This window comes from Streptomyces sp. ISL-96 (genome assembly GCF_018614035.1).
Classification (GTDB): domain Bacteria; phylum Actinomycetota; class Actinomycetes; order Streptomycetales; family Streptomycetaceae; genus Streptomyces.
On record NZ_JAGGPA010000011.1, the window covers coordinates 1 to 57,084 of the forward strand.

The window sequence follows — 57,084 nt, forward strand, 5'->3', positions numbered from 1 at the left end:
ACACGAGTTCGGCCGAGACCGCTTCGTCGACTTCGTCATCCGCCACCAGGCCGACGGCCTGGCCGCCCCCGAAACCCTGCGCCGCCTCGTCCGCGCCGTACTCGAACACCACGACGGACGGCTCACCGACGACGCCACCGTCCTGTTGTGCGAATGGCACGGTGGCAACGAAACAGCCTCACCCGTTCAGGACGAGAGCGTGTCCGGGCCAGGGTCGCCGGTGAGCACTGCTTGAGCCTGAGTGGCGTACTGACCTCAGCTCCGTCGGCGGTACCAGCCGTTCATCTCGGAAGCGACGCCAGACGTCGTCGATGGGGCGTGAGCTGCGTCAGTCCAGGCAGAACTCGTTGCCCTCGGGGTCGGTCATCACGATGAAGCCGGCGCTCATCGGGGGAGCGGGCTCGAAGCGACGTACCCGCGTAGCTCCCAGCGCGACGAGCCGGTCGCACTCGACCTCCAGCGCCGCCATCCGCTCCTCTCCCTCCAGTCCGGGAGCCGCGCGGACGTCGAGGTGGACGCGGTTCTTGGCGACCTTGTCCTCCGGCACCTGCTGGAAGAACAGCCGTGGGCCGTGCCCGTCCGGGTCCTCGATGGCCGATCTCGTGTTGTGCTGCTCCTCCGGTACGCCGATCCGCGCAAGGAAGTCGTCCCACGCGGCCAGCGGGTCGGCGCCCTCGGGCAGGTCGACTCCGGGCGGGCCGGGGTGGACGTAGCCCAGTACGTCGCGCCAGAAGGACGACAGCGCCCGCGGGTCGTGGGCGTCGAAGGTGACCTGGATGTGGCGGCTCATCGGTTGCTCCGTTCGTAGCGGCGTCGAGCCGGGCGCGCGGCTGATGGTTCCGGTGGAACTCCCACTGCTCGCGCAGCGTCCGGTTCAAGTCGGGTTCGGTTGCGGCCATGGGGCCACCCTGGCACCGATAGCGGACAGTATTGGTCCGCTATCGGTGGCAAGTGGGCGACGTGACTGACCACCTCTCCCCTTGTGGTCAGCGGCGGCTGACATCACCGCCTACTGGGACGCTGCCGCCCGGGAGGTGAGGGACTTGAAGGCTCCCGCGGTGGCCTTCACCCAAGGGTCACGCGCCACGTCCCCGCTCCGGCAGGTTCGTCCGGCGTCAGCGGCCCTTGCGCACCCGGGCCGCCGCGCGGGCTTCCGCCGTCTTGCGGGCCTCGGCGGTTTTGCGGGACTCCTTCGCAGGGCGGCCCGGACGGGTGCCGAGACCACGGAAGGAGGCGTTGCCGCTGCTGGTCTTCCCGCCGATCGGCGGGCGCTTCGCCCCGGTGATGGCGGTCAGCTGCTCCCCGCCGGAGCGCACCTGCGTGACAGTCGGCCGGATGCGGGCGTCGGTCATCATCCGGTTCACATCGCGCCGCTGGTTGGGGGTGACCAGCGTGACCACACTCCCGGACTCCCCGGCGCGCGCCGTGCGCCCGCCACGGTGCAGATAGTCCTTGGCATCGGCCGGCGGGTCGACGTTGACGACAAGATCGAGCGCGTCGATGTGAATACCCCGCGCCGCGACATTGGTAGCCACCAGCACGGTGATCTCACCGTCCTTGAACTGGGCGAGCGTGTGCGTGCGCTGCGGCTGCGACTTCCCGCTGTGCAGGGCGGCAGCCCGTACACCGCTGGCCCGCAAGTGACGGGTGAACTGGTCGACGCCGGCCTTCGTGTCCAGAAACATCAGTACCCGGCCGTCCCGCGCGGCGATTTCGGTCGCGGTCGCGTACTTGTCGGCGGCGTGGATGTTCAGCACATGGTGTTCCATCGTGGTCACCGAGCCCGCCACGCGGTCGACCGAGGCGAGCACCGGGTCATGCAGATAGCTCCGCACCAGCTGGTCGACGTTACGGTCGAGCGTGGCCGAAAACAGCAGCCGCTGCCCGTCGGCGCGGACCTGGTCCAGGATTTCCGAAACCTGCGGCAGGAACCCCAGGTCGCACATCTGGTCCGCCTCGTCCAGCACCGTGATCCGCACCTGATTCAGGTGACAGTCCCGACGCGACACCAGGTCGGCCAGCCGGCCCGGCGTCGCGACGACCACTTCGGCGCCGGTCCGCAGCAGCGCCGACTGCCGGTTGATCGACAGACCGCCGACCACCGTCGCCAGTCGCACATTCAGCGCCTGCGCGTACGGCGCCAGCGCGTCGCTCACCTGCTGCGCGAGTTCCCGAGTCGGCACCAGGACCAGTGCGAGCGGCCGCTTCGACTCCGCTCGCAGGCCTGCCGTCCGGACCAGCAGCGCAAGCCCGAAAGCAAGCGTCTTGCCGGAGCCGGTCCGCGCGCGGCCGAGGACATCGCGGCCGGCCAGCGCGTCGGGCAGGGTCGCCGCCTGGATCGGGAAGGGCTCCTTCACCCCCAGGCCGATCATCGTCTTGGCCAACTCCGGCGGCAGCCCGAGTACGTCGAAGGACTCGGCCGGCGGCAGGCCCGGGACCACCGTCGGCGGCGTCGAGAGTTCGCCCTGCGGCGCTGTCGCCCGCTGGGACTTGCCCGCACGGGAGAGCCCCGGGGCCGGCGGCTTCGCGTTCATGGGGAACCTTCCTCGATCTGGCGTCCGCAACGCGCCGGGGCCCGTACCCCTCGGTACGGGCCCCGGCGGTGTCGAAGCGTGCCCCCAGATTACCAGCGGGCGCCCGGAGGCCTGGTCGTCGACCAGGAAAGTGGAGTGTTTCGACCATTCCGGGGCCTGCAGCGGGCCCCCGCTGGTGGTACTGCTGCGGCACGCCCGGTTCAGTGACTCGCCGCCGACTGGGATGCCGACCCATCCCTACAAGCCGACGTACACCAGCCTCTGGAGCACTCTGAAGACATGCCTCAGGGAAAAAGAACGGCAATCTTCACCGGCCCCGGCAGTATCACCGCGCCGAGGGCAAGCGCCACGTGCGTGCCGTCCTCGCCCTCGCACGCCGACGCGTCACCGGCCTGTGGGCTCTCTCCGCGACCTGAGGACCTACGACCTGAGGCCGCCGGTGGCGGAGCCTGGCCTGGTTCACCTCACGCCTCGATGTAGGGCGATGCGGCAGTGATCAGTCCAATGGGTGCTTTGTCTCATGGCCGTGTCGGCTGGGGCCCGGGGATGGCCGCAGCGGTCACCTTGCCGTCGGGCAGACACTCGATCAAAACGTCGCCGTCGAGCGGATAGAGCCAGAAACCAGGTTCGGCATCCTGAATCTCCCACGCATACCGAACCAGGAGGTCGGCGGGCAGGACCACAGTCGGGATTATGAAGTTTCCCCAAAACAGGACGACGAGGGATTCCTCAGCCACGTAGGGGGCGAACAGCTGCGCCGCCAGAGCAGCCCAGGCCTCATCGTCAGCACACCAGTGCTGCTCCAGGTAAGGCACGGTACTCCAGTCGAGCTCGCAGCTGTTCCGTGCCGGGAACCTGTTCAGACTCTCTGCCGCCAGCTGACGGCTGTCTGCGTAGTCGAGCGCCAGGATGTTCTGCGCCGCCTCGCCCTGGCAGTCGGTCATGAAGCGGGGGAGGTAGTCCGGGCGACTTCCGTAGCTACTGGCATCCACTGGTGTTCCTTCTGAGTAAGGCCCTGGTGTGGCGAAGGAGATCCTGTGCTCGGGCCGAGAGCGAAGACGACCGCGATGACGGTTTCATCGGGCGCTGCGGGCCGGTGTGGTCGCACACGTGCGGTCTGGATGGTCTCATCGCGCCGTACGTGCTGCTGAAGGCCGGCGAGGGTCGAATGATCTGGACGTTGGCGCCGACGGCATCTACTGCTCGACCCACGGGGCCGACAGGCCAACGGCGGCCTGCCGGCCCTCGACGCACTGCCCGATGTACTGGACGCCGCAGACGGCCTGCCCGTGCTGTTCGGCTCAGGCATCCGCACTTGAGTAGAGGAGGTCACTGCCGGCTGACCGTACGGGTCACGCCCGCGACGATCGTTGTCGCCAGGATCCAGCCGGTGAGGATCAGGGCGTACGACAGCCACTGGAGCCAGCCGTCAGGGGCGAAGGCTGACTCCTGGCCGAAGTTGATGATCGGCAGCAGCAGGTCGAGGGTATAGAAGACGGGGTTGAAGTCGGGGGCCTCGTCCGCCTTGATGGGGCGTGGGTGGTCCAGGCCGTACGCGATCGATCCGATGGCCATCAGGGACAGCAGCCAGACAGCCGCGCGCAACGGGCGGAAGCCGTAGCCGACGGTGGCGTCCTGAACGTACCCCCACAGCCGTCCGTACCAGGTGAGCGTGGAGCGTCGGCGGCGCTGCTTGGCGAGTTGGACGAGCCGGGCCGCGTCGTCGTCACCGACGTGGCGGTAGGCCGCCATCAACTGCTCGTAGCCATGCGGCTCATACCGGTCGCCGTCCCGCTCCAGCATCGGAAGGCGGCGCTCGGCGGGCTCATGCGGGGCGAGTACGGTGTACGTGAGATTGCTGAGATACACCTGGTCCGGCAGCATCTCCGGTTCAAGGGTCAGGATCTCTATTTGAGAACGCCGTAGATTCAGGGCGCCCTCGATTCGATCGCCCCGGCGCAGCCAGAGTTCACCAATGACACAACTGCTCGCCCGCAGTGCCGTGTCGCCCGGATGCGACAGGTGGGCGTGGAGCAGGTCGAGACGGCCTGATATGCGAGAGCCTCGGAGCTCGACCCGGCCCCGCGCACGTACACACCTCGCCCGAACATGGGCTCCCACGTTGAGGTTCTGCGCGTCCAGCGCGGTGCCACCGGGCTTGGTGAACTCGGCGTCCTGAACATTGATCCGCCCGGCGACGGACGCGCCAGTGAGCCGTACCTGTCCGTGCGCGCGCATCTCTGGCGCCCACAAGTCGTCCCCGATCGCGGCCTGGTTGAGCTGCAGCACCGGCTCGGAGTCGTCCGGCGCCGTGAACTCCGCCCGCTCCATGAACAGCGCGCCGGAGATCTGCGCCCCGCCGAGCCGCACCGGCCCGTGCATACGGCAGTCCGTCATCCGCAGTACCCCCTCGACCCGCAAGGTCGCCGAAGTCAGGCCAGGCAGAACGGACTTGCTCAGATTGAGCTGGCGCAGCTGGGCGCCGTACAGGTCGGGAACGCCGTCGAACCTGCAGTGGCTCAGCCGGATGGCGGCGTCGATCGTGGCGTACTTCAGGTCCAGTACGCCGGCGATCCGCGCCCCCGTGATCTTGAGCGCGGCGATCTCCCCCTCCTCCTGCGGAGCCTTGAGCAGCAGCGCCCGCAGCACACTCGCCCGTATGGTCCGCTCCGCGCCCCAGGTGTCGCCGAGCGCCGGATCCTCGTTCTCGGCGACGCGGAAGTCCACGGACTCGCCTCGCGGAAAGGCCCGCCATATACGGATCTCGGCCGGCGTCAGATCGTTGGTCTCGCTCACGCCGGGACTCTGACGTGCTGCGTTCGGACTGTCAACTTCCGTACGGAGCACGCCGTGCTGTCCGACATTCTTCTCAGATGGCCAGCAGTATCGTGGGTGTAGGTGACACTGCAACCCCGACAGGCTCCTACTTACCTTCCACGCGGTGCTCGGACATCCATAGCGGGCAGGCAGGCAAGCAGGCTGGTAGGTGGCCGGGTCCGTCGGATGATGGGCCCGGCCCTCGCAGTCGGCAGGTCGGTCAGACGCGGTCGGCCGCAATCAGGAGGTACTGGAAAGAGCCGTCCTTGTAAGAGTTGATGAACGCCTCTTCGATGCCGGTGACCAGGGAAGAAGTGGCCCGCAGCTCCCAGTAGGGCAGAGTCGCCGCAGTGAGATCGATGACGGCCTGCGGTACGAGACGGTTGTCGGCCATGGCGCGCAGGTACTCCCGGCGGGAGTGGATGTTGCACTCGAAGTGCGCGTTGATCTGGGAGACCCACTTCGAGGGCTGGCCGTAACGCGGGTTCCAGCAGCCTGTGATGGTCACGTAGCGGCCGCCGACCGCGAGGATGCGGGAGTGCTCGGCGAAAAGGTCGTGCAGGTCGACGTACATGCTCGACTCGTTGTTCCATGAGGCCGCGGCCTGCCCCGTCTCGAGGGGCGTGTCGAGCATGTTGCATACGCGGGCGCGGACATGGTCCTCGATGCCGAGTTCGTGGGCGCGCTGGTTGGCGAAGTCGGCCTGCTTGGCCGACAGGGTGACGCCCTCGACCTTGCATCCGAATCGCTGGTGGGCCATGACCATTGAACCGCCCCGGCCGCAGCCGGCGTCCACGAGCGTGTCGTCACGCCCGATGGAGCCAAGGTGATCCAAGAGGACATCAGCCTGTGCCGACTCCAGGCGGTGCAGCTCGGCGATCAGCTTCTTCTGGTACTCGCTGTCGTCGGGGTCCCCGAGGGCTGCTTGGTCGACGTCACCGATGCCGTAGTGGTGGTGGTACAGCCCGTCGACGTCGCCGAGACGCAGGTTCACGGGCCTGGCCTCCTGATCCCAGTAGCGGGCGATGTCACCCTGATAGGGAGACGCCGGGGCGGGGACGAAGGCGGAGGTGCTGCTGAGGGTGTGGGTTTCGGTGCTGGTCACAGATAGCTCCTCTTACCAGAAATCGGGCAGGCTGTATCGATAGGTGTTGGTCCGGTGCCAGTAGTGGTTGCCGTCGACCCACACGGCCACTCCCCGCAGGAAGCGCAGCACGCTCGGGACGGGGCAGGCGGCGGCCAAGGCGGCGGCTTCGGTTTCGAAGTCGCGCATGAGGTCGTTGTGGACCTCGACAGCCTTCAGGTAGGCCTCTTGTTCGGAGCAGTCCTCGTGTTCGGCGATCACCACTGGCAGATTCAGGTGCCGACCGGGGCTGGCGAGTTCCTTGGTGTACGAGTACAGGTCGTTGACGATGGTGGTCGCGTTTCCGGCGAGCGCGATCACCCGCTGCATGGCGGGCTGGGCATGCAGGTCCGCCGGCAGTTCGTATCCGCCGACGGTGTCGGTGATGGTGGGGCAGGGGCGGAAGTTGTTGAACTGGCGCATCGCCAGGTACTCCCACACCTCGGGGACGTGATCCGTCTCGGCCCATGCGGCCTCGGCGAGGTACCCCATGTGCAGACGGGCCATGTCGTGCCGGAACCGGTCGGCCTGGGAGGAGGTGGCCTGTTGGGAGAAGTACTCCATGGCGGAGTGGTAGGCGCGCCGAGGGGCGTCCGACTGGAGCGACTGCGCCCACCCGGACTCGTACTCCTTCGTCGTGTGCAGCGGGTCGAGAGCCGTGTGCGCCAGCAGGAGGCGACTGCCGAGACCGATGGGGGATCCGCCGTGGTCTTCGCAGTAGCAGTCGTCGACCGCGTTCTCGGCGACCATCAGCCGCGTGGCGATCATCAGGTGGTCGACGGTGGGGGCGTCCGGATGACAGGCGACCATGTAGCGGCCGACGGAGAAGCCGTCGAATTGATCCTCCCACTCCGGGGGGTACGCCTGGACCTCGTCCACCGCCCATGCCTTGATCCTGCGGCTGACCTCGGCCACGCGCACCGGATCGGGCTCAGGCACCGGGTGGTGGTAGAGGCCGGGGATCGGCTTGCCCTCCTCCGGTGCCTCGGGCGCCGGAGGTGCCGGTGGCTCCTCGCGCCGGACCAGGTACAGGCCCGCCGTGCCCAGACCACTGGGGCCGCGCAGGATCCTTTCCAGGGCAGGGTTCGGCTGCCTCACCGTGGCAGCGCCTTCCGGCCCGGCGCCTGCGGCAGGGGCAAGCACGGCAGGGGCGAGCACGGAGGGCGGGCCGGGCAGGGCTGGCCGGGCTGGCCGGGCGTCGGCATCCGCATCGGCTTCGACGCCGGCGGTGTGGGCCTGGTCGAGGACGTGGTCCCCGAAGCGGTCCGCAGCGGCAGGCAGGCTCGACTGCAGAGGGGAAAGCCCAGGATCGGGCATCCGTAGCTCCTTGGTGAGGTGGGTTGGCTTCCCGGATCCCGGGCGTGCTCGGTCGCGGCCGGGAGGGTCCGGGCCGGCGTGGCCGTCGGACGGGTCCTCTAGTCGCGCCTGCGGGCGATCTCCACGTTCTCCAGCACACCGAGTGCGTCGGGCACCAGGATGGCGGCGGAGTAGTAGGTGGTGACCAGGTACGAGATGATCGCCTGCTCGCTGATGCTCATGAAGCGCACCGACAGGCCCGGCTCGTACTCCTCCGGCAGGCCGGTCTGGCGCAGACCGATGACGCCCTGGTTGTCCTCGCCCGTTCGCATGGCGAGGATCGAGCTGGTGTTCTCCTTGCTGATGGGGATCTTGTTGCAGGGCAGGATCGGGACTCCGCGCCAGGCCGGGACATGCTGCCCGCCGACGTCGACGTGATCCGGGTAGAGCCCACGGACGTTCCACTCACGCCCGATCGCCGCGATCGTCCTGGGGTGGGCGAGGAAGAGCCTGGTGCCGCGGCGGCGGCAGAGCAGATCGTCGAGGTCGTCCGGGGTGGGTGGGCCGGAGTGGGTCTGGATCCGCTGCTTGAAGGCGGCGTTGTGGAGCAGACCGAACTCCCGGTTGTTGATCAGCTCGTGCTCCTGGCGCTCACGCAGCGCCTCGATGGTGAGCCTGAGCTGCTCCTCGGTCTGGTTCATCGGCCCGTTGTAGAGGTCGGCGACCCTCGTGTGGACCCGCAGAACGGTTTGCGCGACGGAGAGTTCGTACTCGCGCGGGCTGAGTTCGTAGTCGACGAAGGCACCCGGCAGCTCGACTTCGCCGGTGTGGTCGGCCGACATCGCGATCTCGGCCTCGCCGTGACGGTTCTGACGCTGAAGGGCGAGCGAGCTGAACTGCTCAATGTGGGCCTGGAGCCCCGGTGCCGAGGACAGCACGGCGGCGAAGTCGGCGCGGGACAGGGTGAGGAGGGTGCCGGCGGTCTCGGCAGTGGCGGTGTAGTCCCACGTGGCGTCGTCGTCCAGAAGGGCGTTCTCACCGAACCGGTCGCCGTCGGCAAGCACGGCGACGGTGACCTTGTCGCCGTACTTGCCGACGGATGCCTGGTTGATCCGGCCGTGGGCGATCAGGTGGATCTGCTCGGCGGGGGCACCGCGCTCGACCAGCACCTCACCGGCTCGGAAGTCACGCTGGACGCACCGGCCGGCGATCGCGGTCAGCACATCCTCGTCTTCGAACCCCCGCAGCAGGGCCAGTTCGCCGAGTTCCCGGGGGATCACCCGGACGTCGGCACCGTCCTGGATGAACTCGATCTGCCCATCGCCGACGGTGTAATTCAGCCGGCGGTTCACCCGGTAGGTGCCGCCCTTGGTCTCCACCCAGGGGAGCATCCGCAGCAGCCAGCGAGAGGTGATCTCCTGCATCTGCGGGGCGGACTTGGTCGTCGTGGCAAGGTTGCGGGCAGCCGCGGTGCTCAGGCTGGACTGCCGCTTCGGCTCCGTCTGTGCTGCCGGGCTGGTCTCAACGGTCATCGGGCGAGCTCTCCTTCGCAAGGGGTAGAGGAGAAAGAGGAGCAACCTCTGGGAATCCGTCCAGATCCCCGGGAACCGTAGCGGCCGGTGCGCCCGGCTCGCCCTATAAGGCGGTGGTATTACTTCGATGCAGTGATCCTGCTTCGCACGGGGTTTGCCTGCACGGCTGATGACATTCGGAGCACCTGATCGAGAGCACGCCCGCCGTCCGCTCCCTGCACCATGAACCCTGCCGCCCGCCGTGCAGCAGTCGAGTGCTGCGTCACGGCAGGGCGAGGCTTGCCTGATGTGGCACTGGATCTGCGCGGCGAGCGCCCCAACGAGGCTCGTCGTACCAAAGTCCGAGTTCGCTGATCCATCCCCGGCGAGCCCATGGCTCCGGCCGGGTCGTTGGCGAGGTCGCCGATCACGATCAGTTGGTTCTGGGTCGCCATTTTCGTTGTCGATAAGAAACGAGACAGCGTAGATGTCATCGGTATCGGCGGGGCGGGATGGTCGCCGAGAATGCCGTCGGTGAAGCGCTGTGCAGAAGTTGGGGTCCCTCGGACGGACGGGGACGTAGTCAGGACCCTTCGGGGCGGCGTCGGGGAAGTGCCGGGCGGTCTTCCGGAAAACCTTCGCACCGCCTGTCACGAATAAGGGCTCGCCGTGGAGGTGGTGCTGAAACAGGTCCGGGCTCATGCCGGCGACTCTGACGGCCGGCACGGTTCACAACGGAGCCCGGTCGCCAGGAGACATCCGCGGCAGGCCCTCCCAGTTCTCGGGAATCAGGGGCGCGGGCATCAGCCACGCGAACAGCACCGCGACCAGCGACTCGACCAACGCCACCGGAGCGAGAAGGATCGTGATCCAGAGCGGCACAGTGAGCAACACCATCGCCGCCCCCAGCCGGTACCGGAATGCCTCAACACCCATGTGGACGTGCCCGAGTCCCGCACATACCGCCAACAACATCATCAGCACACCGACCGTACCCAGGGCCACCATCCCGAAGAGCATGAAATCCCAGCGGGACACCCCCATGGCTTGCGCCGCCATCAGACTGGCCACGGCCCAGACCGCCACATGCAGCCCCGTATACAGCAGGACGGAATACCCCATCCGCCTCAACACCCTCACCATGCCAGGCCCATCGCCGACCATACCCCCCACTTCCAAGTTGAACGTGTTCAGTTATGGAAGTCAGGGTACCCGGAGATCACACGTGCAGCCATCGGTTTACGTTGCCTCACAACTCGGTTGAGGGCACCGCCGCTTGCGCCTTCCGTAGTTCGGCTCTCAGACGTCCGGTACGGCGTGGTCCTCTGCCTTCGCCTGGTCGGCAAAGGTCCGCCCACACGCGTACCTTCGCTCCCGCCGGGGACGTACGGCACCCATCCCGGCTCGGGGTGTCAGCCCCGTTGGCCTGTATGCCGTCCTTCCACTTGGACAGCGCCGCCCTGCCGCATCTGCGCCATTCCGACGGTGAGATGCGCGCACGCTGCCCACCGCTGGTCATCAGCGCGTTCACCGGCGCCAAAGGATCACCGGCCATCGTCTTGGCCAGCAGTACGCCGACCGCCAGCGGCAGCAAGGCCACGGCGAGGGCCGTGCCGGTGGTGGTGACGTGGTGCATGCTCACGCGCCGCGGTGCGTCAGGAATCATGGTCCACATTCCAGCAGCGGCGGCGCGGGGGGACATCGGGCGACGTACTCAGTTGCTTCGTCCCTGCGTACTCATGCGCTGCGGCCAGAGGCGAGCATCCGTCCCAGGTGTGTGCCGGGCATGCCGCGGATAACGCGTACGACGCGGTGGAGACTGTCCCCGTAATACCGAGCGCTCCGGCGGTGCACCTCATCACGCGCCGTACAGGGCCCGGTAGGGCGCGCACGTTGTCGTACGGTCGCACACCGAGTGGCCGTACGGTGAAAGGGGGCATGGCGGGCAGATGGAGGGCGCCCGCACCTGCCCGTCGACCGGTACCTTCACCCCGCTCTGGCCGCGGGCAGGAACACGCCCACGGCCAGGCCTCGTGCGATGTGCGGCGGTTGCGATCCGCGACGGCTACTCGGTTACCTCGTGCCCGTGCCCGTCGTGCAGGCCGCCGCCGCTGCCCTCGTCGCCGTCGGTCGGGACCGACTCGACCGGGACGGACAGCGCGCTCAGGTCGTGGGCGTAGTGACCCACGGCGTCTGCGATGATGTCGATGTTGATGTCGAACGCCGCCATGTCGATGTTCTCGATGGTGTCACCGGCGGCGTGATAGTTCGGGTCGTACGCGACCCCCGCCGTGCCACCGAACTTGGCAGCCTGGGCCGCGGTCTTGATGCCCTCCGCGCCGGTGAAGGTGCCGCCGGAGGGGATACCCACCTCGATGAACGGTCCGTAGTCGGAGCGGCCGGTGAAGTCGGTGCCCTCGTGCGGGATCCGCTGGGAATCGAGGAAGTCGTTGATGCCCTTCTCGATCTGGGCGGAGCCCTCCGGGCCCGGGCCCGCTCCGACGCCGTCCGAGTTGTCGCCGTCGTACACGAAGTAGCCGGCGTTCGGGGAGGCGATCATGTCGAAGTTCAGGTAGAGCTTGATCTGCTTCTTCTGTTCCTCCGTCAGCGAGGCGACGTACGCCTCGGAACCCAGCAGGCCGAACTCCTCGGCAGACCACCAGGCGAACTTCACCTTGTTCTTGGGCTTGGCGTGGGTCTTGGCGAGCTCCAGGGCGACCTGGAGAATGCCGGCCGAGCCGGAACCGTTGTCGTTGATGCCGGGGCCCGCGGCGACCGAGTCGAGGTGGGCGCCGAGGAAGACGGTGTCGTCCGCGTCCCCGCCGCGGGTCTCCGCGACCACGTTGTACGTCGTGCGGTTCTCGCGCAGCTCACGGATGTCCAGCGTGACATTGACCGGCCCCTTGGCCGCCTCCGCGGCGAGCGCCTCACCGTCCGCCTGGGTGACACCGCCGGTGGGGATCTTGCCGAGCGTCGGGTCGCCGATGGTGCCGTTGAGGGCTCCCGCGGTGTTGTTGTAGATGATCGCGCCGACCGCGCCGGCGGCGGCGGCGTTGGCCTGCTTGGTCGCGAAGGTGCAGCCGCCGCGCTTGATCACCGCGATCTTCCCGGTGAAGGTGCCGGAGGCGAAGTCGCCGGCGTCGCAGCCGTTCGTACCGTCGGCGTCGACGGGGGCGACGGCGAGCGGCGCGGTGACACCGCCCGCGGGCGAACTCGCGGTGTACGTCATGAGCTTGATGGGCACATCGCGCGGCGTGGGCGAGACGACCTTGAGGCTCTCCTTGATCGTCTCCACGTACACGAAGTCGAACTCGTGTCTGGAGACCTGGTAGCCGGCCTGCCTCATCAGGGCTTCGACGTACTGGGCGGACTGTGCGTGCCCCTGCGAACCGGCAGCCCGGTTGTCGTCGTTGTGGTCGGCGATCTTCTGCAGCACCTGAAGGTGCCGGTAGGCGTCCTTGGCCGTGGACTCCTTCACCAGCTTACGAGCCAGCGCATCACCCCGATGGGGGGCAGATCCCGTCGCGCTGCCGGCGGTGGCCGGCCCGGCGAACAGGAGGGGAGAGACCAGTGCTGCGGCCACCAGGGTTGCGGTGGCCGCGGCTATACGGCGTGACGGCATGGAAGTCCTTTCACGTCACTCGGAAGTAAGCACTGCGGGGGGGTGAGTTGAGGCACATTAAGCGCCGTGGAACCCCGTTGGCCAGAGGTCGGTGAAAACTCCTCCACCTGGGCCATGGGCGCTCACACGGGGTAACCGGTCCGCCTCCTGCGTGGGCCGTCGCCGAGTGCCTGAAGCAGGACAGCTGTCACAAACGAGGCGGCCCTGTTGCCACCGACGCTCAACTCGCAACACGGTTGTCACGCACAAGGCCGCCGGCAGAGGTCGGCCTCTGCCGGCGAGCGGATCAGGATCGGAATCGGCGCGGTGTGCGGTCGCTCATGGGTGCATTCGCGCGCCCTTGAGTACCTTGTCCACCGCGTTGCGCGGCCCGCCCGTGCTGAACAGATCCGACGTGAACACGGCCGTCAGCAGCGACCGGGACAGCGCACGACTGTGTGCGGCGGTCAGCATCTCCTTCGTCCCCTCGAAGACCAGCACGGGCTGTCGGAACATTGGCAGATACGGGGTGTCGTCGGCGTCCGCGTACGGCTCGCCAATCACCTCGGCGGACGCCGTGCCGAGTCCGCTCACCACGAAGGCGGTCACATTCAGCCGTGCCCATGGCTCCAGGTCGTCGCGCAGCAGTACGGCAATCTTGGTGTCGAAGCGAACAGGCACCTGCGCATCCCCCGCGGCGGTCCCGGCCCCGGCCCCAGTACCAACCCCGGCCGCAGCCTTGGTCTCTTCCTTGGTTCTCATGCTTCGAGACTCCAGGGTTCACGCCTTCTCCGTCTTGTACATTCTTTGCGTGACGGCCTGGCAGGAAATCTCCGCATGGCGCCCGCCGGTCGCAGGTGTCGTGGAGGTCTTCCACGCCCACTTCACCGAGCACGCTTACCCCATGCACGTCCACGACGCCTGGACTCTGCTGATCGTCGACAACGGCGCTGTCCGCTACAACCTGGACCGCCACGAGCGCGGCACCCCGAACCACATTGTGAGCCTGCTCCCGCCGCAGGTTCCGCACAACGGCTCACCTGCCACGCCTGACGGCTTCCACAAGCGCGTTGTCTATCTCGACATGACGCAGCTGGACGAAAGCTTCATCGGTCCGGCGGTGGACGGCCCCGACCTCGCCGATCCCGTCCTGCGCAGACGCGTCGGACAACTGCACGCAGCCCTCGCGAACCGGGGCGACGAGTTCGAGGCCCAAAGCCGTCTGGCCCTTATCGGCGAGCGCTTGCGCGAGCACCTGCGCCCGAGGCTGGCCGTAGGCAGCGCCGGACCCGCCCGCGGCATCGCCCAGAACCTGCGTGACCTCCTCGACGAGCGACTGCTTGAGGGCATCACCCTGGAGGAGGCCGCACGCCTGGTCCACGCCCACCCCACGCACCTCGTACGTGCCTTCAGCGCCGCCTTCGGTATCGCGCCCCATCAGTACGTGATGTCCCGCCGCGTCGACCTCGCCCGCCGTCTGCTACTCGACGGACAGCGGCCGGGCGAGGTGGCGAACGCCGCCGGCTTCTACGACCAGTCCCACCTCACCCGGCACTTCAAGCGGGTCGTGGGCATCACCCCGGGCCGGTACGCCCGTACCGGGGCCATCAGGGGGACCGGGACTGCACGGGTCGACCAGAAGACGTGCCACCGCCTCTTTCTCCGCCAAACAAGCCTCAAGCTCCGGGCATCTGCGGGAAGCTGTAAGCCTGCTGGCTCAAGGGCGGCGAAGGCGCTGCCCACGTGCGTCGGGCCGAGAGGTGGACGTTTCATGGATGTGGCGACAGCAGCAGCGGCTGCGACCACGGCCCTGTTAGGGGCCATGGCGACGGATGCGTGGGGCCGGTCGGTCGCAGGGATCACGGCGCTCTGGCGGCGGGTACGACCCGACGAGGCAGAGACGGTGCACACCGCGCTGACTACGACGCAAACGCAAGTGCTGGCCGCTCGCCAATGCGGCGATGCGGCAGCGTTGCGTCGGCTGGAGATCGAGTGGTACAGCCGTTTCCGTGACCTGCTGGACATGGGCGGCCCGGAGGTGGCGGCCGAGCTGCACGAACTGGCTGCCCGTGGGTTCGCTGAACGCCCGAACATCAATCAGCGGGGGACCGCGTCTGGCAACGGCTCCATCAATCAGGTGGCCGGCAACCAGTACAACCTCGGGCGGCAGCCGCCGGCCCAATAGTGTGATGTCACAGCGGGCCAGCGCGTCTGACCGGGGCAAGGTCAACCAGGTACGCGGCAACCAGGTCAACATCTTCTTGTCGTTGAGCCGCTTGGCGGCGGTCATGCTGGGTGTGGCGGTGGCGCTGTCGTGGCCCTCATCGGGGCACAGCGAAGACCCGGGCATCTCGGGAGCGCCATACGTGATTGAGACCGCGGCCGGCGAGCTGACGACCGAGCTGGACGGAGCCAAGCGGTGCATCACCTACAACCAAGCGAACCAAGCGCTGCTCACTGACTGCGGGGAAGGCGAATCGATCTGGAGAATGTCGCGGTTCTCCAACGGGTACACCCGATTCGACATGCCGAGTCACAACAACATCTGCCTCGGCGTGAGCGTGTCCAGCGACAACATAAAGGTGGTCGGGTCCTGGACCTGTGGTGATTACAACTCGGCCTGGCGGCTGGAGACCCGTAGCGGTCGTTCCCACGTGATCAGCAACCAGCTGGCCGAGGAAAAAGACTGGCAGGAACGCTGCCTCGCCCATGAGGGCAGGTACTTGCGCTTGGCCGTCTGTGAGGACACCCCAGCGCTCCGATGGCAGTTCCCGTAGCAGGGCTGGTCGCCGTGGAGCAGATCACCCATTCGGCCGCTCAAGCCCACAGACCGGCAAGCGGAAGCCTTCTTAAAGCCAGCACCCTGCCCTCAGTCCAGGCAGAATTCGTTTCCCTCCGGGTGGGTCATCACGATGATCCCCTCGTCCCGGGTCCGCCCAGAGCAGCGTTCAGGTGCCTGTCATGGTGGTCGCGCGCACAGCTGCGTCGAGAACTATGGTGTCCGGCCACATGGGAGGCTGACCTGCGTGTTTCTACGGTGTGGCGACACGGAAACGTCCCCGCCAACTGTCCGGAAGTGGTACTCATGGCCGCCCCAGCAACCGCTCCCCCAACACCGAGTTCCCTCAAGCGCATTGTCGCCGCGAGTCTCATCGGGACAACTATTGAGTGGTACGACTTCTTTCTGTACGGAGCCGCCGCCGCTCTGGTGTTCAACAAGCTCTTCTTCCCCGACTCCGATCCCCTCGTCGGGACCCTGCTGGCCTTCCTCACCTACGCCGTCGGCTTCGCCGCCAGGCCGCTCGGTGCGCTCGTCTTCGGGCATTACGGCGACCGGCTCGGCCGTAAGAAGCTGTTGGTGCTGAGCCTGCTGATGATGGGCGGCGCCACCTTCGCCATCGGGCTGCTGCCGACGCATGCCTCGATCGGCTTCGCCGCACCCGCCCTGCTCACCGTGCTGCGCCTCGTCCAGGGCTTCGCGCTCGGTGGCGAGTGGGGCGGGGCGGTGCTGCTGGTGTCGGAGCACGGGGACGCGAAGCGGCGCGGGTTCTGGGCCTCGTGGCCACAGACCGGGGCGCCGGCCGGGCAGTTGCTCGCCACCGGGGTGCTGTCTGCGCTGACCGCCCTGCTTTCGGACTCCGCCTTCCTCGCATGGGGCTGGCGCATACCGTTCCTTCTGTCGGGTGTGCTCGTGATCGTCGGTCTGTGGATTCGTCTCTCTGTCGACGAATCTCCCGTCTTCAAGGCCGCGTTGGCGCAGGCTGAGGCCCGTAAGGGTGATTCGGCCGTCGCCGAGAAGATGCCGCTCGTCGCCGTTCTCCGTTACCACTGGCGCGATGTGCTGATCGCGATGGGTGCCCGTATGGCGGAGAACATCAGCTACTACGTGATCACCGCCTTCATCCTCGTCTACGCGACGACGGCGGCGGAGCTGAGCAAGCAGACGGCGCTCAACGCGGTGCTCATCGCCTCGGCCGTCCACTTCGCCGTGATCCCCGCGTGGGGCGCCCTGTCGGACCGGATCGGGCGCCGGCCCGTGTATCTGCTGGGTGCGGTCGGGGTGGGGCTCTGGATGTTCCCGTTCTTCATGCTCATCGACACGAAGTCCTTCGCGAACCTGCTCCTGGCCGTGACGGTCGGACTGGTCTTCCACGGGGCGATGTACGCGCCGCAGGCGGCCTTCTTCTCGGAGATGTTCGCGACCCGCATGCGTTACTCCGGCGCTTCCATCGGCGCGCAGTTCTCGTCGGTCGCGGCCGGCGCCCCGGCGCCGCTGATCGCTACCGCTCTCTTCGCCGAGCACGGCACTTCCACCCTGATCTCCCTGTACGTCATCGCCGCCGTGCTGATCACCGTCGTCGCGGTCGCCTGCGCCAAGGAGACCCGGCACCGGGACCTGGGAGACATCGACGCGGAGCCGGGCCGGGACGAAGGCTCCGCGATGCGGGCCGCTGGTGCTCGCACCGTCTGAGCGGACGCGCGGCACGCATCCGGCCGTGCTCGGGAACGTTCTCCGGACGTTCCCGAGTACGGTCTTTTTCAGCGCGTCACAGCCGACGACAGTCCGTGCAGCCGCAGCGCCAGCTGCACCTCCAGCGCCCGCTCCGGTGACTGCCAGTCGGCGCCCAGCAGCCTGCCGATCCGCTCCAGGCGCTGCGCCACCGTGTTCACGTGAACGTGCAGTGCGTCCTTCGTACGGGCAGGGCTCATCCCGCACGCGAAGTACGCGTCCAGGGTGCGCACCAAGTCCGTTCCCCGGCGCCGGTCGTATGCGACGACCTCACCGATGGTGCGGCGTACGAACCCTTCGATGGCGCCCCCGGAACGTCCGTCCCGGCTGTCCGCGAGGAGCAGTCCCAGGAAGCCGAAGTCCTCAGCCGCCGCCCCTTCCCCGGAACGGCCGAGCAGCCGCAGCGCGTCGACGCAGCGGCGTGCTTCCTCGTACGCGCCCGCGACCGCTCCCGGGTGCGTCGCGGGCGCTTCCACCGGCCCCGACGCTCCGACCGTCACAGGCTCGCGCAGGGCGCCGCCCAGGTGCTTCGCCGTCTGCCGGGCGAGGGCAGCGGCGCTGTCGCCGCTGTCCAGGGGCAGCAGCAGTACGGTGCCGCCGTCGCGGGCCGCCGCCAGGCCGTGCCCGGTGGCCGCCAGGTGCGAGGCCGCGGACCAGAGCCGCCTGCGGTCCGCGCTCTCGCGCTCCACGCTGGCCTCCCGCGGCGCTTCGATGCGGGCGGCCAGCACCACGTGAGGGGCGTCGAGGTCGGCGCGCAGCCGGGCGGCGCGTTCGCGCAGCAGGCGGGGGTCGCGGTCGGGGGCATCGAGGAGGTCGTCGAGCAGTTCACCCCGTACGCGCTGCTCCGCCTCGCCGGCCGAGCGCCTGGCCAGCAGCAGCAACGACATCACCATGGCGGCGCGTTCGAGCGTGCGCTGGTCGACGGGGTCCAGGGCGGGGTGGCCGCGCAGGACGAGCGCGCCGAGGAGTTCACCGCCGGCCGAGACGCTGACCACCCAGTCGTCGCCGCGCCGTACCGCGTGTCCGTCCGCCCCCGCGGGTTCCCCTTCGGGGGCTTCCCTGAACTCGACGGCCCCGTCCAGCACTTCGGACACCGCGCTCGCCACATCGTGGACGCCGCCCCCGCGCAGCACCAGTTCGGTGAGCCGGTCGTGCACGTCCGAGGCACGCTCGATGACACCACTGCGGTCCCGGATGATCTCGTTGGCCTTCTCCAGCTCGGCGAGCGCCGACCGGGTCTCCGCCAGCAGGTTCGCGGTGTCGATCGCGACAGCGGCATGTGCGGCGAACGAACCGAGCAGCGCGATCTGTTCACGCTCGAAGACGCGGGCACGGCGGTCGGCTGCGAAGAGCACTCCGATCACCTGGCTGCCCAGGGTGAGCGGTACGCCGAGGATCGCGACGAGCCCTTCGTCGCGTACGCCCGAATCGATGGTCCAGGTGTGCTGGAAACGGGGGTCGTCGAAGTAGCTCTCGGTCGCGTAAGGGCGGGCGGTCTGCGCGACGAGTCCGCCGAGCCCCTCCCCCATGCCGAGCCGCAGCTGCTGGAAGCGCGCCGACACCGACCCTTCGGTGACCCGCATGTACGTGTCGCCCGCGACCGGGTCGTTGAGGCTCAGGTACGCGACCTCCGTGCCCAGGAGCGACCGCGCCCGCTGGACGATCGCCGCCAGTACGGCGTCCAGGTCGCGCAGCCCGGCGAGGTCGTGGGCGGTCTCGTAGAGGGCGGACAGCTCGGCCTCGCGCCGTCGCCGTCCCTCCAGTTCGGCCCGTACCCTAAGGGCGTGCATTTTCGCGGTTTCTAGTGCGGCGAGTGTTTCGGGCGTCGCGCCGTCCGCGCGGGCGACCAGCACCGGCCGCTCGTAGGCATCGGCCGCGGCCCCGCGCGCGAGAAGTTCCAGGTACGGGACTTCACTGCCGCTCTGTGGCTGATCGTGGGACATGGACACACTCAACCAGCTAGTGAGCGGTCCAGCCGCCGTCGAGGGGCAGCGAAGTTCCCGTGATGAACGATGCGTGGGGGCCGCACAGGTACAGCACGGCCTCGGCGACCTCCCGCGGTTCGAGGAGGCGCTTGAGCGCGGAGTCCTTGAGCAGTACGTCGGTGAGTACGCGTTCCTCCGGCAGCCCGTGTGCGGCCGCCTGGTCGGCGATCTGCCGCTCCACGAGCGGGGTGCGGACGTACCCGGGATTGACGCAGTTCGATGTGACGCCGTGCTCGGCGCCTTCCAGGGCTGCGGTTTTGGAGAGCCCTTCGAGCCCGTGCTTGGCGGCCACGTACGCCGACTTGTAGGCGGATGCGCGCAACCCGTGCACGGACGAGATGTTGACGATACGTCCCCAGCCCTGCCCGTACATGTGCGGGAGCGCTCCCCGGATCAGCCGGAAGGGGGCTTCGAGCATCACGGTCAGGACAGTGTGGAAGACGTCCGGCGGGAATTCCTCGATGGGACGGACCAGTTGCAGCCCCGCGTTGTTCACTAGGATGTCCGTGCCCGCCGCCACCTGCTCCGCCGCGTCGAGGTCGGTGAGGTCGAGGGTCTGTGGCTCCACCGAGCCCGCCAGGCCCCGCGCCTGCCCCGTGAGGGCGTCGAGCCCCCGCGCGTCCCGGTCGACGGCTCTGACCTTGGCTCCGGCGGCCGCGAGCCGCAGCACGCAGGCGCGGCCGATGCCGCCCGCCGCGCCGGTGACGAGCGCGGTACGGCCGCTGAGGTCGGGTCCGGAAACGTGCGCGGTGTGTGTGGTGGGCGCGGTCATGCCCACGACCCTAGGCAGCGCCCACCTCGGCACCGATGTGGTCACCGCCCATACTTCAGAGCTGTGTGGTGGGCTCGAACCATGTGGGTTCGTCGGTGAGGGCCTGCTTGATCCTCAGGAGCGCGAATTCGTTGAGGTCCGGGAGTGCGTCCACCGAGAACCAGGCCACATCCAGCGACTCGTCGTCGTTGACGCGCGCCTCACCGCCGACGGCCCGGCACCGGAACGTGATGTCCATGTACTGGCACCGGTCGCCGTTCGGGTACTCGACCGGCTTGAGTCCCTGTACGAGAACGACGCGTTCCGCCACGCACTCCACGGCGGTCTCCTCGTACACCTCGCGCACGACCGTCGCCGCCGGCTGCTCCCCCGGCTCCGGGATGCCGCCGATGATCGACCACTTCCCGGTGTCGGCGCGGCGTCCGAGCAGCACTCTGCCCGCCTCGTCGAAGACGATGGCGCTGACGCCCGGCAGGAAGAGCAGCTGGTGACCCGCGGTCGCCCTGAGCCGGCGGATGAATTCGGGAGTTGCCATGGTCCGACCCTAACGGGCCGTCTCGGGGGGTGAAGCTCACGCGGACGCACTCCGACGGGCCCGTACGCCGCGGAACAGCGCCCACCCGAGACCGGTCACGGCGAGCACCACCAGTACGCCCTCGGGGATCGTTCCCAGGCGCGTCGCGGGAGTCAGCGAGGAACGCAGCGGCACCTCGGCGACCAGTGCGTCCGGCGTGAACATCTGTGTCTTCTGTACGACCTTGCCGTCCGGCTGGATGACGGCACTGACCCCGCTGGTCACGGGAACGACGACGGCCCGGCTGTGTTCGACGGCGCGCACCCTGGACATGGCGAGCTGCTGGTACGTCATCTCGCTGCGCCCGAAGGTGGCGTTGTTGCTGGGTACGGAGATGAGCTGGGCCCCGCCGTTGACCGTGTCCCGCACCGCCCAGTCGAAGGCCGCCTCGTAGCAGGTCGCGAGCCCCACCTTCGTGCCGGCGAGGTCGAAGACGCCCACCTCGTCGCCCGGCCCGAAGTCCCTGCGTACGCGGTCGACGTCGGAACTGAAGAGACGTACGAAGGAACGCATCGGGATGTACTCGCCGAACGGCTGGACATGCCGCTTGTCGTACGTCGCGACGGGGCCGCGTTCCGGGTCCCACTCGATGAGCGTGTTGCGCAGCTTTCCCGTGTCGGGTGTGAGTACCGCTCCGATGACCGTCGGGGCTCCGATCGCGCGAACGGCACGGTCGATCACCAGGCGGGCGTCGCCGTTGCGGTAGGGGTCGAGGTCGGAGGAGTTCTCCGGCCACAGGACGAAGTCCGGCTGGGGCACCTTGCCGGCCTTGACGTCCTCGGCGAGCTGTTCCGTACGCCGTGCGTGGTTGTCCAGTACCGCCCGGCGCTGGGCGTTGAAGTCGAGGCCGAGCCGCGGCACGTTGCCCTGGATCGCGGCGGCTGTCGCGGTGCCGTTCTGCGCGGAGTTGTCGACGAGCGGGAGGGCCGCCAGGGCCGCAGTGACCGGCACGACGATGGTCAGGGCGGCGATGGCCGCACCCCTGCGCGGCACTTTACGGGTCGAGCGGTAGGTGAGGAACTGCCGTACCGCTTCGTAGAGGCCGAAGCCGCACAGTACGACCGCGAACCCCAGGACGGGCGTGCCGCCGGCCGCGGCCAGCGGCAGGAAGACGCTGTCGGCCTGGCCGAAAGCGATCTTGCCCCACGGGAAGCCGCCGAACGGTACACGCGCGCGGACCGCCTCGCCGAGGATCCACACGGCGGCGCCCCACACCGGCCAGAGCGGCAGCCGCGTCACCACGGCGATTCCGACACAGGTCACCGCGACGAACAGCGCCTCGGCGGTGGCGAGTGCCACCCATGGCAACGGGCCCACCTCCTCGCCCGTCCAGCTGAGCAGGGGCAGCAGAAAGCCGAGCCCGGCGAGGAGACCGAGTCCGAACGCGGCCCGCGCCCGGCGCCCGTACAGGCACCAGGCGAGCAGGGCGAAGCCCGGCAGTACCAGCCACCACAGCGGGCGGGGCGGGAAGCTCGCGTACAGGAGCAGACCGGAGAGAGCGGCGGCCGCGGGGGCCACGAGCCGGGTCAGCATTCTTCTCCCGCGAGGGGTGGCATCGGGGTGCGGGGCCAGCTGTTCTGCGGGCTGTTCCATGGCAGTTTGAGTGGCGCTCACCCGGCGGAGTCTACGGTGGCCGGGAGGTGCCCGGACAGCGCGGTCGTGGCCGGCGGGGCTCTCGCCCGGTCCGGTCCCGGTGCGGCCCCCGGGAGCGCGGCCCGGCAGCCGAAGCAACGTTCCTGCGCAATCTGTACACAAATCATTGCCCCTGCCATTACCGTGTGCGCCAGTCCCTGGCACCCGGCCCTTCCGGCCGTGGTGGGCGGGGCCCGTCTCAGGTCGGGGGGTCGACGGGATGGCCATACCGACGATACGGTCCGGCGCCCGCGAACGGGACGCCGTCACCGATGCCGTCGGCGTCGTGATCCTCGGCGGGTGCGCCGTCTGGGCGCTGGTCGCCGCTGCCGGCCGGGAGGCCAGGCCCGAAGGCGTACTGCTGGCCGTGCTCGCCGTCGCCGGGGGCTATGCGTGCGGCCGTATCTGCGGCTCGCTGCTGCCGGTCTTCGCCGCCTCGGCCGCCGCCCTGACCGCGCTCGCCCTGGCCGTCGCCCTGCGGCCGGACGGGGGCTTACCGGGTGACTTGCCGGGCGCGGCCGCCGTCGGCCAGAGTCCCGGGAGCACGGGCGCGACCGCCGGCCTGCTCGCGCTGGCCTCCGGCGCGGCCTGCTGTGCGGCGTGGGCGGCGCGACCGTATCTGCTGCGGCTCGCGCTCCGGCTGCTGGCACTCGGTGTCGCCGTGACGGCGCTGGTGCTCGGTTCCGTCGCCGGGTTCGCCGCGGCGCTCGGTGTGCTGCTGTGTTCGCTGGCGGCGGCGCACGTGCGCCACAGGGCGGTGGGCCTGGCAGGCCTTGCCCTGGCAACGGGGCTCGTGGTGGGTGGTTCGTGGGCGGTGGCCGAGGACGCGCTGCCGCACGGTCTTACGGTGTCGCTGGAGGGGCAGCTGACGGTGAACCGCGTTCTGCTGTGGCGGGACGCGGCCGAGCTCGCCAAGGAGTATCCGACGCGGGGCGCCGGCCCCGACCGGTTCGGCAGGCTCAGCCCCACTGCCCAGCAGACGCTCAACGCCGACGGCAAGCCCCACTCGGCGCCGTTGCAGCAGGCAGCCGAACAGGGCGTCGTGGGGGTCGTTCTGCTGGGCGCCGCCTTCGGCTGGATGCTGTACGGACTGTGGCGCTCGCCCGTCGCCACCCCGGTCGTCCTGACCGCCGCGGCGGCCCTCACCGCCGTCGCCACGCTGGCGGCCATCGGCACCGCGCTCAGCTTTACGGCGGTGACAGCGGGCTCGGGGCTACTGGCGGGGCTGGCCACCGCGCGACGGCTGCCCGACGACGGGGGTGGCGGTGTGGTCGCTTCCGAGGCAGCGGTGCGGGCGCCCAGCCGTTAGCTCAGGCGGACCGGCAGGGGTGAAGTTTCCGGCGGCGGCGCGCAGCCGAACAGCCGCGTGGATCAGTTTTCGGCGGGCATGCCGGTCGCCGCCGTGTGCAGGCGGGCGCGGATGATCCGTACCGCCGTTTCCGCGTCGTCGACGGTCACCGTGAAGATCCGGCCGTCACCTAGGCGCAGGACGACTCCCTCGCCTCTGCGGACGATCACGGCCATCCCTTTCTCCGGACGCCAGCGGTAGCCCCAGCCGCCCCACTGCCGTGGTGTGACTCTCGGTGCGAACTCCGCGCGCACCACATGCGCGAGCGGGATGCGGCGGCGCGGCAGGCCCATGTGGCCGCAGCGCACCTCGAACGCGTCGCTGTCGACCTTGACCGCCACGTGTACGAAGGCCAGCGTCCCGAAGAGGATGAGCAGGCCGGCGGCCAGGCAGCCCACGACCGACATCACCAGCGGAGCGAGGCCGGAAGTCCAGGTCGAATCGACGGCCAGTTTGATACCGAGCGCGAGGCAGCCGCCGCCGACGGCCGCGAGCAGCCACTGTGCGCGGTTGGTCGCGCGTCCGGTCCAGATCACGGGAAGGGGCTCCGTCGTACGCCCCCCGTGGGGGTGGTCCCTCATGCGTAGCAGCGTACTCACGTTCCGCGTTCGCGGCAGCGCCTAGCCGGGCCTCCGCCTGCCCCGCGGTCAGCGCGCGGCGTCGACCGTGTCGAGCAGCCGGCCCTCGGCGTACGCGAGCGCGGCGCCGGGCAGCGCGGAGTCCCGGCCGCCGATCAGCACGGTGAGGCCTGCGACGGGTGCGGCAGCGGGAGCGGGCGCAGCGCCGATGCGGCGCAGCGCCTGGGCGGCCACGGCGTCGGCGGACCCGTGGAGCACCACGGGCGGCAGTCCGTGCGGCTGAACGGCGGCGCGGATGCGCTCGGCGACAAGTTCGTAATGGGTGCAGCCCAGGACGACGGCCCTTACATCGCGCGGGGTAAGGGTGGCGGCCGCGGCGATGGCCCGGTCGATGCCCTCCTCGTCGGCCCACTGCACGGCGTCGGCGAGACCGGGGCAGGGCACTTCGGTGACGGCGGCGCCGTCGGCGAAGTCACGGATGAGGTCGCGCTGGTACGGACTGCCCGTGGTGGCGGGCGTGGCCCAGATGGCGACGGACCCGCCGCCCGCGGCGGCCGGCTTGATCGCGGGCACGGTACCGATGACCGGGATGCCCGGCTCCAGCGCCGCGCGGAGCGCGGGCAGGGCGTGCACGGAAGCGGTGTTGCAGGCCACGATCAGCGCGTCGGGCCGGTGCGCGGCGGCGGCGCGTGCCACGGCGAGTGCGCGGTCGGTGATTTCGGCGGGCGTACGCGGTCCCCAGGGCATGCTGTCGGGGTCGGAGGAGAGGACCAGATCGGCGTCGGGCCGCAGCCGGCGTACGGCGGCGGCCGTCGGCAGCAGGCCGATTCCGGAGTCCATGAGCGCGATCTTCACCCGGTCACCATAGTCGACCGCCCTCGCGCCGACCCCGGGGTGGGGCAGACTGCGACGGATGAGCGCCATTGCGTGGATTGCCGTGGGATCGCTGGCCGTGTGGGTGTGGCTGCTGCTGGGCCAGGGGTTCTTCTGGCGTACGGACCAGCGGTTGCCGCGCCGCGAGGAGCCGGACGTATGGCCCGATGTCGCCGTGGTCGTCCCGGCGCGCGACGAGGCGGAGGTGCTGCCCCTGAGCCTGCCGTCGCTCCTCGCACAGGACTATCCGGGCCGCGCGGAGATCATTCTGGTCGACGACGGCAGCGAGGACGGTACGGGCGCCCTGGCGCTGGAGCTGGCCGGCGTCCACGGCGGGCTGCCGCTGACCGTGGTGTCCCCCGGCGAACCGCAGCCGGGCTGGACCGGGAAACTCTGGGCCCTGCGGCACGGCATCGCGCTGGCCCGCGAGCGGGGGCACGAGGGCGAGCGACGGGAACCCGGGTTTCTGCTCCTCACGGACGCCGACATCGCGCACGCTCCGGGAAGTCTGCGCGAACTGGTGGCCGCGGCCGACACCAACGGCCTCGACCTCGTCTCCCAGATGGCCCGGTTGCGCGTCGTCACCGCATGGGAGCGACTCGTCGTTCCCGCGTTCGTGTACTTCTTCGCGCAGCTCTATCCGTTCCGGTGGGTCAACAAGGCAGGAGCACGGACCGCGGCGGCCGCGGGTGGCTGTGTGCTGCTGCGGACTGAGGCAGCGGCACGCGCGCGCGTGCCCGACTCGATCCGGCAGGCGGTGATCGACGACGTATCACTCGCCACAGCGGTGCAGCGCAGTGGGGGCAGGATCTGGCTGGGGCTCGCCGAGCGGGTGGACAGCGTGCGCCCGTATCCGCGGCTCGGTGATCTGTGGCGGATGGTCTCGCGCAGCGCGTACGCCCAGCTGATGCACAGTCCGTCGCTGCTCGCGGGAACGGTCGCGGGGCTCGCGTTGGTGTATCTCGCGCCCCCGCTCACTCTGTGCGCCGGTGTGCTGTCGGTTGACGGTGTGGCGGCGTGGTCGGGCGGCCTGGCATGGGCGGTAATGACCGCTACGTACCTTCCCGTGCTGCGCTACTACCGGCAGCCGCTGGGGCTCGCGTTGCTGCTGCCGTTCACGGCTGTCCTCTATCTGCTGATGACCGTCGATTCCGCTGTGCAGCACTACCGGGGGCGCGGCGCGGCTTGGAAGGGGCGTACGTACGCCCGTCCTGAAGCCGCGCCGGAACGCTGAGCCGGCCACCGGACGGTCACTTCCTGCCGGGCGACCAGTTCATGCCCCAGCCGTAGGCGTAGTCGATGGTGCGCTGCGGGCTGACACCGCGCTCCGGTACGAGATAACGCGCTTCGCGCCGCACGGTCAGATCGCCGCCCTCGTTGGTGATGAGGGCGAGCGCGGCGACGGTGGAGGGCACGGTGCACTCGTCGAGCGAGAAGTCGATGGGGGCGCCGTTCTGCGGCGTGAGCGTGACCGTGGCGTGCAGGTCGGCGAAGGAACGGGCCCCTTCGTAGACAGCCACGAAGATGACGACGCGGCGGAGCTTGTCCTTGTGGTCGAGGTTGATGGTCAGGTTCTCGCCGGTGCTCACGGATCCGGTGCGGTCGTCACCGTCGAGATGGATGTACGGCGGCTGCTGCAGCGAACCGAAGGCGTTGCCGAGCGCCTGGACGACGCCCTTGCGGCCGTCGTTGAGTTCGTAGAGGGCGCACAGGTCGAGGTCGAGGTCACCGTGCATGGCGACCGCCCTGCCGAGCTTGGCGCCCCAGCCCTTGAACTGCTTGCGCATCTCCCAGTTGAGGTTCACGCGCATCATGCCCGAGGTGCCGCCCTGCTTGGTGAGCGAGACGGCCGGGGCTTCCTTGGTGAGCGTGATCTTCGTGAGGCGTACGGGAGCGGCGGGTGCGGGAGCGGCGGGGGCCGGCGCCGCAACCGGGGCTGACGTCTGCTGCTGGGGCTCGTCGACGCTGATGCCGAAGTCCCTCGCCAGCCCCTCGAGTCCGCTGTCGTAGCCCTGGCCCACGGCACGGAACTTCCACGCACCCTGTCGCCGGTAGAGCTCACCGAGGACGAAGGCCGTTTCGACGCTCGCGTCCTGGCTGTCGAAGCGAGCGATCTCAGTGCCGTTCGCGGCGTCCAGTACCCGTACGTAAAGACCCGGCACACGCCCGAAGTTGCCGCCGTCCGCCGAGGCAGCGACGACCACGGTCTCCACGGCGGCCTCCACCCGTGCGAGGTCGATCGAAAGCGTGTCCGTCACACTGTCTCCGGAGGGCGTCTTCCCGTCGTGCCGTACCGCGCCCGACGCGTGCGCGGGCTGGTTGTAAAAGACGAAGTCCGCGTCCGAGCGGACCTTTCCCGACACCAGCAGAAGGGCGGAAGCGTCGACGTCCGGTACACCGGGACCCGAACGCCATCCCAATTCGACGCGCACGGCCTGTGCCGGCACCGGCACATTGGTTCCTTTAAGCATGGACATGATCGCCCCCATCGCGAGTGCGGGTCTCTGGAGATTTCTGTACGGCCAACCTATTCCCCCGCCTTCCACAGGCCCGCGCCGACGGGCTCAAGATCACCCGGCGACCCCGGGTAACCAATGGCCAGCACGCCTTTTACACGATCCCAACGCCGCGCGGCGACCGATTTTCCCAAGTTCGCTCGGATTAGGGATCCGCCGTCACTCGCAACTCGTAAAACAACCCTCTTATCGGGCTCCCCAACCAGAACATCTTCCGCTTAACTTAGGTGCCATGACCTCCCCCCGCGCCACCTACGGCGGCGGTTACTACTCCGCCCCGTCCTTCCCGGACACTCCGATCTACGACTCCCTCGTCGCAGAACGGGGCACGCCCCAGATCGCTCCTATCCGGGTGCCCGCCGCGTACGACACCGGAAACAGCTATCTGCCGGCTCTCCCGGCGGCGCTTCCCGCGCTTCCTCCGGCGCCTTCCTACTACGCCCCCGCCCCTTCGTACGGCTACCCGCAGCAGGCCGCGCCCCAGCCGGCGCCGCTCCAGCACACTCCGGCTCCGTACATCCCTCAGCAGGCCGCGGGCCCACGCGGTTACCCGGGTCCGCAGCAGTACCAACAGCAGCAGCCCCGCCAGGCAGCCGCCACCGGGTACGAGGCCATGCGCCCCGCGGCTCCCCGTCCGGTGCCCGCCGCCACGCCGTACGACGACCCGTACAACCACCAGTACCAGGGCCGGGGGTACTGACGGGCCGCACGATTGTCCGACCCGGCTGGCAGGATTGGCCGCATGCCGAATTCGCTTCTCCACGCGGTCCATGTCTATCCGGTCAAGTCGGCGGCAGGGTGCGCGCCGGGTGAAGTGAAGGTCGAGCCGTGGGGGCCGGCCGGGGACCGCAGATGGATGCTGGTCGACCCGGCCGGCAAGGTGGTCACCCAGCGCCCGCAGCCGAGGCTCGCGCTGACGCGTGCCGAACCTCTGCCGGGCGGCGGGATACGGCTGTCCGCGCCCGGACGCGAGTCTCTGAGCGTCGCCGTGCCCGAGCCCGCGGGAACCACGGATGTGCAGCTCTGGAAGGACAAGGTGGAGGCGGTCGAGGCGGACGCGGGGGCGCACGCCTGGTTCAGCGAATATCTGGGCACCGAGGTGCGCCTGGTCCATCTCGACGACCCGGCCCGCCGCCGTCCCATCGATCCCGATTACGCCGAGCCCGGCGAGACCGTGAGCTTCGCCGACGGCTATCCCCTTCTGGTCACCACGCTCTCCTCGCTCGACGCCCTCAACTCCCTCATCGCGCAGGGCGACCACGCCGACGAGGGTCCGCTCCCGATGAGCCGCTTCCGGCCGAACGCCGTCGTGGACGGCACCGCTCCGTGGGCGGAGGACGACTGGAAGCGCATCGCGATGGGCGACGTCACCTTCCGGGTCGCCAAGCCCTGTGGCCGCTGTGTCGTCACCACCACGGACCAGCGGACGGCGGAGCGCGGCAAGGAGCCGTTGCGTACGCTCGTCAGGCACCGGCGCTCCGGCGACCAGCTGATCTTCGGACAGAACCTCGTACCGGAAGGCACCGGAACGATCCGTGTCGGTGATCCGGTGAGAATCCTCGAGTAGGACTCCGTGACCGTGGGAACTCACCGGGGCGTCGGACGCGTTCAGGAGACGGACGCGGAAGGGGGTGCGGGACGGTGCGGACTGCAGTCGCGGTGTGGCGCCGACGGCACAGCCCCTTGTGCCGTACGACCGATCTCGTCGAGGCATGGGTGACCTTCGCCGTCGTACTGCTGATCACCCTCGCCGCCCCGGCCGTGGGATGGCTCTGCGGCACGCTCACCCGGGCGGCACTTCAGGAGTCGGTGCGCGTCCAGCACGAGCAGCGCCGCCCGACGACAGCGGTCGTCGTCCGGGCCGCGCCCGAGAGGGCCGTGATTCCCGACCCCGAGATGGCGTCGGAGCGCGCGGCACACGCCCAGGTCGTGGCCAAGTGGACCGCGCACGACGGCACTCGGCACACCGGGACGGTGACGACCAACCGGCGGACCGGCCGGCCGGGCGACCGCTTCCAGGTCTGGACGAACGAACAGGGCCAGGTCGTCGGCCGCCCCATGGACAACACCACGGCGTCCACCCACGCGGCCATCGCCGGCATCGGCGCGGCCGCGGCGACGGCCGCGCTCTTCGAGGGCGGCAGGCGCCTGGTCGTACGGTGGCTCATGCTGCGTCGGTACGCCCGTCTCGACCAGGCATGGGCCAAGGCCGGTCCCGACTGGGGGCGTACGGGCGCGGGCAGCTGAGACAGCCTCTCCGGCACAGCTGACCGGTCAACTCCCCTCCCCCGCGCGCGCTACGGTGGAGCGGCCAGATCGTCAGCACGTCAGTACAAGGTGGGGGCACAGCAACGCCATGGCACAGGGCACGGTCCAGGTGACGCACACCGGCACATCGCGGTGGCGGCGCCGCACAGGTGAATACGCGTCCCTCGCCGCAGCCCTGGAGGCCGCCGGGGACGGTGACGTGCTCACCGTCGCCCCCGGTACGTACCGGGAAAATCTCGTCCTGGAACGGGCCGTGACGCTGCGCGGCCCGGAAGGGACCGTCGGCTCGGTCCGGATCGCCCCCGTGGACGGTGTGGCGCTCACCGTGCGCGCCTCCGCCGTGGTCCAGGACCTCTACATCGAGGGCCAGGACACGGCCTCCCCTGCCCTGCTCGTCGAGGACGGCACCCCGGAGCTCGTCGATCTGCGCATCGTGACGCGTTCCGCCGTCGGCATCGAGGTGCGCGGCGCTGCCCGGCCCACCGTGCGCCGCTGCACCGTCGACAACCCGGCGGGCGTCGGCATCGGCGTACTGGAGGGTGCGGGCGGAGTGTTCGAGGAGTGCGAGGTGGTCGCGGCCGGCCAGTCCGGTGTGTCGGTGCGGGGCGGCGCGCACCCGCGCCTGGAGCGCTGCCGTATCCACCACACGTCGGGCGCGGGCCTGTCCGTGAACGGCGAGGGCAGCGGCCTGGAGGCCATCGGATGCGAGGTGTACGAGGTCAAGGGCTCCGGCGTGCAGGTCGCCGCCCGTGCCTCGGCCCATCTCACCGACTGCACGGTGCACCGCACTTCGGCCGACGGTGTCACCCTCGACACCGACGCCGTACTGACACTCTCCGACTGCGACATCCACGACATTCCGGAGAACGCGATCGACCTGCGCTCGCGCGCGGTCCTCACCCTCACGCGTTCCTCGGTGCGCCGGTTCGGCCGTAACGGGCTGTCCGTGTGGGACCCCGGTACGCGCGTGGACGCCAACCAGTGCGAGATCCACGACAGTACGGGCGACTATCCGGCCGTCTGGATCAGCGACGGCGCGACGGCCGTTCTGGAGGGCTGCCGGGTGCACGACGTACCCGACGCGCTCTTCGTGCTCGACCGGGGCTCGCGCGTCGACGTCATAGACAGTGACCTGTCCCAGGTGCGCAACACGGCGGTGTCGGTGAGCGACGGCGCGACCGCGCAGCTCGACGACTGCAGGATCCGCGAGGCGTCGACCGGCGCGTGGTTCCGCGACCACGGCAGCGGCGGCACGCTCTCCGGCTGCACCATCGACGGGGCGCAGACCGGTGTCATCGTCACCAAGGGCGCAGACCCGCGCATAGAGCGCTGTACGGTCACGTCGCCCGCAGAGGCGGGCTTCTACGTTTCGGCGGAAGGGCGCGGCACGTTCCACGGCTGCCGGGTGACGGGGAGCAGCGGTTACGGCTTCCATGTGATCGACGGCTGCCGTACGACGCTGACCCGTTGCCGTACGGAGCGCTGCGCGCGCGGGGGCTACGAGTTCGCCGAGGACGGTCCGCTCGTCGAGGACTGCACGAGCGACGAGAGCGGCGTACGCGCGTCGGCCCCGGAAGCCCCCGCCGTACTGACCGCGACGCAGACCACCGGGCTGCTCGGCGCGGTCCCCGGACAGCGCGCCACACAGCCCGTGACGGCCCCTGTGCCGGACGCGGAGCCGGTCCGTACGCCGAAAGCCGTGCTCGGTGAACTGGACGCCCTGGTGGGCCTGGAGAGCGTCAAGCGTGAGGTGCGCGCTCTCACCGACATGATCGAGATCGGCCGCCGCCGCCAGGAGGCCGGTCTCAAGGCGGCCTCGGCCCGCCGCCATCTGGTCTTCACCGGTTCCCCCGGCACCGGGAAGACCACGGTCGCGCGGCTGTACGGCGAGATCCTGGCCTCGCTCGCGGTGCTGGAGCGCGGTCACCTCGTGGAGGTGTCCCGGGTGGATCTGGTCGGCGAGCACATCGGTTCGACGGCCATCCGTACCCAGGAAGCGTTCGACCGGGCGCGCGGCGGTGTGCTGTTCATCGACGAGGCGTACGCCCTGTCCCCCGAGGACTCGGGGCGCGACTTCGGCCGGGAGGCCATCGACACGCTGGTGAAGCTGATGGAGGACCACCGGGAAGCCGTCGTCGTCATCGTCGCCGGGTACACGGCGGAGATGGAACGCTTCCTGAACGTCAACCCGGGCGTGGCCTCGCGCTTCTCGCGCACGATCACCTTCTCCGACTACGCGCCGGAGGAACTGCTGCGGATCGTCGAGCAGCAGGCCGAGGAGCACGAGTACCGGCTGGGTACGGGAACGTCCGAAGCGCTTCTGAAGTACTTCACGGTGCTGCCGAAGGGACCCGCGTTCGGCAACGGACGCACCGCGCGACAGACCTTCGAGTCGATGGTGGAACGCCACGCCGGCCGGGTCGCCCGGCTCACCGAGATGAACACGGACGACCTCACTCTCCTCTACCCCGAGGACCTGCCCGAGTTTCCCTGACCGAGCGGGGCGTCGGGGCGCTGCCGGGGCACCGCGCACGGCGGCAGACGGTCGAGGAGCGCGGTCCTTTCGTGGTCGAACGCGGGATCGGCCTGGTACTCGGAATGGCCGAGCACGGGGGCGGGCAACGGCTGTTCCCTGGTACGCCCGTAAGCGAGCGGGTCCTTGAGCGCCGCGCGGTCCACATCGAGCCCCTGTCCGCCCTTCACACGCACCGGCCCGCCGATGGGGTCGGTACGGCGCCACAGGTTCCGCCAGCAGTGCAACTCATGGCTCAGGGCTTCGAGACAGGCCGTTCCGAAGAACGCCGGGAACCAGCGCCCGTACAGCCGCTCAAGGGGCGATCCGTACGTGAGCAGCGCGACGCGGCGTCTGGTGCGCGGCGGCAGCTGCCAGACGGCGGCCGCCGACAGCACACTGCCCTGCGAGTGGCCGGAGATGACGAGCCGTCCGCCCGTACGGTCGGTCCAGCTGGCCATCCGCCACGTCAGGTCGGGAACGGCGCGCTCGGCGTAGCAGGGCGGCGCGAAGGGGTGCGCGGCGCGCGGCCAGAAGGTGCCGACGTCCCAGAGGATGCCGATGGTGCGGCGGGCGGCCGGGTCGCGGTAGGCGCGGCGGCCCCAGGTGACGAAGAGTATGAAGCCGACGCCGATCAGCCATGAGCCGAGCGCCTGAGCGGCCTGCGCCGCCGACGCGACGAAGTCGGGGTTGCCTGCCGCGGCCCTGCCCGGCACCTTCCCCGTCGTCCAGGCCCCGAGGAGCGCGCCGGCGCCCAGCAGCAGGGTGGCCCCCGAGGTGACGCCGAGGATCACCGGCGCCCGGTCGGTGAGCGCGGCCATGGCGCGGATACGGGCGATGCGGCGGGTGCGTACGGTGTCGGGCTCGGCGTCCGGGTACTCCGCCTCGATGGCGTCGGCCATCGCTCCCCGGCCACGCCAGGTGCGTACGGCGAAGAACGCGGCCACCGCCAGCAGGACCACCAGCAGGGGCGGGATGACGGACGCCTGCCAGGTCAGCAGCACCGGGGGTCCGTCGATGCTGCCGCCCGGCTCCCCCGGGGTGCCCGCTCCGTCGAGCCAGTCGGCGACGCGCTGGGCGACACCGCCGGTCATGACGCCGCCGAGCGCGCAGGCGAGCATGGCGGTAGCGGGACCACCGAGCCCGCGCATCGCCGTACGGGCGTCGGGAGCCCTCCGGTACATGGCGAGCGCCACGGCGGCGAGCGCGACGACCAGGCCGCCCTGGGTGAGGGCGATGATCCCGAAGGTACGGTCGCCGGGGAGCCGGCCCGCGGAGACCCACTCGGGGCGGGACCAGGCGGCGTACAGCAACGTCAGCGCCAGCAGGGCGAGCGCGGAGCCGGGCAGCAGGGCGACGACCACACGGTCGAGCTTCACGTCGAGGCGGCTTTCGCAGCGGCCCCTGCGGCAGACCACCCAGACCACCACGGCGGCCCCGGCGAGCAGGGCCAGTTCGAGCAGCCGGCCGGTCGCTTCGAGGAACGGGCCCGAGGCGCGGCGGTCGTAGCGGGCGCCCGCTCCGGCGAGCGCGGCGGCGACGGTGAGGAACCCGGCGGCGGTGTGGGCGGCGCGCAGCCGGGCGACGAGGCGGCGGCCGTACCAGAAGCCGGGCATGCCGAGGGCGGGGCGGGCGGTCGGCTCGTCCGGGTCCGGCTCGGCGCCGGCGGGCAGGGGGCGCTGGGACTCGTACGCGCTCCAGGTACGGTTGGACAGGTACCAGAGCAGGCCGGTCAGCGCGGCGGGCACGAGGGCGGCCACGGCGAGGCGCCGGCCCGGCTGGGACCACCAGCCGCCTCGGTCGGTGGACAGGAAGCCGAGCCACGACTTGTCGCCGGAGCAGCGGGAGGAACCCGCGCACTGCCAGGCGGCGAGATCGAGCGCGACCTCGCAGGCGGCGGCGATCAGCAGCACGGTGAGGCTGAGCGCGAGGAGTCGCACCAGCACGCCGTACACGCGCACGGTCCGGGTGAGGCCGCGGGTGGTGGGCTGCATCCAGTGGGCGAGGTTGGCGACCATGAACGGCAGCAGGAGCAGCCACAGAGCGCGGGCCCCGTTGCCGGAGGTCAGGTTGCACCAGACGTACGCCTCGGGGACCGGCCGGTCGCGGGAGTCGTCGCCCGGCCGGTCCGGGTGGAGTTCCGCTTCGGCGTCGTCGGTACGCCGGTACACGGCGGCGGTCTCGTCGCCGGTGACCCGGACCGTACGCGGATCGCCGAGCATCTCCTGGGGGGTGGTGCCGCCGACCCCGTGGACCAGAAGTTCGAGCGCGGCTCCGCCGTCGTCGTCGTCGCCGCCGGGCGGTGTGACAGGGGGCACTTCTGTGGCTCGCTCTCGTGGTGGGAGGATCGGGAGGATGGTCTTCCGCGCACGGCGCGGCCGCTCAAGGATCCCGGATCCCGGGCAGCCGTGGTACGGCTCTTGCCGAACCTCCTCACGGAATCTCCCCGGGGGACGGCTGCCGCGCACCCGTGCGAGGATGAGCAACCCCCATGCCTGTACCACGGAACGAAGGGACCGGACCGCCCGTGACCGAGAGTCAGAACCTGCTCGCGGAGCAGCGTCGTGCCTTGATCCTCGACGAGGTCAGGCGGCGCGGCGGTGTCCGGGTCCAAGAGCTGACCAGGAAGCTCAACGTCTCCGACATGACGGTCCGCAGGGACCTGGACGCGCTGGCGCGGCAGGGTGTCGTGGAAAAAGTGCACGGCGGCGCTGTACCGGTGGTCGAGGCGAGTACGCACGAGCCGGGCTTCGAGGCGAAGTCGGCCCTGGAGCTGAGCGCCAAGGAGGACATCGCGCGGGCGGCCGCGGCGATGGCGGTGCCCGGCAGTGCGATCGCGCTGTCCGGCGGTACGACGACGTACGCGCTGGCCCAGCACCTGCTGGAGGTGCCGGACCTGACGGTGGTGACCAACTCGGTGCGGGTGGCCGATGTGTTCCACAGTGCGCAGCGCGCGGGTGGCGGAAAGGGACCGCGCCCGGGAACGGCCACAGTGGTGCTCACCGGAGGCGTACGTACACCGTCCGACTCACTGGTGGGCCCGGTCGCCGACCAGGCGATCCGTTCCCTCCACTTCGATGTGCTGTTCCTCGGGGTCCACGGGATCTCGGTCGAGGCGGGGCTCTCCACCCCGAATCTGGCCGAGGCGGAGACGAACCGGCGGCTGGTGCGGTCCGCGCGGCGGGTGGTCGTGGTCGCGGATCACACGAAGTGGGGCACGGTGGGCCTGAGTTCCTTCGCGACGCTCGAAGAGGTCGACACCCTGGTGACGGACCGCGGGCTGTCCGCCGAGGCCCGTGAGGAGATGGCCGAGCATCTGCCGGGACTGGTGGTCGCGGGCGAGTCACGGGACCAGGCTCAGGCTCAGGACCAGGACGTCGGCTCCGCAGACGTCTGATTGTACGTCAGCTACCCTGTTTCGGGCCTGGTACGTCGCCGAACCCGCTGGGGGTGCAGGTCCCATGGCACGCCGACTCCGCCCCGTGGAACTCGACTTCGTCGAGACCGCCCCGACGCGCCTGGTCTTCGCGGCCGAGGTGTCCGCGCCGCCTGAGGCGGTCTACCGGGCACTCGCCGAGGACCTGAGCGGCTGGCCCGCCTGGTTCGGTGCGGTGACGATGTGCCGGCCCACGGCGGGCGGCGCCGGGCGCGAAGTGCGCCTCAAGGGCGGCACCCGCTTCCTGGAGACGATCCTGGCGGCCGAGCCCGGCGAGCGGTACGCGTACCGGGTCGACGTAACCAACGCGCCGGGCATGCGGGCCCTGTTGGAGGAGTGGCGGCTCACTCCGGCCGGCGCGGGCACGCGGGTGCGGTGGACGTTCGCGGCGGCGGGACCGGCGCCGCTCAGGCTGGCGCTGCGCCTGGGGCGGCCCGGCCTCGCGCGGGCCTTCCGGGGCGCCGTGCGCAGCCTCGACCGGCGGCTGGCGGCCACGGCCGCATAAGCGTCATCAGTGAGCGCTCAGCACGCTGCTCTCAGCACTCAGCAGGACCATTCGCCGGTCGCCAGGAACTGGTCGATCGCGGCGCTGTACGGAGCGATGTCCAGGCCCTGTTCGGCGAGCCAGGCGTCCGAGTAGTACTTGTCGAGATAGCGGTCGCCCGGGTCGCAGATCAGCGTCACGACGCTGCCCTTCTGCCCCTCGTCGATCATCCCCGCGATGATCTTCAGCGCGCTCCACAGGCCGGTTCCGGTGGAGCCGCCCGCCTTGCGGCCGATGGCCCCGGCCAGCGCCCGTACGGCCGCCACGCTCGCCGCGTCCGGCACCTTCATCATCCGGTCGACGGCGCCGGGCACGAAGCTCGGCTCCATGCGGGGCCTGCCGATGCCCTCGATGCGCGAACCACAGTCGCTCGTGGCGCCGGCGTCGCCCCGGGTCCAGCCGTCGAAGAAACAGGAGTTCTCCGGGTCGGGTACGCAGATGCGCGTGTCGTGCTGCATGTAGTGGACGTAGCGCGCGATGGTCGCGGAGGTGCCGCCCGTCCCGGCGGTGGCGACGATCCAGGCCGGTTCCGGGTACCGCTCCAGCCGCAGCTGCTGGTAGACGGATTCGGCGATGTTGTTGTTGCCGCGCCAGTCGGTGGCGCGTTCCGCATAGGTGAACTGGTCCATGTAGTGACCGCCGGTCCTGGCCGCGAGGGCGGCCGACTCGTCGTACATCTTCCGCGAGTCGTCGACGAAGTGGCACTGCCCGCCGTGGAATTGGATCAGCCGGATCTTCTCGGGGCTGGTGGTGCGCGGCATCACCGCGATGAAGGGCACGCCGACCAGTTTCGCGAAGTACGCCTCCGAGACTGCGGTCGAGCCGCTGGACGCCTCGATGACGGGCTTGCCGGGTCTGATCCAGCCGTTGCACAGGCCGTAGAGGAAGAGCGAGCGCGCGAGCCGGTGCTTGAGGCTGCCGGTCGGGTGGGTGGATTCGTCCTTGAGGTACAGGTCGATCTCCCACTCATCGGGGAGCGGGAAGCGCAGCAGGTGCGTGTCCGCGGAGCGGTTGGCGTCCGCCTGGACCTTACGGACGGCCTCCTTCAGCCATGCCCGGTATTCCGGATCGCTGCGGTCCACGTCGATCGTCGCCATGGCGTTGCTGCCGGTACGTGGCTGGTCGGTGGTGCTCATGCGGGCCACTCCTCGTCGTAGCGCCCCCGAGGCAGCTGGTGCTGCCCGGAAACTCCGGTCCCCAGCTGTCACTTTAAGCCTCTCACCTGCACAAACGTTGACTTTGGGCAGCCATAGGGATCACTTGTGGGGCCAGTTGATACGGATGCGGCCACGATTGGCGCCTCGTCACCCGATCGTCGAGGGGCTCTGGTGCGCGGGCCCGGCCTTGTGCAGACTGCCCCCGTGGACACCTGCACGAAGTGGACACGAGCGCGAAGGGGGCGAAGTGGAATGGCGGAGCCCGAGTTCAGCGCTACGGGCGTACGGATAGGGCGTTGGCCCCGCTCACTGACCAAGGCCGGCCAGGTACTGGTCAAGGACGGAAGGCTGGTCCTGCTGACGAGCAACGGGCGGGAGATCGACAGTGCGCCGCTGGGGTCGGTGACCGCCGGGAAGCCATGGTTCGCCGGGGACGACAGCACGGTGGCGACGGTCAACGGGACCCGGTACCGGCTCACCATGGGGCAGCGCGGGCAGGCCAAGGACGGTGAGGAACTGGCCGAGCGGTTCCTGGAGGCGGTCCGCTCCGCACAGGACGCGTACGGCCTTCGGAACGTACAGGACTCGCGGGACTGATGAGATGCGAGTTGCGGAGCCGTACGGCCTGGGTGACCCTGGTCTCACATCACTCAGGGTGCACCGGCGGTTACGCTGAGAACCAGCCCCGCCGGACCAATCAGCAGACAGCCACTGCTGGATCCGTTCTTCGTCTTCTTCCGGACCTATTCGGGGAGTCGCAGCCGTGATCAGCGAGCCAAGCAGGCACTGCACGGTGGAGCTCCAGGCCCTGCCGTCGCGGATCGGTCAGGTCCGCAGAATCATCTCGGCGCAATTGCGCTACTGGCACATGGATCCCTTGATAGACCCGGCGGCGCTCGGCGTCACCGAATTGCTGACCAACGTCCACCGGCACGCAGAGCCGGACAAGATGTGCACCGTCGAAATCGAGCTGCTGCTCGACCGCCTGACGGTGTCCGTCCACGACCACGATCCGCGTCTGCCCACAGTCCGTGAGGCCGGCGCGTCCGAGACGAGCGGGCGCGGTCTCGCTCTCATCGAGGCGGTCAGCGAAAGCTGGGGCGTACGCCCGCAGGGCGACGCCGGGAAGGTCGTGTGGTTCACGCTGCCCACACCGGCTCCCGCCGCGGCTTTGCCGCCGTGCCCCGTGTACGGGGACACGACTGACGGACCGTTCACGGATGCCGGGGCCGGTCACGAAGCCGTCCCGGCCACGCACGCGCCCGCCGCCGTCCGGTCCGCCGTAGCGGGCTGACCGGAACGGCGGCTTCCGCCAGCAGGGGTACGTCGCTACGGCGCCACTCCGTTGCGATGGCGCGCAGTACGTCCAGGCGCGCCGCCCTGGGAGCCGGGCGCCGGCCCGCAGTGCGATGCCGCCCGCCGTTGCGAGGGCGGCGACCAGCAGCGCCCCCAGCGGTGGTGACCCACCGGAGCGACTCGTCGAAGCCACCCGGGACCCGGCGCTGGCGGCGATCCGGCGTACGGTGCGCGCCATCGGTACGCACTGGCCCGCGCCTCGGGTTCGACGGCCGCCTTCGCCACCCCCCCTACGGCGTAGCGGAGTCCGCATTGATGCCATGCAGTACGAAAGGGTGCACCTGTCCGCGCCGTCGTGCGCCGGGCTCGGTCAGGGCAGGCAGGGGTGCACCGTACGGGCTCCCCCATCGCCGTACACGTGGAACTCGGGACGGACGGCCCGAGCATGCCCTGGTCGTGGGGCTCGATGGGCGGGTAGGTCTCGGTCACGAGGTCGCCTTGGAGCCGGCGAGCGCGGCGAGGGGGTCGTCGAGCACCGGCTGCCATGCCAACTCGGCCGCTCCGACCAGGCTGTTGTGGTCCAGCGTGCACGGCAAGATCGGTACGCCGCCGCTTCGCCCCCACAGGCTGCGGTCGGCCACTACGGCGCGCAGCCGCTCCGGGTCGGCGTCGAGCAGTTCGCGGTGGAGGCCGCCGAGAATGATGCGGTCCGGGTTGAGGATGTTCACGAGTCCGGCGAGGCCGAGGCCCAGGCGGTCGATCAGCTCCTCGCCCGCGCCGCGGATCCCAGGGTCGTCGTACTGGCCGCGCAGCAGCTCGCGGGACTGCTGGAGCAGCGAGACCTCGGGGCCGGGGGTGCGGCCGGCCGCGTTGAGGAAGGCCAGGGGGTCGGTCTCGACGTCGAGGCAGCCGCGGCCGCCGCAGTAGCAGGGGCGGCCGTCGGGGTTGACCGTGAGGTGGCCCACTTCGAGGGCGAGGCCCGAACTGCCGGTGTGCAGGCGGCCGTCGATGACCAGCGCCCCGCCGACGCCGCGGTGGCCCGTGGCGACGCAGAGCAGGTGCTGGGCGCCGCGGCCGGCCCCATGGCGGTGCTCGGCGAGTGCGGCGAGGTTGACATCGTTGCCCGCGAAGGCGGGGCCCGCGAGGCCCGCGGCGCGTACCTGCTCGGCGAAGATCTCGCGGACCGGGGAGCCGGCGGGCCAGGCGAGGTGCAACGGGTTGAGCGCGGTGCCCTCCGGCTCCGCCACGGCGGACGGCACGGCGAGGCCGGCGCCCACGCAGCGGCGGCCGCTCTCGCGCAGCAGTACGGCTCCGGCCTCGACCACTGATCCGATGACCTGCGCCGGGTCGGGGGCCACCGTCTTGCGGCCGGGCGCGGTCGCGACGATCCGGCCACCGAGGCCCACGAGCGCCGCCCGGTAGCCGTCGGCGTGGATCTGCGCGGCGAGGACGACGGGACCCGAGTCGTTGACGGCCAGCCGGTGCGAGGGGCGTCCCTGTGATCCGGCGGCCGCGCCGGGCCGGGAGTCGACCTGGATCAGCCCCAGGGCCTCCAGTTCGGCGGCGACCGCTCCGGCGGTGGCCCTGGTGACGCCGAGCTCGGCGGTGAGGACGGCGCGGGTGGGGGCCCGTCCTGTGTGCACCAGTTCCAGGGCGGGGCCCAGCGCGCTCCGGCCCCTCTCCAGCCTCGTTTTGATGGTGGTCGCCTTCCCGTTCATGGGGGCGAGTCTCGCATGAACGGGAAGATCGTCCGGGTCCGGCTCCCGTTGTCCGGGGCGCTCACCTGTCGTCTTGTACGGATCCGGGGTGCCCCCTATGCTGACTTTGTGCCGCACCTAAACAAACTACGGACGGCCGTTCCGGGGGGCCCGGGCGCAAACAGCGCCGCAACCCCCCTGTCCCGCCTCCGTACCGCCCTGACCGTGTTCTTCGCCCTCGACGGCTTCCTCTTCGCCGGCTGGGTGGTCCGCATCCCCGCCATCAAGGACCAGACCGGAGCCTCCGCGAGCGACCTCGGCCTCGCCCTGCTGGGGGTGTCCGGAGGCGCGGTGATCACGATGATGCTCACCGGGCGCCTGTGCCGCCGCTTCGGCAGCCACCCGGTGACGGTGGCCTGCGGGGTGCTGCTGTCGCTGAGCATCGCACTGCCCGCACAGACACACTCGACACTCGCGCTCGGCCTCGTACTGCTGGTGTTCGGCGCTTCGTACGGTGGGATCAACGTCGCGATGAACAGCGCCGCGGTCGACCTGGTCGGGGCCATGCGGCGCCCGGTGATGCCCAGCTTCCACGCCGCATTCAGTCTCGGCGGCATGGCGGGGGCCGGCCTCGGCGGTCTGGTGGCGGCGCAACTTCCCGCCACCACGCACCTGCTGGCCCTGACCGGCCTCGGGCTCGTCGTCACGGCCGTGGCCGGTGCCGCGCTGCTGCGCCACCCGGCGCCCACCACGGAGCGTTCCCGGGAACGGTCGCAGCAGGCACCGGGGAACGGCCCGCGGCCGCTCTCGGGAACGGCCCGTAAGGCCGTCGTGCTCTTCGGTGTGATCGCGCTGTGCACGGCGTACGGCGAAGGGGCGCTCGCCGAGTGGGGCACCCTCCATCTCCAGGAGGACCTCCACGCCCACCCGGGCATCGCGGCGGCCGGGTACTCCCTCTTCGCGCTGGCCATGGCGGTGGGCAGGCTCAGCGGGACCACGCTCCTCGAACGACTCGGCCAGACCCGCACTCTCGTCGCCGGCGGGTCCCTCGCGGCGGCGGGCATGCTGCTCGGCGCGCTCGCACCGGCGACCTGGCTCGTGCTCCTCGGCTTCGCCGTGACCGGGCTCGGCCTCGCGAACATCTTCCCCGTGGCGGTCGCCAGAGCAGGGGCACTCGCCGGGCCGAGCGGTGTCGCGGCGGCGTCCACGCTCGGCTACGGCGGCATGCTCGTCGGCCCGCCCGTCATCGGATTCCTCGCCGACTGGTTCTCCCTGCCCGTCGCGCTGACGACGGTGGCGATGCTGGCCGCTGTCGCCGCGCTTCTGGGGTACGCGGCACGGAACGCGTCATCGGGGAGCACACCTGAGTAGGCGTACTCAGGCGGGGCCGACGGCGCGAGGGCACCCTGGAGGAACGAACCACACCGGACGGAGAGATCACCATGACCGCTCGACGGCTGCGCGCCATCGCTCGCCTGACGTTCCGCAATCCCGCCTCGCTGGTCTACCTCGGCCTGGTCGCGGCGACCGCGCTGTTCGTCACCGCTGACACCCTCTTCGTGACCCACGAGGACGCCTCGTTCGCCGGCGTGTGGCTGTTCCTCCTCAGCGCACCGACGGTCTTCGCCTTCCTCATAGGCGGCGACCTGTTCGGGGTGGCCGTGACCGAGTCCGCCTGGTTCCTGTACGTCGCCCTGCCGCTCTCCGTACTCATCCAGTCGTTCGCGCTCGGCTGGTTCGTCCGGCTGCTCCGCGACGCCTCACCCCGCCACGCCCACCCTCAGGGCGCCTGACCCACGGTCGTCCCCCCGCGCGCATCGCCCCCGCGAATGGCGGGATCATGGCCTTGGACCCACGGCCGGAGGTGTGATGCGTACGAGCGAGGAGATCTACCACCAGGTCCTGTGGGACCCGCGGTTCGACCCGGCCCGGTTCGTGCTGGGGATCAGCCGGCGCGGGGCCGCACCCGAACGGATGGCGCTGCCCTCCTTCGTACCGGGCGGTGACATCCCGTGGCACCGGGTGGTGTTCGTAGAAGCGGACGGCGAGGTGGTCTGGGACCGGGCAACCGGTGTGGACCGGATCAACGCTTCACAGGCCGGCCGGGCCAGGTATCCGCGTCGCCTGTTGGGGCCGTTCTTCACGGCCCGAACGCCCTACGCATGGGACCCGGCAGCAGCCACATGGCGCCCCGCGGACCGCGACCGCGCCGACGACCGCCCATCGGCGGCAGCGCGGGCCGAGCGGCTGCGCGTACTGACCTGGAACACCCTGTGGGACCGGTACGACAGCCACCGCATCGACACCGCCCGGCGCAGGCCGCTGCTGCTCGCCGCCCTGGAACACGCCGACGCCGACGTCATCGCGCTGCAAGAGGTCGAGACCCAACTGCTGGCCATGCTGCTGCGGTCGCGCTGGGTCCGCGACGGCTACACCGTGGCCACCGCCCCCGTTGGCGAGGACGTGGACGAGAGCGGACTGCTGCTGCTCAGCCGACTGCCCGTACACGAGGCGGCGTGGCACGAGCTCGGCCCGCACAAGGCCGTCGCGGCCATCACCGTCGAGACGGCCGCCGGGCCGCTGGTGCTGGTGACCACCCACCTCTCCAGCGACCACTCCGTGGACGGCCCGGTCCGGCGGCAGGCCGAACTGGCCCGGCTCGCCGAGGGACTGGCCCCGATCGGCGGCGATGTGATCCTGCTGGGCGACCTCAACGAGCAGGGGGACGGACCGGCCGGTGTACTGGGCATGAGCGACGCCTGGACCCAGGTGCATGGCCCCGGTGACGCGCCGCCAACCTTCGACCCGCGCGTGAACCCACTGGCCGCGGTCTCCTCACTGTCCGGCCGGGCGGCCCGGCTGGACCGGGTACTCCTGCGGGAGGGGGGAACGCTGCGGCCGGCCCGGGCGGTCCTGCGGGGCGTGTCGCCGAGCGAGGAGGGCCAGTTCGTGTCCGACCACTACGGGGTGGAGGTGGACTTGACCGTAGGCGCCGACCCAGACCTCCCGGGCGTCTTCGACGTTACGCCGACGCCTCGCACAGCGGTGGCATGGATGCCCTCGCCGGAGCTCTGGCCCCCCATCCAGGACATCCGCCAGGAACACGACCCGCAAGTCCGCCGCTGGCCACCCCATGTGAACCTGCTCTTCGGTTTCGTGCCGGAGTCCGACTTCGAGCAGGCCGCCCCGCTGCTCTGCGCCGCAGCGGCCGAGACCGCCCCTTTCACCGCCCGCCTGGCAGGAGTACGCGCCTTCACGCACCGGGACTACTCCACCGTCTGGCTCGACCCGGCGGCGGCCGGCGCGGCGCCCTGGAGGGAGTTGCAGCGCGCGCTGGAGGAGCGGTTCCCGCGTTGCCGTGGGCGAGCCCGCCACTTCACTCCGCATCTGTCCCTAGGACGCACCCGCGAGCCACGTCGGCTCACGACCGAGTGCGCCGCCCGGCTGGGCAGCGTGTCCGCGCACGTCGGCGAGCTCGTCCTGCTCTCCCGCCGGGGCAGTGAGCCAATGCGGCCACGGGCGTCGATCGCTCTGGGAACGGGCGAGGTGCGGTGGCTGTCCGAACCCCACACGGAGGAACTGGCGGCAGAGGCCGCCGGTCCGAGGGCAGCAGAGCAGGTCGCGCGGCGCGTGGGTGAGGCACTGGCCGAAGGAGTCGTGTACGTCACCGGATCGCGGCGCATGGGCTGTGCCCTCGCCGGCGCGGACCTGAACCTGGTGGCGGCGTTGCCGGGCGCCGTCGACCTGGGGGACATCCGGGCGCGGGTGGTCGCGGCGCTGCCCGGCGCCACCCGGGTACAGCAAGTTCCGGGTGCGGGAGTGCAAGGCCTGCGGCTGCGCGTCGCCGGCCTGGACGTCGACCTGGTGGTCGTCGCCACCGGAAGCATCGCCCCCGCCGAGGCGGTGGCCCGCCGCACCGAGCTCGGTGACGCGGCCGCGATCGCCCTGAGCGCCGTCAGCGACGCCGAGGCGGTACTCGCCGCGGCCCGCGACAACCTCGCCGCATTCGCCCGGCTGGCCAGGGAGGTGAAGGCATGGGCACGGGCACGCGGCCTGGACTCGGCCCCCTTCGGCGGGCTGCCGGGGCTGGCCTGGACCGTACTGGCGGCGCGAACGGCCCGAGAAGCGGGAAACCTTCCCGCCGCCGATCTGCTCCGGCGCTTCTTCTCCACATGGGCCGCCTGGGACTGGCGCGAACCGGTGAGTCTGACTCCCAGCACCACCCCACCCGCGCGACCTGGGCAACCCGTGTCGATCACGACACCGACCGCGCCCGTCCGGCTGTGCACCGAACAAGTCGGCGCCGGGGGACGAGACCTGCTGGCCCAGGAGCTCTACCAGGCTTGGGAGACCCTGGAGTCAGCGGCCCGGACGGGCAGCGACGCCTGGCCCGAACTCCTCTCGCCACCGCCTCTCCACCGGCGCCACGCGGCCTGGGCGGTTGTGACCGTACGCGCGACAAAGGGGGACGAGACCTCCGAGGACACGGGAGACTTGGAGGTCGCCCTGGGACGCTTCCGGGCCCGCCTCACCGCACTGCTCACCACTCTCGGACAGGCCGGGTCGCCGGACGCTCACGCCTGGCCCCGTCCCTTCGAGACCACACCGGGCTCGGTCCGCTACGCGATCGGTCTCGGCCGCACCCCACCGGACGCCTCCCAACTCGCCGACCTGGCCGCCGGATGGCTCAAGGGCCTGCCGGGGGCCGAGATCGAGTGGGCGGAAGGCGGCGCCGTACCTACGCTCCGATGACTCAGGATCGGCGCCCTGAACAGCCCGGCTGGCACAATCTCCCGCATGGGGACTTCCGAATTCATCGAAACACTCGACCAGCAGGGCAAGTTGATGGCCGCAGCCGCCGAACAGGCGGGCACCGACGCTCCCGTGCCCACCTGCCCCGGCTGGCAGGTGCGGGATCTGCTGCGGCACACGGGGCTGGTCCACCGGTGGGCAACTACGTACGTCATAGAGGGCCATACGGAGCGCCGGCCCCTCGGGAGCGAGCCCGACCTGGACGGCGACGCGCTGCTCCACTGGTTCCGGGAGGGGCACAGCCGGCTGGTGGCGGCACTGAACACGGCGCCCAAGGACCTGGAGTGCTTCGCCTTCCTGCCCGCGCCCTCGCCGCTCGCCTTCTGGGCGCGGCGTCAGGCGCACGAGACAGCGATCCACCGCGTGGACGTGGACTCGGCGCTGGGCGCCGGAATGTCGCCGGTGGGATCCGAGTTCGCGGCGGACGGCGTCGATGAGCTGCTGCGCGGGTTCCATGCCCGTGACCGCAGCCGGGTGCGCACCGAGGGGCCGCGCGTTCTGCGCGTACGGGCGACGGACACGGGCGACGTGTGGACGATGCGCCTCTCCGACGACCCGCCGCGCACGGAGCAGAACGACGAGGGGCCGGCCGACTGCGAGGTGAGCGGCCCCGCGGAGCAGCTTTACCTTGCCCTCTGGAACCGGCTGCCGCTCTCCTCGCTCACCGTGTCCGGTGACGACGCGCTCGTGCGCCTGTGGCAGGAGAAGTCGGGCATCTGATCCTGCCCGCCCGCCACTACCCGGTCCGGTCCGCCGGCATCCGACCCCGCGCCCGGGGCGGCGGAGGCCGCACCGGAGCGGGTCGGCGCGCGGGATGACCGGCGGGGGCTGGGGTCTGGGCGCCGACCGCTGCGCGGGGCCTCTCCCCAACCCGCCCCTTCCCGAACTGGGGCGCTGCCCCAGACCCCGCTCCTCAAACGCCGGAGGGGCTGGATGGCGTGCGGCCGGCGTGGTCAGGAGCCGTCGCTGCTGCCGGGCGCGGCGAAGGGGACCCCACCCGCGGCCCGACCGCCGATCAGGCCCACGGTGTGGGCCAGGTTCTCGGCGGAGTACGCGAAGAACGTGTCGCGGTCCTCGACGATCCGGTTGAACTGGCCGAAGAGCTCGAAGGAGATCAGGCCGAAGAGCTGTGACCAGGCGGCGACCAGGGCGGCGACGACCGGCGGGGGGAGGTCCGGGGCGACGTCCGCGGTGATTCGCCGGGCCTCGGGGCCCAGGGCGGCGGCGAGGGGCGGTACGGCGAGGCCGTTGTCCTGGTGGGCGGCGCGTACGACGGAGATGAGGCTCTGGCCAACGCGGGAGGCGGGGCCGACGGTGGTCATGGGTGCGGTGTAGCCGGGGACGGGCGAGCCGTAGATCAGGGCGTACTCGTGGGGGTGGCCGAGCGCCCAGGTGCGTACGGCCCGGCAGACCGCGGTCCAGCGGGCGGGGTGGGGGGCGTGGCCGGGCTGCCGGGCGAGGGCGGTCTCGGCGGCGGCGCCCACTGCGTCGTACGCGTCGACGATCAGCGCGGTCAGGAGCTCGTCGCGGCTGGGGAAGTAGCGGTAGAGCGCGGAGGAGACCATGCCGAGCTCGCGGGCGACGGCGCGCAGGGAGAGCTTTGCGGCACCTTCGGCGGCAAGCTGTCTGCGGGCCTCTTCCTTGATGGCCGCTGTCACTTCGATCCGCGCTCGTTCTCTGGCTCCGCGCATGGTGCTCATGGAAGAGCATCTTGCCACGCAAGAGAGCACCGACCAATAACGAGAGCACTGCTCTTGCTTTGGATCACCGATTACGTGCACACTGCTCTCAAGCGAGAGCAGTGCTCTCTGAACTGGTGGAGGCAGTCATGTCGCAGTCGCAGCCGTACTACCTCAAGGGCAGTCCCATGGCCATCCGGCTGAACAACGCCGTGGGCTGGCTCGCCCGCCACGGTTTCAGCCTGCTCGGCTCCGCCGAACTGTCCGTACGCGGCCGCAAGAGCGGCCGGCTCCAGCGCATCCCCGTGAACCCGCACACCCACGACGGCGCCCAGTACCTGGTCTCCGCGCGCGGCCACTCCCACTGGGTCCGCAACATGCGCGCCGCCGGCCAGGGCGAGCTCAAGGTCGGCCGCAAGGTCCGCGGTTTCACCGCTGTCGAGATTCCCGACGCCGAGAAGCCGCTGGTGCTCCGCACCTACCTGGAGCGCTGGGGCTGGGAGGTCAACCAGTACTTCAAGGGCGTCACCGCCAAGTCCTCCGACGAGGAACTCCTGGCGGCCGCCCCCGACCACCCCGTCTTCCGCATCACCGTCACGTCATGAGCATGAGCATGAGCATGAGCATGAGCATGAGCATGAGAGAGGCTACGGCCGGTCCAGCGCGCTCAGCGCCCGCTGGACGAGCGGGCGCGTACGCACCATCTCCGCCAGCGTCGTCGAGCCGCGCGTGATCCCGGCGAACATCGTCCAGGCCGGCCGGAATCCGGTTATGGCCGCATGCAGCAGCCCCGGCCGCCGCTCGAACAGCGCGAGCATCCGCCGCCCGACACCCATCTCCACGCCGAGCCCCGCCTTGATCGCGAAGGCGTAGTTCAGCGCCTGGCGGCGGGCGTCGACCGCGTCCTGCGCCTCCGCGATCCGCACCGCCCACTCCCCCGCGAGCCGCCCGGAGCGCAGCGCGAAGGAGATGCCCTCGCGGGTCCACGGCTCCAGCAGTCCCGCCGCGTCCCCGCACACCAGCACCCGGCCGCGCGACAGCGGCGAGTCGTCACTGCGGCACCGCGTCAGATGCCCCGAGGAAACGTCCGGTTCGAAACCGGCCAGGCCCAGCCGCGCGATGAAGTCCTCCAGGTACCGCTTGGTGGCCGCGCCGTCGCCGCGCGCCGAGATCACCCCGACCGTAAGCGTCTCGCCCTTGGGGAACACCCAGCCGTAACTGCCGGGGATCGGCCCCCAGTCGATGAGCACCCGCCCCGCCCAGTCCTCGGCGACCGTGGCGGGCACCGGAATCTCGGCCTCAAGCCCGAGGTCCACCTGGTCGAGCTTCACCCCGACATGCGCCCCGATCCGGCTCGCGCTGCCGTCCGCGCCGACCACCGCACGCGCCAGCACCGTCTCGCCACCCGCCAGGACAACAGCGACCGTGCGCCGGTCCGGCACAGCCGCGCCGTGCTGCTCGACCCGCGCCACCGTCGCTCCGGTACGGACCACGGCGCCCGCCTTTTCGGCCTCCTGGACCAGCGCGGCGTCGAACTCCGGCCGGTTGATGAGCCCGAAGAGCATCTGCTTCGAACGGCGCGTCCGCGTCAGCTTCCCGCCCAGCGAGAACGTCACGGCGTGCACACGATCCCTGAACGGCAGTTCGAAACCGGGCGGCAGCGCGTCGCGCGAAGGCCCGATGATGCCGCCGCCACACGTCTTGTAACGGGGCAGCTCCGCCTTCTCCAGGAGGAGTACGCGCCGTCCCGCGACCGCGGCGGCGTACGCCGCCGACGACCCGGCCGGACCCGCACCGACCACGACCACGTCCCACACCGGCTCTTCGTGCTCACGTCCGGCGTCTGCGTTCTCGCTGCTCACGATGTGCTTCTGCTCCTGATCGGCCCGGTGATCCGTACTGCTGACGCATCCTACGGCGCGGGAGCCGCCGATCTCTCTGTGGGAGGATCGGGCGGCGCTTGTCGGCCACCCCGTACGAACACATACACGCACAACAACGTCGCACTCACGAGGAGCGTGCCCATGACCGCGAATCCGATCGCCGAGACCATCGCCTCGCTGATGCCCCGCGCGAAGACGGAGCTCGCCGAGCTGGTGGCTTTCGAGTCGGTGGCGGATCCCGCTCAGTTCCCGAAGAGCGAGTGCGAGGCAGCAGCGGTCTGGTGCGCCGACACGCTGCGCACGGAGGGCTTCCAGGACGTCGCGCTGCTCGACACCCCCGACGGCACCCAGTCGGTGTACGGCTTCCTGCCGGGCCCGGCGGGCGCTCCGACCGTTCTGCTGTACGCGCACTACGACGTTCAGCCCCCGCTGGACGAGTCGGCCTGGGTCTCCCCGCCGTTCGAGCTGACCGAACGCAACGGCCGCTGGTACGGGCGCGGCGCCGCCGACTGCAAGGGCGGCTTCATCATGCACCTGCTCGCGCTGCGCGCCCTGAAGGCGAACGGCGGCGTCCCCGTCTCGGTGAAGATGATCGCGGAGGGCTCGGAGGAGCAGGGCACGGGTGGCCTGGAGGCGTACGCCGAGGCACACCCCGACCTCCTCGCCGCCGACACGATCGTCATCGGCGACACCGGCAACTTCCGCGTCGGCCTGCCGACGGTCACCACAGCGCTGCGCGGCATGACCATGCTGCGCGTGAGCATCGACACCCTCGAAGGCAACCTGCACTCCGGCCAGTTCGGCGGGGCCGCGCCCGACGCGCTCGCCGCGCTCATCCAGGTACTGGCCTCGCTGCGCGCCGAAGACGGTTCGACGACCGTGGACGGGCTGACCGCGGACTCCTCGTGGGACGGTCTGGAGTACCCCGAGGAGGAGTTCCGCAAGGACGCGCGCGTCCTCGACGGTGTCGGCCTGATGGGCCACGGTACGGTCGCCGACCGCATCTGGGCCCGCCCCGCCGTCACCGTCATCGGCATCGACTGCCCGCCGGTGGTCGGCGCGACGCCGTCCCTCCAGGCGAGCGCGCGGGCGCAGATCAGCCTGCGGGTGCCGCCGGGTCAGGACGCCGCCGAGGCGACGAAGCTGCTGACGGCGCACCTCGAAGCGCACACGCCGTGGGGCGCGCGGGTTTCGGTGGAACAGGTGGGCCAGGGCCAGCCGTTCAAGGCGGACGTGAGCAGCCCTGCGTACACCTCGATGGCGGAGGCGATGCGCGTGGCGTACCCGGGCGAGGAGATGCAGACGTCCGGCATGGGCGGTTCGATCCCGCTGTGCAACACGCTCGCCTCGCTCTATCCGAAGGCCGAGATCCTGCTCATCGGGCTGAGCGAGCCCGAGGCGCAGATCCACGCGGTGAACGAGAGCGTGTCACCCGCAGAGCTGGAGCGGCTGTCCGTCGCAGAAGCGCTGTTCCTCGTCAACTACGCCCGTTCGAAGCAGGGTTAAGCGCTCAGCTGAGATCGCCGACAGCGTAGATCCGTGCGGCGGGCGGCCGGTCCGCCGTACGTTCGCCGCATGGATCTCGACGTGCTCGACGTAATCCCCGGCCGCCTGCACATGTTCCGCTTCCCCATCGGCCAGGCGTATCTCTGGCGCGACGGCGAGGAGCTGACGCTGATCGACGCGGGCAACAAGGACGCGGCGGCCGGTATCGAAGAGGCGATACGGAGCCGGGGCCTGCGCCCGGAGAACATCCGCCGGATCGTCCTCACCCACTGCCACCGCGACCACGTCGGCGCAGCCCAGGAACTCGCCGACCGGCACGGCGCCGAGATCGTGGCGCACCGGCTCGACGCCCCGGTGATCCGCGGCGAGCAGCCGGTGCCCGAGCCGGTGCTGCTGGACTGGGAGCGTCCGCTGTACGCCCACGGGCTGACCGTGCCGCCGGCCCCGCCCACCCGGGTGGACCGGGAGGCCGAGGACGGCGACCTGCTGGGCTTCGGCGACGGCGCGCGGGCCGTCCACTCCCCCGGCCATACGGACGGCAGCATCGCCGTCCATCTCCCGCACCATGGTGTGCTGTTCACGGGCGACTGCGTCGCCGGCGTCGGTCAGGTCATGCTCGGCGTGTTCAACACCGACCGCGAGCGCGCCCTGGAGTCGTTCCGCCGGCTGGCGGCGCTCGCCCCCGCCACCGCCTGCTTCGGCCACGGCGACCCGCTGACGGACGACGCGGCGGAGATTCTGCGGGCATCGGCCGACCGGGCATCGGCCGACCAGCCATCGGCCCACCAGGCATCAGCCGACCGGGACTCCGGCCTCCAGATTGAGCACGGCTGACCTCTCGCGGGCCCGCAGCGCCCAGCGCAGCCGCTCGTAGCGGTTGGGCGGCAGCAGCCCGGCCGCCTCCTCCTCGGTGACGAAGCGCCAGCCGCGCAGTTCGGAGCCGGGCAGCACCAGCCGTCCGGCCGCCGCGCTGTCGAGCGTGCCGCCGTCGAAGATCAGGCGCAGACCGCCGAAGGCGGGTGGCCGCGGCGGCTCCCAGTCGACGACCAGCAGTCTTGGTACGTCGACGAGTTCTATCCCTATCTCCTCCCTGACCTCGCGCATCCCGGCGCGAGCGGGCGCCTCCCCGGACTCCACGACTCCACCTGGGAACTCCCAGCCCGGCTTGTAGGTGGGATCTACGAGCAGCACCCTGTCCGCCTCGTCGAAGAGCAGTACCCCGGCGGCGACGGTCTCGGCCGTCGGCTCGGGTGTCTGCACGATCTCGCAGCTGCCGGCAGCGCCGGTCCGTACCGCGTCGGCGATCTGTACGGCGGTCTGGGCCGGGGTGAGCGCACTGGTGTCGATGACGTGGGCGTCAGCGGCGAGCCACGACAGAGCGGCGCGATAGGGCTCGATGTGCTCGTACGCCCATTGCCGTACGCGCTCACTGCCTTCGGGGTCGTCCACCAGTTCCTCGCGGGCGGCGATCCGCCCGCGCAGGATCGTTTCGTCGGCCGACAGCAGCACATGGCACACCGCGATACGGCGCGCGGCGAGCCCGCCGAATATCTCGTCGCGGTACTCCTGGCGCAGCAGCGTCATGGGCACCACCAGCATGCCGCCCACTTCCGCGAGCAGCGCGGCCGCTGTGTCCACGACCAGACGGCGCCAGATGGGGAGGTCCTGGTAGTCGGTGACCTCCGCGAGCCGCTTCTGCGGCAGCAGGTTCCGCAGTTCCCCGCCGATCCGTTCGGGGTCGTAGAAGGTGCTGTTCGGGATCAGATCGATCAGTTCGCGCGCGGCGCTGGTCTTGCCCGCACTGAACGCACCGTTGATCCAGACGATCACGGTTCCCCCTCTTCCGTAGCCCCCAGTGGCTTGCCCGCGACACAGTGCCACGGAAACCGGGGGTCACCGCATGGTGCCCGCGACCGTTTGGGCACACAACCGTGCCGATGCTGTTGCATGCCAGGGGCAACGGTGCGGGGCACAGGTGGCGTCGAACCGTATGCGTGGATGCCCTGGTGGGATGCGCGAACCGTGACACACGTGCGCGGAGTCTCGTTGGGCCAGCCGGACAACAGTTCAGCAGACATGGGAGCGGGGTGCGGCATGAGTCGCATGGTGTTGGAACGGTTCCCGGCCGGAGGCCCACGGGGCAGCTGGCCGGCTGAGGAATTCGCCCTGGCACGGCGCGCGGAGGGGTGCCCGGCGGAGGTCGTGATGGACCTGGAGGCGGACGCGTTCCTGGTCGTCGTGGTCCAGCGGGCGACGGAAGCGGGCTCGCAGGGGCGGGGCTGACCGCGGGGCCGGCCGGTTACGGCTGCTGCGTGGCGTCGAGGTCGTCGGCGTACTGCTCGATCGCACGACGGTAGCCGCGCACCCTCGGGTCGTTGCTGGTGGCCGCCAGGGCCCTCAGCAGCGTCCGTACGGCTTCGCGGCCTTGGCCGGTGTTGTACAGGGCCATGGCCAGGAAGGACTCCAGGGCCGGGTCGTGCGGGAACTCCGCCAGGCCGCGGCGCAGGGTCCGCAGAGCCGGTTCGTAGCGGCCCAGCACGCGGTAGGTGCTGCCCAGGCCGAGGAAGGCGCCGTGGCGGTCCTCTGCGGGCAGTCCGGGGACGCTCAGGGCGCGTTCGTAGAAGGGCACGGCCTCGCTCTCCAGGCCGAGCACGTCGTGCGCCCACGCGGTCTGGTAGGCGATCTCGGCGTCCCGCGGGTACCGCTCGCACAGCGCCAGCAACTGGACGCGGGCCTCGGCGGCCCGGCCGTCCGCGCGCAGCCGTACCGCCTCCGCCAGTGCCGTCTCCCGCTCTTGATCACCATTCACGCGCCCACGCTCGCACGGTGGGAGGCACCGGGCAAAGTGTTATCCGACGTACGTCGCCGCCTCGCCCGGCTTCCCGCCGAGCCCGAGCGAGGCCGCGGCTGCCGCGCCCACCAGTCCCGCGTCGGTTCCGGTCAGGGCCGGGGCGACCTTGAGGCGCCGTACGAAGGAGAGCGTGGCGTACTCGCCGAGTGCGCGGCGCAGCGGTGCGAAGAGCACGTCGCCCGCGCCCGCCACTCCCCCGCCGATGACCGCGATTTCGATCTCGACGAGCGTCGCGGTGGCGGCGATGCCCGCGGCCAGGGCCTGGGCGGCCCGCCGGTACGACGCGACGGCGACCGGGTCTCCGGCGCGGGCGGCGGCCGCCACGGCGGCGGCGGTGGCGTCACCGTCGGGTCCCGGCCGCCAGCCCCTGTCGAGCGCCCTGCGTGCGATGTTGGGGCCGCTGGCGATCCGCTCGACGCAGCCGCGGGAACCGCACGGGCACGGGTCGCCGTCCAGGTCGACGCTGATGTGGCCGACGTGGCCCGCGTTGCCTGTCGGGCCGGGGTGCAGCCGCCCGCCCAGGACCAGGCCGCCGCCGACGCCCGTGGAGACGACCAGGCACAGCGCGTTGTCGTACCCGCGGGCCGCGCCCTGCCAGTGCTCGGCCGCCGTCATGGCCACGCCGTCGCCGACGAGGGTGACCGGCCGGCCGGCCGCTGCCCGGCTTACCCGCTCGACCAGCGGAAAGTCGCGCCAGCCAGGGACGTTGACCGGGCTGACCGTGCCGGCGGAGGCGTCCACCGGGCCCGCGCTGCCGATGCCGACGGCCGTGGCGCGCTCCCACAAGGGGGATGCGGTCAGCTGCGCGAACACCCCGCCGACGGCGCCCATCACGCTCTCGGCGTCCTCACGCGCGGGCGTCGGGCGTTGCGCGCGCACGAGAATCCGGCCGTCGCCGTCCACGAGCGCGCCGGCGATCTTGGTGCCGCCGATGTCGAGAGCGGCGACGAGGTCGGTGTCGGGGTGCATGCGGGTTGGATCTCCAGGCGGAGCAGGGGTGTGGCAGGTCAGAGCCAGTCTCCATTCAGTTGACAACGTTGTCCAGGCCCTATGCTCGACGCCACACCGTTCGAACGCCGAGCTCACCCGACTACGACAGGACATCGCACTGTGGCCGAGACCGAAAGCCGCCCCGAGCTCCGCTACGGCAACCGGCCGACCATGAAGGACGTCGCCGCCCGCGCCGGAGTCGGCCTCAAGACGGTCTCGCGCGTCGTGAACGGCGAACCGGGCGTCACGCCCGACACCGAACAGCGCGTCCAGGAAGCGATCGAGGCGCTTGGATTTCGCCGCAACGACAGCGCGCGGGTGCTGCGCAAGGGCCGTACCGCCAGCATCGGTCTCGTCCTGGAAGACCTCGCGGACCCGTTCTACGGGCCGCTGAACCGCGCTGTCGAGGAAGTGGCCCGCGCCCACGGCGCCCTGCTCATCAACGGGTCGAGCGCCGAAGACCCCGCCCGCGAACAGGAATTGGTGCTCGCGCTCTGCGCCCGGCGCGTCGACGGTCTGATCGTGATCCCGGCCGGGGACGACCACCGCTACCTGGAGCCCGAGATCGCGGCGGGCGTCGCCACTGTCTTCGTGGACCGCCCCGCCGGGAAGATCGACGCGGATGTGGTGCTCTCCGACAGCTTCGGCGGCGCGCGCGAGGGCGTGGCCCATCTGATCGGGCACGGCCATCGCCGTATCGGCTTCATCGGCGACCAGCCGCGCATCCACACCGCGAACGAGCGCCTGCGTGGCTATTACGCCGCGATGGAGGAGGCCGGGCTGCCGGCCGACGACGCGTGGGTGTCGCTGGGCAGCACGGCTCCCGAGCGGGTACGGGACGCCGTCACCGCGATGCTGGACGCCCCCGAGCCCGTCACCGCGATCTTCGCGGGCAACAACCGCGTGACGGTGACGGCGGTACGGGTCCTCGCCGAGCGGGAGCGTCCCGTCGCCCTGGTCGGGTTCGACGACATCGAACTCGCCGACCTGCTCCAGCCGGGCCTCACCGTCGTCGCGCAGGACGCCACCATGCTGGGCCGCACCGCGGCCGACCGCCTCTTCCGCCGCCTCGACGGCGCGAACGACGCTCCCGCCCGAGTGGAACTGCCGACACGCCTCATCGCGCGGGGGTCGGGCGAGATCCCGCCGTGGACCGCCTGAGGGCTGTGCGGCCGCCGGTGTCTGCGGCTGTGGGCAGGCGACCGACCGGCGGCCGCCACAGGTCGGTCCACCGCGCGCCGAGCGCCATCGCGTCAGCAGACAGGCAGCCTACGTACCGGCTGCCCGCACCCCGTCGCCCCGTTTCCCTCCGTCCCCGTTGACCCCGTCCCCGTTCCCCCGTTGTTGCCGCCCTTGATTTGAAGTGCTCTCCCGGATGGATCCGGGAGATTCCCACCTACCTCGCGGTGGCGGGCTTGACGCGTTTCCGCGCCTGACGACTGCTCCTCCCGGCAGCCGGGATCGCCACAAGGCCGATCCGGTACAGATGCAACACGTTCCGGCCCGCGTTGTGGTCGGCGTTGCCCGACCAGCCGCAGTCCGGGTTCTTGCACACGAACGTAGCCTGGTCCTCCCGGCTGCCGGGCGTGATGAAACCGCACGCGGAGCAGCGCTGAGAGGTGTGGGGGGCGGGGACCTTGACGAGGGTTCCGCCCCGGTGGGCGGTCTTGTACGTCAGCATGGTGACCGTACGGCCCCATGCTTCGCCGCTGATGGAGCGGTTCAGCCCGGCTTTCTGGGCGACGTTCTTCCCTGGCTGGTCCACCGTTCCTCTAGCGGACTTGACCATGTTCGTGATGCGGAGTGCTTCCACCACGACCGTGCCGTACTTCTTGGCGATGGCGGTGGTGGTCTGGTGCTGCCAGTCCAGTGCCCGGCGCTTGGCTTTCGCGCGCAGCCCTGCGATCTGGTCATAGGTGTTCTTCAACCGGCGCGAGGTGCGCTCGCCCGGCTTGCGATGCAGTTTGCGCTGGGCGGCACGCCGCTCCAGGTGCAGGAGCTTGGCCTGTTCCCGCTCGGTCAGCCACTCGCCGTGGTCGTACGTCTGACCGTCGGACAGGGCGATGGGCACGGTGACGCCCACGTCGATGCCGACCTCAGGTCCGGTATGGGGCTCGGGTTTGGCTTCAAGGGTCTGGACACGGAAGGCGATGTGCCAGCCGAGCGCATCTTTGACCAGCCGTGCCCCGGTGATCCGGTTGTCGGTGTTGGCCTGCTTGCCTACGGGAAGGTCTTTGGTCCAGCGGAACCGGACTCGCCCCATCTTGGGAATGTTGACCATGCCCCACCGGCGGTGCACACGGGTGATGTTCAGGTCCCGGCCCTGCGGGATGTCCACCGACATTACCGTGCGGAAACGGGCTTTGAAGTTCGGGGCGTCGGCCCGGCCGTCCCAGCAGTTCTTCCACGCCTGGAAGTACGTCTTGAGTACTGTCTGTGCCGCCTGGGCGGGCAGTACAGCGAGGAAGTCAATGTCCTTACGGGCCTGGCGGATCGCGGCGTCCGCGTGTCCGAGCGTCCGCTTCTCCTTCGGCATCATCTCCCACCACGCGTGGAGAAGATTCCACATCGTGCGGGCAGCATGCGCCTGGTCATCGGCCTTGAGTGACAGGACCGGGGAAAGTGCCAGTCGGGCGCGATGCCCGAACTGCCGCTGCACCAACCCTTGTTCACTCATGGTGACCACCATACTACAGGTGGTTATATCGCCACGCTGGTACCTCCACCCGGATCTACGCAACGGTCACCACGTCGTCTGCAACCTTCACGTCCACCTGAACTGG

General features: G+C 70.5%; 47 protein-coding genes and 4 pseudogenes. 25 read left to right on the forward strand and 26 right to left on the reverse strand.

Annotation, left to right across the window (positions count from 1 at the left end; genetic code table 11):
• Positions 1-235, forward strand: a pseudogene (locus tag J7E96_RS37135) (serine/threonine-protein phosphatase); the annotation flags it as partial.
• Positions 236-328: 93 nt separating this feature from the next.
• On the opposite strand, the gene J7E96_RS07210 reads toward J7E96_RS37135, so the two are convergent.
• Together J7E96_RS07210 and J7E96_RS07215 are read right to left on the reverse strand one after the other, a co-directional pair.
• Positions 329-790: a VOC family protein gene (locus J7E96_RS07210; protein ID WP_215128633.1), complete on the reverse strand. Its 462-nt coding sequence runs from the start codon at positions 788-790 to the stop codon at positions 329-331.
• Positions 791-1,115: 325 nt separating this feature from the next.
• Positions 1,116-2,534, reverse strand: a complete 1,419-nt coding sequence (locus tag J7E96_RS07215) for a DEAD/DEAH box helicase (protein WP_215128635.1) — start codon at positions 2,532-2,534, stop codon at positions 1,116-1,118.
• Between the two features lie 284 nt (positions 2,535-2,818).
• On the opposite strand from J7E96_RS07215, the pseudogene J7E96_RS38395 reads away from it, so the two are divergent.
• Positions 2,819-3,030 (forward strand): annotated as a pseudogene (locus J7E96_RS38395) (hypothetical protein); the annotation flags it as partial.
• Between the two features lie 22 nt (positions 3,031-3,052).
• Here the strand turns inward: J7E96_RS38395 and J7E96_RS07220 are convergent.
• Positions 3,053-3,526 (reverse strand): hypothetical protein, encoded by a 474-nt coding sequence (locus J7E96_RS07220; protein ID WP_215128637.1) that lies wholly within the window; start codon positions 3,524-3,526, stop codon positions 3,053-3,055.
• Positions 3,527-3,710: 184 nt separating this feature from the next.
• Between J7E96_RS07220 and J7E96_RS38680 the strand changes: the two are divergent.
• Positions 3,711-3,850, forward strand: a pseudogene (locus tag J7E96_RS38680) (alpha-hydroxy-acid oxidizing protein); the annotation flags it as partial.
• A 13-nt stretch (positions 3,851-3,863) separates the two neighbouring features.
• Here J7E96_RS38680 and J7E96_RS07225 read toward each other — a convergent pair.
• The 7 genes from J7E96_RS07225 to J7E96_RS07255 form a co-directional block, all read right to left on the reverse strand.
• Positions 3,864-5,330, reverse strand: coding sequence for a membrane-associated oxidoreductase (locus J7E96_RS07225; protein WP_215128639.1), 1,467 nt, complete (start codon positions 5,328-5,330; stop codon positions 3,864-3,866).
• Positions 5,331-5,571: 241 nt separating this feature from the next.
• Positions 5,572-6,456 (reverse strand): geranyl diphosphate 2-C-methyltransferase, encoded by an 885-nt coding sequence (locus J7E96_RS07230; protein ID WP_215128641.1) that lies wholly within the window; start codon positions 6,454-6,456, stop codon positions 5,572-5,574.
• A 12-nt stretch (positions 6,457-6,468) separates the two neighbouring features.
• Positions 6,469-7,791, reverse strand: a complete 1,323-nt coding sequence (locus tag J7E96_RS07235) for a family 2 encapsulin nanocompartment cargo protein terpene cyclase (RefSeq protein WP_215128643.1) — start codon at positions 7,789-7,791, stop codon at positions 6,469-6,471.
• A gap of 98 nt (positions 7,792-7,889) precedes the next feature.
• On the reverse strand, positions 7,890-9,302 hold the full coding sequence (locus J7E96_RS07240) for a family 2B encapsulin nanocompartment shell protein (protein ID WP_215128645.1): 1,413 nt from the start codon (positions 9,300-9,302) through the stop codon (positions 7,890-7,892).
• A gap of 708 nt (positions 9,303-10,010) precedes the next feature.
• Positions 10,011-10,403, reverse strand: a complete 393-nt coding sequence (locus tag J7E96_RS07245; RefSeq protein WP_215128647.1) for a hypothetical protein — start codon at positions 10,401-10,403, stop codon at positions 10,011-10,013.
• A 943-nt stretch (positions 10,404-11,346) separates the two neighbouring features.
• A complete protein-coding gene (locus J7E96_RS07250) occupies positions 11,347-12,903 on the reverse strand; it encodes a M28 family metallopeptidase (protein ID WP_215128649.1) in 1,557 nt (518 codons plus the stop codon).
• Between the two features lie 318 nt (positions 12,904-13,221).
• Positions 13,222-13,644, reverse strand: coding sequence for a DUF2000 domain-containing protein (locus tag J7E96_RS07255; protein WP_215128650.1), 423 nt, complete (start codon positions 13,642-13,644; stop codon positions 13,222-13,224).
• Here J7E96_RS07255 and J7E96_RS07260 point away from each other — a divergent pair.
• The 3 genes and pseudogenes from J7E96_RS07260 to J7E96_RS07270 all read left to right on the forward strand — a co-directional run.
• Positions 13,643-14,491: pseudogene (locus tag J7E96_RS07260) on the forward strand (AraC family transcriptional regulator); the annotation flags it as partial. The gene J7E96_RS07255 and the pseudogene J7E96_RS07260 overlap by 2 nt on opposite strands.
• A 580-nt stretch (positions 14,492-15,071) precedes the next feature.
• The gene (locus J7E96_RS07265; RefSeq protein ID WP_215128652.1) at positions 15,072-15,659 is read left to right on the forward strand and encodes a hypothetical protein; all 588 of its coding nucleotides are present in this window, start codon (positions 15,072-15,074) and stop codon (positions 15,657-15,659) included.
• A gap of 308 nt (positions 15,660-15,967) precedes the next feature.
• On the forward strand, positions 15,968-17,353 hold the full coding sequence (locus J7E96_RS07270; RefSeq protein ID WP_215128654.1) for an MFS transporter: 1,386 nt from the start codon (positions 15,968-15,970) through the stop codon (positions 17,351-17,353).
• A gap of 68 nt (positions 17,354-17,421) precedes the next feature.
• On the opposite strand, the gene J7E96_RS07275 is transcribed toward J7E96_RS07270, so the two are convergent.
• Genes J7E96_RS07275 through lnt form a run of 4 tightly spaced genes read right to left on the reverse strand, consistent with a single transcriptional unit; the run spans position 17,422 to position 22,256 of the window.
• A complete protein-coding gene (locus J7E96_RS07275) occupies positions 17,422-19,335 on the reverse strand; it encodes a helix-turn-helix domain-containing protein (RefSeq protein ID WP_215128656.1) in 1,914 nt (637 codons plus the stop codon).
• A gap of 16 nt (positions 19,336-19,351) precedes the next feature.
• On the reverse strand, positions 19,352-20,149 hold the full coding sequence (locus tag J7E96_RS07280; RefSeq protein WP_215128658.1) for a 3-hydroxybutyrate dehydrogenase: 798 nt from the start codon (positions 20,147-20,149) through the stop codon (positions 19,352-19,354).
• A 55-nt stretch (positions 20,150-20,204) separates the two neighbouring features.
• Complete coding sequence (locus tag J7E96_RS07285) at positions 20,205-20,684, reverse strand: NUDIX domain-containing protein (RefSeq protein ID WP_215128660.1); 480 nt, start codon at positions 20,682-20,684, stop codon at positions 20,205-20,207.
• 36 nt (positions 20,685-20,720) lie between these two features.
• Entirely contained in the window at positions 20,721-22,256 is a 1,536-nt protein-coding gene (gene lnt / locus J7E96_RS07290) for an apolipoprotein N-acyltransferase (RefSeq protein WP_251069561.1), read from the reverse strand.
• A 319-nt stretch (positions 22,257-22,575) separates the two neighbouring features.
• Between lnt and J7E96_RS07295 the strand changes: the two genes are divergently transcribed.
• The gene (locus J7E96_RS07295; RefSeq protein ID WP_215128662.1) at positions 22,576-23,664 is read left to right on the forward strand and encodes an O-antigen ligase; all 1,089 of its coding nucleotides are present in this window, start codon (positions 22,576-22,578) and stop codon (positions 23,662-23,664) included.
• A 62-nt stretch (positions 23,665-23,726) separates the two neighbouring features.
• On the opposite strand, the gene J7E96_RS07300 is transcribed toward J7E96_RS07295, so the two are convergent.
• Both J7E96_RS07300 and J7E96_RS07305 read right to left on the reverse strand, forming a co-directional pair.
• Positions 23,727-24,284, reverse strand: a complete 558-nt coding sequence (locus J7E96_RS07300; RefSeq protein WP_215128664.1) for a hypothetical protein — start codon at positions 24,282-24,284, stop codon at positions 23,727-23,729.
• Positions 24,285-24,350: 66 nt separating this feature from the next.
• The gene (locus J7E96_RS07305) at positions 24,351-25,136 is read right to left on the reverse strand and encodes a glutamate racemase (protein WP_215128666.1); all 786 of its coding nucleotides are present in this window, start codon (positions 25,134-25,136) and stop codon (positions 24,351-24,353) included.
• A 58-nt stretch (positions 25,137-25,194) separates the two neighbouring features.
• Here J7E96_RS07305 and J7E96_RS07310 point away from each other — a divergent pair, with 58 nt between their 5' ends.
• Positions 25,195-26,388: a glycosyltransferase gene (locus J7E96_RS07310; protein ID WP_215128668.1), complete on the forward strand. Its 1,194-nt coding sequence runs from the start codon at positions 25,195-25,197 to the stop codon at positions 26,386-26,388.
• Between the two features lie 16 nt (positions 26,389-26,404).
• Here J7E96_RS07310 and J7E96_RS07315 read toward each other — a convergent pair whose 3' ends face one another.
• Positions 26,405-27,631 carry a TerD family protein gene (locus J7E96_RS07315; RefSeq protein ID WP_251069538.1) on the reverse strand — a complete coding sequence of 409 codons (1,227 nt, stop codon included), beginning with the start codon at positions 27,629-27,631 and terminating at the stop codon, positions 26,405-26,407.
• Between the two features lie 271 nt (positions 27,632-27,902).
• Here J7E96_RS07315 and J7E96_RS07320 point away from each other — a divergent pair, with 271 nt between their 5' ends.
• The 4 genes from J7E96_RS07320 to J7E96_RS07335 all read left to right on the forward strand — a co-directional run bounded on the left by J7E96_RS07320 (position 27,903) and on the right by J7E96_RS07335 (position 32,432).
• Positions 27,903-28,370, forward strand: coding sequence for a DUF6643 family protein (locus tag J7E96_RS07320; protein ID WP_215128672.1), 468 nt, complete (start codon positions 27,903-27,905; stop codon positions 28,368-28,370).
• Positions 28,371-28,412: 42 nt separating this feature from the next.
• Entirely contained in the window at positions 28,413-29,237 is an 825-nt protein-coding gene (locus J7E96_RS07325; RefSeq protein WP_215128674.1) for an MOSC domain-containing protein, read from the forward strand.
• Positions 29,238-29,311: 74 nt separating this feature from the next.
• Positions 29,312-29,917, forward strand: coding sequence for a hypothetical protein (locus tag J7E96_RS07330; RefSeq protein ID WP_215128676.1), 606 nt, complete (start codon positions 29,312-29,314; stop codon positions 29,915-29,917).
• 109 nt (positions 29,918-30,026) lie between these two features.
• Positions 30,027-32,432 (forward strand): right-handed parallel beta-helix repeat-containing protein, encoded by a 2,406-nt coding sequence (locus J7E96_RS07335; RefSeq protein WP_215128678.1) that lies wholly within the window; start codon positions 30,027-30,029, stop codon positions 32,430-32,432.
• On the opposite strand, the gene J7E96_RS07340 is transcribed toward J7E96_RS07335, so the two are convergent.
• Positions 32,402-34,768 carry a hypothetical protein gene (locus tag J7E96_RS07340; protein WP_215128679.1) on the reverse strand — a complete coding sequence of 789 codons (2,367 nt, stop codon included), beginning with the start codon at positions 34,766-34,768 and terminating at the stop codon, positions 32,402-32,404. The two genes, J7E96_RS07335 and J7E96_RS07340, sit on opposite strands and share 31 nt — an antisense overlap.
• 209 nt (positions 34,769-34,977) lie before the next feature.
• Here J7E96_RS07340 and J7E96_RS07345 point away from each other — a divergent pair, with 209 nt between their 5' ends.
• Complete coding sequence (locus J7E96_RS07345) at positions 34,978-35,847, forward strand: DeoR/GlpR family DNA-binding transcription regulator (protein ID WP_215128681.1); 870 nt, start codon at positions 34,978-34,980, stop codon at positions 35,845-35,847.
• A gap of 64 nt (positions 35,848-35,911) precedes the next feature.
• Positions 35,912-36,391 carry an SRPBCC family protein gene (locus J7E96_RS07350; RefSeq protein WP_215128683.1) on the forward strand — a complete coding sequence of 160 codons (480 nt, stop codon included), beginning with the start codon at positions 35,912-35,914 and terminating at the stop codon, positions 36,389-36,391.
• 38 nt (positions 36,392-36,429) lie between these two features.
• On the opposite strand, the gene J7E96_RS07355 is transcribed toward J7E96_RS07350, so the two are convergent.
• Positions 36,430-37,566 (reverse strand): PLP-dependent cysteine synthase family protein, encoded by a 1,137-nt coding sequence (locus J7E96_RS07355; protein ID WP_215128685.1) that lies wholly within the window; start codon positions 37,564-37,566, stop codon positions 36,430-36,432.
• Between the two features lie 273 nt (positions 37,567-37,839).
• Here J7E96_RS07355 and J7E96_RS07360 point away from each other — a divergent pair, with 273 nt between their 5' ends.
• Together J7E96_RS07360 and J7E96_RS07365 are read left to right on the forward strand one after the other, a co-directional pair.
• Positions 37,840-38,184: a hypothetical protein gene (locus tag J7E96_RS07360; protein ID WP_215128686.1), complete on the forward strand. Its 345-nt coding sequence runs from the start codon at positions 37,840-37,842 to the stop codon at positions 38,182-38,184.
• Between the two features lie 166 nt (positions 38,185-38,350).
• Positions 38,351-38,881, forward strand: coding sequence for an ATP-binding protein (locus tag J7E96_RS07365; protein ID WP_215128688.1), 531 nt, complete (start codon positions 38,351-38,353; stop codon positions 38,879-38,881).
• A 487-nt stretch (positions 38,882-39,368) separates the two neighbouring features.
• Here J7E96_RS07365 and J7E96_RS07370 read toward each other — a convergent pair whose 3' ends face one another.
• A complete protein-coding gene (locus J7E96_RS07370; RefSeq protein WP_215128690.1) occupies positions 39,369-40,601 on the reverse strand; it encodes an ROK family protein in 1,233 nt (410 codons plus the stop codon).
• 108 nt (positions 40,602-40,709) lie between these two features.
• On the opposite strand from J7E96_RS07370, the gene J7E96_RS07375 reads away from it, so the two are divergent.
• The 4 genes from J7E96_RS07375 (at position 40,710) to J7E96_RS07390 (ending at position 46,112) form a co-directional block, all read left to right on the forward strand.
• Positions 40,710-41,951 (forward strand): MFS transporter, encoded by a 1,242-nt coding sequence (locus J7E96_RS07375; RefSeq protein WP_215128692.1) that lies wholly within the window; start codon positions 40,710-40,712, stop codon positions 41,949-41,951.
• 71 nt (positions 41,952-42,022) lie between these two features.
• The gene (locus J7E96_RS07380; protein WP_215128694.1) at positions 42,023-42,373 is read left to right on the forward strand and encodes an SCO4225 family membrane protein; all 351 of its coding nucleotides are present in this window, start codon (positions 42,023-42,025) and stop codon (positions 42,371-42,373) included.
• 76 nt (positions 42,374-42,449) lie between these two features.
• A complete protein-coding gene (locus J7E96_RS07385) occupies positions 42,450-45,332 on the forward strand; it encodes a poly(A) polymerase (protein ID WP_215128696.1) in 2,883 nt (960 codons plus the stop codon).
• 45 nt (positions 45,333-45,377) lie between these two features.
• The gene (locus J7E96_RS07390; protein WP_215128698.1) at positions 45,378-46,112 is read left to right on the forward strand and encodes a maleylpyruvate isomerase family mycothiol-dependent enzyme; all 735 of its coding nucleotides are present in this window, start codon (positions 45,378-45,380) and stop codon (positions 46,110-46,112) included.
• A gap of 233 nt (positions 46,113-46,345) precedes the next feature.
• Here the strand turns inward: J7E96_RS07390 and J7E96_RS07395 are convergent, their stop codons facing one another.
• Positions 46,346-47,092 (reverse strand): TetR/AcrR family transcriptional regulator, encoded by a 747-nt coding sequence (locus tag J7E96_RS07395; RefSeq protein ID WP_215128700.1) that lies wholly within the window; start codon positions 47,090-47,092, stop codon positions 46,346-46,348.
• A 128-nt stretch (positions 47,093-47,220) separates the two neighbouring features.
• Here J7E96_RS07395 and J7E96_RS07400 point away from each other — a divergent pair, with 128 nt between their 5' ends.
• Entirely contained in the window at positions 47,221-47,676 is a 456-nt protein-coding gene (locus J7E96_RS07400) for a nitroreductase family deazaflavin-dependent oxidoreductase (protein WP_215128702.1), read from the forward strand.
• A 42-nt stretch (positions 47,677-47,718) separates the two neighbouring features.
• On the opposite strand, the gene J7E96_RS07405 is transcribed toward J7E96_RS07400, so the two are convergent.
• Positions 47,719-48,933, reverse strand: a complete 1,215-nt coding sequence (locus tag J7E96_RS07405; protein WP_215128704.1) for a geranylgeranyl reductase family protein — start codon at positions 48,931-48,933, stop codon at positions 47,719-47,721.
• A gap of 162 nt (positions 48,934-49,095) precedes the next feature.
• Between J7E96_RS07405 and J7E96_RS07410 the strand changes: the two genes are divergently transcribed.
• Both J7E96_RS07410 and J7E96_RS07415 read left to right on the forward strand, forming a co-directional pair.
• Positions 49,096-50,460, forward strand: a complete 1,365-nt coding sequence (locus J7E96_RS07410) for a dipeptidase (protein WP_215128706.1) — start codon at positions 49,096-49,098, stop codon at positions 50,458-50,460.
• Between the two features lie 69 nt (positions 50,461-50,529).
• On the forward strand, positions 50,530-51,294 hold the full coding sequence (locus J7E96_RS07415) for an MBL fold metallo-hydrolase (RefSeq protein WP_251069540.1): 765 nt from the start codon (positions 50,530-50,532) through the stop codon (positions 51,292-51,294).
• On the opposite strand, the gene J7E96_RS07420 is transcribed toward J7E96_RS07415, so the two are convergent.
• Positions 51,253-52,290, reverse strand: a complete 1,038-nt coding sequence (locus J7E96_RS07420) for an NUDIX domain-containing protein (protein ID WP_215128708.1) — start codon at positions 52,288-52,290, stop codon at positions 51,253-51,255. The two genes, J7E96_RS07415 and J7E96_RS07420, sit on opposite strands and share 42 nt — an antisense overlap.
• Before the next feature lie 264 nt (positions 52,291-52,554).
• On the opposite strand from J7E96_RS07420, the gene J7E96_RS07425 reads away from it, so the two are divergent.
• Entirely contained in the window at positions 52,555-52,743 is a 189-nt protein-coding gene (locus tag J7E96_RS07425) for a hypothetical protein (RefSeq protein WP_215128710.1), read from the forward strand.
• Between the two features lie 16 nt (positions 52,744-52,759).
• Here the strand turns inward: J7E96_RS07425 and J7E96_RS07430 are convergent, their stop codons facing one another.
• Positions 52,760-53,269: a tetratricopeptide repeat protein gene (locus tag J7E96_RS07430; RefSeq protein ID WP_215128712.1), complete on the reverse strand. Its 510-nt coding sequence runs from the start codon at positions 53,267-53,269 to the stop codon at positions 52,760-52,762.
• 39 nt (positions 53,270-53,308) lie between these two features.
• Positions 53,309-54,280, reverse strand: coding sequence for an ROK family protein (locus J7E96_RS07435; protein WP_215128714.1), 972 nt, complete (start codon positions 54,278-54,280; stop codon positions 53,309-53,311).
• A gap of 192 nt (positions 54,281-54,472) precedes the next feature.
• On the opposite strand from J7E96_RS07435, the gene J7E96_RS07440 reads away from it, so the two are divergent.
• Positions 54,473-55,462: a LacI family DNA-binding transcriptional regulator gene (locus J7E96_RS07440; RefSeq protein WP_251069570.1), complete on the forward strand. Its 990-nt coding sequence runs from the start codon at positions 54,473-54,475 to the stop codon at positions 55,460-55,462.
• A 235-nt stretch (positions 55,463-55,697) separates the two neighbouring features.
• Here the strand turns inward: J7E96_RS07440 and J7E96_RS07445 are convergent, their stop codons facing one another.
• Positions 55,698-56,978 carry an RNA-guided endonuclease TnpB family protein gene (locus J7E96_RS07445; protein WP_215128718.1) on the reverse strand — a complete coding sequence of 427 codons (1,281 nt, stop codon included), beginning with the start codon at positions 56,976-56,978 and terminating at the stop codon, positions 55,698-55,700.
• Between the last annotated feature and the right edge of the window lie 106 nt (positions 56,979-57,084).

Bases quoted from the DNA above. Each gene is read 5' to 3' on its own strand.
- J7E96_RS07210 (WP_215128633.1), bottom strand. From the start codon at position 790: ATGAGCCGCCACATCCAGGTCACCTTCGACGCCCACGACCCGCGGGCG.
- J7E96_RS07215 (WP_215128635.1), bottom strand. From the start codon at position 2,534: ATGAACGCGAAGCCGCCGGCCCCGGGGCTCTCCCGTGCGGGCAAGTCC.
- J7E96_RS07235 (WP_215128643.1), bottom strand. From the start codon at position 7,791: ATGCCCGATCCTGGGCTTTCCCCTCTGCAGTCGAGCCTGCCTGCCGCT.
- J7E96_RS07240 (WP_215128645.1), bottom strand. From the start codon at position 9,302: ATGACCGTTGAGACCAGCCCGGCAGCACAGACGGAGCCGAAGCGGCAG.
- J7E96_RS07245 (WP_215128647.1), bottom strand. From the start codon at position 10,403: ATGGGGTATTCCGTCCTGCTGTATACGGGGCTGCATGTGGCGGTCTGG.
- J7E96_RS07250 (WP_215128649.1), bottom strand. From the start codon at position 12,903: ATGCCGTCACGCCGTATAGCCGCGGCCACCGCAACCCTGGTGGCCGCA.
- J7E96_RS07255 (WP_215128650.1), bottom strand. From the start codon at position 13,644: ATGAGAACCAAGGAAGAGACCAAGGCTGCGGCCGGGGTTGGTACTGGG.
- J7E96_RS07265 (WP_215128652.1), top strand. From the start codon at position 15,072: ATGTCACAGCGGGCCAGCGCGTCTGACCGGGGCAAGGTCAACCAGGTA.
- J7E96_RS07270 (WP_215128654.1), top strand. From the start codon at position 15,968: ATGGCCGCCCCAGCAACCGCTCCCCCAACACCGAGTTCCCTCAAGCGC.
- J7E96_RS07275 (WP_215128656.1), bottom strand. From the start codon at position 19,335: ATGTCCCACGATCAGCCACAGAGCGGCAGTGAAGTCCCGTACCTGGAA.
- J7E96_RS07280 (WP_215128658.1), bottom strand. From the start codon at position 20,149: ATGACCGCGCCCACCACACACACCGCGCACGTTTCCGGACCCGACCTC.
- J7E96_RS07285 (WP_215128660.1), bottom strand. From the start codon at position 20,684: ATGGCAACTCCCGAATTCATCCGCCGGCTCAGGGCGACCGCGGGTCAC.
- lnt (WP_251069561.1), bottom strand. From the start codon at position 22,256: ATGCTGACCCGGCTCGTGGCCCCCGCGGCCGCCGCTCTCTCCGGTCTG.
- J7E96_RS07295 (WP_215128662.1), top strand. From the start codon at position 22,576: ATGGCCATACCGACGATACGGTCCGGCGCCCGCGAACGGGACGCCGTC.
- J7E96_RS07300 (WP_215128664.1), bottom strand. From the start codon at position 24,284: ATGAGGGACCACCCCCACGGGGGGCGTACGACGGAGCCCCTTCCCGTG.
- J7E96_RS07310 (WP_215128668.1), top strand. From the start codon at position 25,195: ATGAGCGCCATTGCGTGGATTGCCGTGGGATCGCTGGCCGTGTGGGTG.
- J7E96_RS07315 (WP_251069538.1), bottom strand. From the start codon at position 27,631: ATGTCCATGCTTAAAGGAACCAATGTGCCGGTGCCGGCACAGGCCGTG.
- J7E96_RS07320 (WP_215128672.1), top strand. From the start codon at position 27,903: ATGACCTCCCCCCGCGCCACCTACGGCGGCGGTTACTACTCCGCCCCG.
- J7E96_RS07325 (WP_215128674.1), top strand. From the start codon at position 28,413: ATGCCGAATTCGCTTCTCCACGCGGTCCATGTCTATCCGGTCAAGTCG.
- J7E96_RS07335 (WP_215128678.1), top strand. From the start codon at position 30,027: ATGGCACAGGGCACGGTCCAGGTGACGCACACCGGCACATCGCGGTGG.
- J7E96_RS07350 (WP_215128683.1), top strand. From the start codon at position 35,912: ATGGCACGCCGACTCCGCCCCGTGGAACTCGACTTCGTCGAGACCGCC.
- J7E96_RS07355 (WP_215128685.1), bottom strand. From the start codon at position 37,566: ATGAGCACCACCGACCAGCCACGTACCGGCAGCAACGCCATGGCGACG.
- J7E96_RS07360 (WP_215128686.1), top strand. From the start codon at position 37,840: ATGGCGGAGCCCGAGTTCAGCGCTACGGGCGTACGGATAGGGCGTTGG.
- J7E96_RS07370 (WP_215128690.1), bottom strand. From the start codon at position 40,601: ATGAACGGGAAGGCGACCACCATCAAAACGAGGCTGGAGAGGGGCCGG.
- J7E96_RS07380 (WP_215128694.1), top strand. From the start codon at position 42,023: ATGACCGCTCGACGGCTGCGCGCCATCGCTCGCCTGACGTTCCGCAAT.
- J7E96_RS07385 (WP_215128696.1), top strand. From the start codon at position 42,450: ATGCGTACGAGCGAGGAGATCTACCACCAGGTCCTGTGGGACCCGCGG.
- J7E96_RS07390 (WP_215128698.1), top strand. From the start codon at position 45,378: ATGGGGACTTCCGAATTCATCGAAACACTCGACCAGCAGGGCAAGTTG.
- J7E96_RS07395 (WP_215128700.1), bottom strand. From the start codon at position 47,092: ATGAGCACCATGCGCGGAGCCAGAGAACGAGCGCGGATCGAAGTGACA.
- J7E96_RS07400 (WP_215128702.1), top strand. From the start codon at position 47,221: ATGTCGCAGTCGCAGCCGTACTACCTCAAGGGCAGTCCCATGGCCATC.
- J7E96_RS07410 (WP_215128706.1), top strand. From the start codon at position 49,096: ATGACCGCGAATCCGATCGCCGAGACCATCGCCTCGCTGATGCCCCGC.
- J7E96_RS07415 (WP_251069540.1), top strand. From the start codon at position 50,530: ATGGATCTCGACGTGCTCGACGTAATCCCCGGCCGCCTGCACATGTTC.
- J7E96_RS07425 (WP_215128710.1), top strand. From the start codon at position 52,555: ATGAGTCGCATGGTGTTGGAACGGTTCCCGGCCGGAGGCCCACGGGGC.
- J7E96_RS07435 (WP_215128714.1), bottom strand. From the start codon at position 54,280: ATGCACCCCGACACCGACCTCGTCGCCGCTCTCGACATCGGCGGCACC.
- J7E96_RS07440 (WP_251069570.1), top strand. From the start codon at position 54,473: ATGAAGGACGTCGCCGCCCGCGCCGGAGTCGGCCTCAAGACGGTCTCG.
- J7E96_RS07445 (WP_215128718.1), bottom strand. From the start codon at position 56,978: ATGAGTGAACAAGGGTTGGTGCAGCGGCAGTTCGGGCATCGCGCCCGA.